Origin of the sequence: Shewanella sp. AC34-MNA-CIBAN-0136 (assembly GCF_040309945.1) — a bacterium.
Classification (GTDB): domain Bacteria; phylum Pseudomonadota; class Gammaproteobacteria; order Enterobacterales; family Shewanellaceae; genus Shewanella.
Map to the genome: position 1 here is coordinate 1 of NZ_JBEOPJ010000001.1, position 57,671 is coordinate 57,671.

Sequence of the window (57,671 nt, forward strand, 5' to 3'; positions counted from 1 at the left end):
GTGCATATATCTAGGTTACGCGCCGAGATTGAAACCGACCCTAAACAGCCTCGTCGTGTTATTACTGTGCGCGGTGTCGGCTACTTGTTTGCACGGTCGCAGGTGTGATGCAGTTATGATTAACAGCCGTCTGTATGTATGTATGTAATGGTCTAATGAAACTGTAGAGATTTATAGCTTAAAATAAGCAAAATCTTAAAGGTATTTATCATGATTAGAAAAATGAAAGTCACTGTCAGCCCTCTGCAAAAATTAGAATATGCCAAGCTGATGGTCGAACAGGGTTACACAAATAAACAAATCGATGACATGATGTCAGCGATACAATCTAACCTCGTTTCCAAAGGGACTTATCAACGATTAGTTGTTGCAGAAAAACCAAACAAAGTGGCTATTGTTGCCTACATCAGAAAGATGGTTATTAGCTTAAATTCGATGCTAAGAGATGGTGTTTTATGGGAAGCGCCAAAATCTTAAATTAACTATTGACGCCATAGTATCGTATTAATATTACTCTTTAATACGCCAACCTTTTGATTTTATACATGAAGCGTTTGCGCTAAAAAAAGATAAAAGTTGAATACTAGCAAAAGCGACTTCAAGCTCTTCTGAGTTTTCATTTAATGTTGCACTACTAACACCTTGCCTAGCTTCTAACGCACAATCACTCGCTTCTTTTCGAAACAGTTCGTTGTCAGCTGACATCTCACCGTATTCGTTATGAACAACAATTGGTGGAGTCGTAGAGCAAGAGCAAATCATAGACAATATAAATGCCAAAGAAAGTATTCTTGTGTTTATAACCATAACTTTTCAACAAATCCTCGTAATGCTAACGTTTCACAGTAAAACATTTCTAGCTTTATCTCTTGCAATCTTACTCCCTCCCCTGAAAAAACTGCAATGCTATTCTTAATCAAAAAGATAATCCGAAACAAGACTCTCAAATCAGCTTTTTGAATGCTTAAAATTGATAACTAACTCATTTACTTTGACTATCAAACAATATAACATCGAGAATTACTTGATAATCAAACTACTTTCTTATGAATAAAATTGCCGAAAAATATATTCACCAACACAATTTCACCTCCGTTAACGAGCAAAATGTCAAACGCACCTGGTATGTGCTTATTATCACAGTCATCACCATGGCCGTCGAAGTGATAGCGGGTACGATATATGGTTCTATGGCCTTGCTCGCTGATGGCTGGCATATGGGGACTCATGCCGCCGCTTTTTGTATTACGCTATTCACTTATAGTTATGCAAAAAAGCATGCTAATAGTGACAAATTCTCTTTTGGCGTAGGGAAAGTCGGCGTTCTTGGTGGATATACAAGTGCAATCGCATTAGCCATTGTCGCTATCATTATGCTGGTCGAATCTCTACACCGTTTATGGTCACCTATTGAGATCCAATTTAACCAATCTATTCTTGTGGCTATCGTAGGTCTAGTCGTCAACATCGCCAGTATGTTTATATTGGGTCATGAACATCACGGCCATGACCACGGTGACCATAAACATCATAGTCATAGTCATAGTCATAGTCATAGTCATAAGCATGATGACCACAAACTTCATAGCCATGAACATGATGACCACAAACACCATAGTATCGAGCATCATAGCCACGAGCATGATGACCACAAACTTCATAGCCATGAACATGATGACCACGAACACCATAGTATCGAGCATCATAGCCACGAGCATCATGACCACGAGCATCATAGCCACGAGCACCATAATGGTAACGACCACAATCTGAAGGCAGCTTACTTCCACGTACTCGCTGACGCATTAACATCAGTGTTAGCAATTTGTGCACTTTTGGTAGGGAAATTCCTTGGATGGTATTGGTTAGATCCCATCATGGGAGTCGTTGGTGCGGTGGTAATTACTAAATGGGCTTTAGGTTTAATGAAGCAAACGAGTCCTATTCTATTAGATGAAAATATCGACGAAGATTACCAATTAGACATTGTTAACACCATTAATGATGAACAAACCAAGGTCACCGATATTCATATTTGGAGAATTAGTGCCGACCACTATTCTGCCTCTATCGCAATCTGCACATCCACAGATACCAACGTTGAATCATTTAAACACTTATTGAATAAGTTTGATAAGCTAAGCCACTTAACTATCGAAGTGAATTACTGCTGAGGCCCTTTATGCATTCTTTGAATAATTTAATCATAGAGTTTTACGACAAACTGTCTTCTTGGGAGCAGTCTGTCGTTAAAGATACCGGTTATTCACTGGCACAAGTGCACACCATTGAGGTGTTAGGCTCTCACGGTTCCATGAGAATGAAAGAGCTAGCAGATAGGCTTGCAATTACCACTGGCACCTTAACGGTTCAGGTAGAGAAGCTGGTAAATTTTGGACTCATTACTCGCTCTCCACATGAAGACGATAGACGTTCAATATTAGTTGGATTAACAAGCGAAGGCATTGCGCTCCATAAGCACCACAATCGCATGCATATACAACTGACAGAAGATATTACTCGTCATTTAGATCAAAATTCGATAGATGTTCTGACCAAGAGTTTTGAAAAAATGAACCGAGAATTCTAATCTTCAGATTGTAGAATATGATGTTACAACGTCAAATGAAGTGCGAATAAGAGAACAAGTAAATCGTTTTTATATCAGTATATTGGGCGTGAGAAATAATTTAGCTAGTGCTTGTTTTGTTTTTGAATCAACGTTAGTTTTGGACACATTAAGTTTGTGTCCAAAACTATTTATCAATTATTTAAAAGTGTTACTTTCAGATACAGCCATGACTTCACCATCGTCAGCAATTTGAAAATATAACGTCTTTTTATCTTCTGTATTAGTGGCACTCACAATATAAACGCCTCCTGTAACGCTAAAGACCGTTACATCTGCAACGGTAATATTTTTCCATGATACAGGAAGCTGACCAACCGCATAGCCGAAGTCCTTAAATGTCATTTGTTTTGCAGACTTGATGACAACACTGATGACAGCATTATCATTCATATGGCCATGGCTTGAATGTGCCAGCGAATAACTGCTTATTAAGCTGCTCAAAAGCACCATGGTAAAAAGTAATATTCTCATAAATTTCCCCTTATTATTTTAAATCGATCATTTTAAACCGATCATTTTCAACCGATTATTTTAAACCGATGACTTTGTATTGTCCTTTTACCAATAACTGTACTGCTACCGGTTGATTAGACTTATTTTTCCAATACCATCCGTGGGAACCAGCAAAAGGTGCCGTAAAACTACCTTTCATATCAGCCGACGTCGCGATGACATAACTTTCGTAATATCCTGAGGTATCTCCCTTTGGCTCACCATGGAGGTCAACAAATAAAGCCGTCCCATCTGTTATCCATTCATAGGTCATTTTTTCAAATTGTTGCATGTCGAATTTATATTCTATTCCACGCCCTGCAGGTACCATCACTTCTATCGTTTGAAACTCATTAGAGCCTTCGGCAGGAGCGCTTTGTTGCACTTCTGGTTCTGCCGCTTGCGCTAATACTGTGACACCTATTTTTTGTCCAATCCCAGTCGGATCGATGTTGTATTCGGCGGGTAAAATTAGCGTAACTAAAACAATGCCTGCTACGACAATCGCCGATAGAGCGGCTTTAATTAACGTACTGCTGCTGACTGTATGTTGCATATTTATCTCTTTTTATTTGTTAATTACGTAGCCAGTCAGTTGATACACAATCAACATGACACCCGCGCTCATTAGTAGTGTGTTTGTAAGCGTAGAAAAACGCTGAAATGAAGGCCATTTTCGCCATACATTAATGACAATCAAAATAACCACTAGCGCAGCAAATTGACCCAGTTCTACCCCAATATTAAAGGCCACTAAATTGGTAAAAAGGCCTTCTTTTGGTAAATTGAACTCCTGCAACTTAGTCGCTAAACCTAAACCATGAAACAATCCGAAAATTAATACTGCCCATTGGGTATTAGGCTGCCAATTAAAGCAACGCTTAAAGCCGCCTAAGTTATCAAATCCTTTGTACACGACAGATAAACCAATAATCGCATCAACGAGGTAGGCATTAACTTGAATATCACCTAAAACACCAAGTAGTAAGGTAGTGCTATGGCCAATAGTGAACATCGTGACATATAAGAAAACATCCCGGCTTCTATATAAGAAAAAGATAACACCAACCAGAAATAATAAGTGGTCATAGCCGGTAATCATGTGCTTAGCACCAATGTAGAGAAAAGGTACAAACTGCACGCCACTATTTTGTTCTAAAAAAGCTCGAGTGTTGTCATCAACCCCATGGGCAAATACTTCGATACTGATAAAAGCACAACCAATGAGGATTGCGAACACGCAATAGCTTGATAATTTACTTAGCATTGGATGGCTCCAAAGTGTCTGTTTCAGTCAAAATAGCTTCCTTATGGGTGTGTAACATTCGATATAATGGAATGTGGTAAGCAAAACAAATAAATCAGTTGGTCATCGGTTTTTACTTTTACGGTTCTAACGAATTAATTGATTCATAGTCTGATTTAATGGATGAAATAAGTCTCAATTAGATGATGGAGACCATCTACCATTAATACCGTAAACAGCATTGCAGTTAGAAAACACAATCCCGTAAATACCAGAGTAAGTTCGGATATTTGGCTCTGTGGTGATAGAAGCTTTTGTACCCGCAAAGTAATTTGATCATGACTAAAATGACTAACCAGACTCCCCTCACAACGATGAGGAAACTGACGTTGTTTCTTGGCGACTGAAATTAATGTTTGTGCCACATCAAGGTTATCGTGATAACCCGTTACGACGGAGTCTGCTTGTTGTTCTGTGAGCAAAGTAAAATACTGTTGTAAAATGCGCCGAATTGGCTTTGGATAAAGCAGACAGAAAAAAGAGTAAATACTTTTAAATAGAGGATCTCTTGCACGTACATGTGCTAATTCATGTTGGATAATGATATCCAGAGCCAATGGTTCAAGTTGTTGAAGTAATCCAGTGGTAAGATAAACCCTAGGCTTGAGCAAGCCAATTGTAAAAGCTGCTGGAATGCTTGATGCAATAGAAAAAATAGTCTGATTATTATCACAACTTATAGGTTGCACATCTGAAAATTTAAAAAGGTTGTGCATCGCGATTGAGTGTCGACGAATTTGAACAAACGCAAGGTTAACCATCACAGCCAATATGAGGGCTGCAACAACCAACGTTAAGCCATGCCAGCTTGTAAACTTGAACACATCAATATGGTGCCAATGAGCAATTTTTTCCATCAAAGCGATTACATTATTAGTATCTTGACGTGGAAAAAATATGACAACGCAACATAAAGCTATCCACCAAGGCGCGGTTGCTAATAGCCATAACGTTCGCTTTCGAGCAATAAAACCAAATGAATTGAGGTTATTTTTAATCAACGGGATAATGGCAGATATTAATATCGTCACGATAACGAAAGCCGTTATTGCTACACTCATTAAATTCAACAAAATAGCCTCGTTACCCTCTAGCATCTTATATTTTCCTGCTACGTAACTGGCGTTGCTGTTCGATAAGTTTTTCCAACGCTTCAAATTGAGCATCATCGAGATTGGCTGACGAGGAAGCAAAAGCAGCAATAAGACTATGCTCGCCATCTTCGATAAAATCGGCTGTAACATCTGTAATTAACGTGGCGATGAGCGATTCACGATCGACTATAGCGGTATACAAATGTGCATGCCCCTGCTTAGTTCGGCTTAACAGACTCTTCTTAAATAATCGATCTAATGTAGTTTGAATCGTGTTTAACGAGTTACCACGACTCATCCCAACTGCAATATGAACACGCTTCGCATCGGCTTCTTTTTCAGACCAAAGGAATTGAAGTACTAACTTTTCTAGATCGCCTAATTGCATTACAAAGTTCTCTTAACAAGGTACGCAATAGTATGTCAAACTAAAAACCTATCGGCAATAGGTTTTTGTAAGTGTGAGTGATAGAGAACCTATCGCATTGATAATTAATAATAATTTATCACTGAAACGATTTCTATTTTAACCTCAGAGTTAGTAATTCTAACGATAATTTAACAGCACTAATCTTTCGATGCCGTTCATTGCCAGCACGGTAATGATTTGTTTTTATAGTGAAAATGAATCAATATCCATAAGGGCAACCACAGTATCCTTTGAGCAATAACTCGCTGTATCCTCAGTAATACGATGTGCATAACGAGGAACATAGTGGAAAAGAGCGTGAATGATATTGGGCTGAAATCCCACAGCACTCGTACCATATGCAAATAATCATCACTAAGGGTTACATAATGTTTTCATTTTTAAAGCCAGACCCAGTCAAAAAATTACGTAAAAGCTATGATTTAATACTCGAACAAGCCATGCAAGCCCAGCGTAAAGGCGATATTAAAACCTATTCATTACTCACGGCTGAATCAGAACAGGTTTGGGCTAAAATTGCCGCTTTAGAAGCTGCAAAATAAAGGTCATTTGTTTTGCTAACAAGGCGCAATGCCGTTAGCGGAACAAAGATCGGTTTGATAGTCGTTAATATTCTAAGCAGATGTAATTAAGTAATATGTGAACCACACTCAAGATTCTGCCCCCATTTAACGTTATGCTGCGTCAGTCAAGGTCAATTAATACGCTAGTAATACTGGCAATGATGTTATTGACTACGTTACTGATGACATTTGTTATCGCACGTTATTGAGGAGAATTAGTATGTGGTGGCGAGTAACCATTATTAGCTTGGCTTACCTACTATTGGGCGCACATTTCTTACGATTCGATCAGCATATAATGGCTATTATCGCCATCTGTTTACCATTGCTGATGTTCATTAGACACTCATTTGTGCGCACATTACTCAAACTGGGGTTACTGATCAGCGTGGTATTTGTGTGGGCGGTAACCACGTTCAATTTCATCGATATGCGCATTGCACTCGAACAGCCTTGGTTAAGATTGGCCATTATCATGATATCAGTGATGATATTTACCGTGTTTGCGGCATTTTCAACCAACGGCCTCAATCAAAGATTGAGGCGTTAGCCATAATTTGGGTTATTTTTTCGACTTCAACCATTTATAAATACTGTCTTTGCGGTAAAACAATAGCACCGCAAATAGCGCAATATAAATGCTAGGTTCAATAATTTCAGACTTTACCGACCAATAAAAGTGGATAGGTGCCAATATTGCAGCCAGATAAATCCAATTGTGCAATGATTGCCAGCGCTTACCCATACTGCGTTTAATCCGGTTCGGAGAGGTTATCGCCAGTAATAAAATGATAATCAAGGTCGCCGCGCCAACTAAAATATAAGGCCGCTTTATGACCTCTTCAAACAATAATCCCCACGCAAACAACAAATCTAAGCTAATAAATGCGCTGATGTGCAGCAACGCATAGGCGCACACATACAAGCCCACTAATCGACGAGTTTGTATCAGTGCTGCTATTTTAAAACGCTTGGCGATGGGCGAAATAAGCAACGTCACTAACAGGCTATTGATCGCGCCCATGCCGGTATAGTGAATAATATACTGCACCGGATCGCCGCCCGCATTGTCTGTTAACACTAGCGCCACGAGATAAAAGGCTGGCAATAAAAAGCTAATATGCAACAACACCTTTAACCAAAACAGACCTCGAGGGCTTATCCGCATTAGTAAAACTTCCTCAAATCGATATTTTTGTATAAATCGGCCACTGAATCGCCATAACCATTGAACATTTGCGTAGGAATACGTTTAGCAGAAAATAAGCCGCCTTCACCAATACTGCGCTCAGATGCTTGCGACCAGCGAGGATGGTCAACTTCTGGGTTTACATTGGCGTAAAAACCATACTCACTCGAGGCCAATTGGTTCCAGCTTGTCGGAGGCTGTTTATCCATCACCCGAATACGCACAATAGACTTAATACTTTTAAAGCCATATTTCCAAGGCACGACTAAGCGGATTGGGGCACCATTTTGTGGCGGCAAGGTTTTACCATATAAGCCTACGGCTAAAAACGATAAATCATTCATTGCCTCGGCAACCGTTAAACCCTCAACATACGGGTAATGGATCCCACCACCCATTAAGCGACTCTTTTGTCCAGGCATTTGGTCCGGGTCAAACAGGGTTTCAAAAGCAATGTGAGTCGCATTACTTTGCACGCCGGCTTGTTTAAGTAAGCTAGCTAACGAAAAACCGACCCATGGAACCACCATCGACCAAGCTTCAACACAGCGTAAGCGATAAGTGCGTTCTTCTAGGGCAAAACGGGTTGTCAGCTCATGTAAATCTAGGGTAATCGGTTTATCGACTAAACCATCGATGGTTAGCGTCCATGGATCAACCTTAAACCCTTGGGCATTATCAACTGGGTCCGATTTGTTGGTACCAAACTCATAGAAATTATTGTGACGAGTCACCTTGTCTTCTGGGGTGTTAGGATTAGGTAACACAAATTTGGCAGGTGTGGCGTATTGCAATCCTTGAGTGACAAAAGGATTTTGTGCTTTTTGCTCGCCAAACAAATCAAAGATACCGGCTTGAACCTGACCAGGTAAACTCGCTCCTAATGCACCTAACCCTAAGGCTTTAATAATGTTACGACGATCATTAAATACCGACTCAGGCGTAACTTGGTTATCAGGAATATGCCAAGAAGCACGTTTTTGTATGCCTTGAGTAAAACGTTTTTTACCGGTCATAAATCACCTCGTTAAAATATTTGTCGACAGCCAAGTGTCACTATAATCTGCCTTACGTCTCTCAATAGACAGGTAAAAAGCTATTTTTATTTCAGCTGATGGTTAAAAACAACTAAAAAACCGCTAACCTTTATCTATTCGCAAAATAGCACACTGAGCATGTCATCATAGTTGTCTGTACGCACCAATATTGCGAGTAGATTTAAATTTAATCATTAACAACAATATTTCATTAAATCCTTAGTTTACCCCTTGCAGCTGCTTATTAGCCGTGCGACCCTTAACCATTATTTTCTATCGGTTTTTGTTATGCCTTTTGCAGTGTCGTTAACTCCTCCTCAAATTGCAGCTGTGATTGCTGTCGCGTTTGTTGCCTTTTTAATTGGCGCCCTAATCAATCAACGATTAACTCGTAAACGATGGGAGCAGCTTAAACTTCAACATGAACAACAAACACTTCAACAGCTCAACGAAGTTCAAATAGAAATGTCGAGATTACAAGATAATCTCGATGATAAAATCGATCACAGCAATCATCTGCAAAGCAAGATAGAAGATTTGATTGGCCAACTTTCCAGCGCAGAAACCAAAGCAGACAGGGTTAACCTCGTCGAGCAACAAATGGTCGACACCCAACATCGTTTAATGGAATCGCAGCTCAACTTAGCCAAGTCAAACGCGGTGCAACAAACGATTTTGGTCAAAGCAGAAACTGAGCAAAAGTCATTACAAGATAAAATCGTGCTTCTCGAGTCTGCTGAAGAACGCCTTAAACTGCAATTTGAAAACCTGGCTAATCGGATTTTTGAAGAACGCAGTGAAAGCTTTAAACAACAAAATGTCTCGCAAATTGACGGTGTTCTCGGGCCACTGAAACAACAATTAGAAGGTTTCAGACGTCAAATTCAAGAGTCGTATACTCATGAGCAATCTGAACGTAGCGCATTGAAACATCAATTAGATAATTTGCGCGATCTCAACTTAAAAATGAGCCAAGACGCCATTAACCTCACCAAAGCACTTAAAGGTGACAACAAGCAGCAAGGTAATTGGGGCGAAGTTATTTTAGAGCGCGTACTACAAGAAAGTGGTTTACGCGAAGGTCATGAGTACCAAACCCAACAAGATTTAAAAGACGATAACGGCAAGCGTTTTAAGCCCGATGTGATTGTGCATTTACCCGAGCAAAAAGACGTAGTAATCGATGCCAAAATGTCGTTAGTTAGCTATGAACGTTACTTTAATAGCGAAGACAAAGTTATTCGCGACCAAGCCATAAAAGAACATGCATTATCAATTAGGCAGCATATTAAAGGCCTTAGTCAAAAAGATTATCATAAGTTGCATGGCCTTAAAAGCTTGGACTATGTGCTAATGTTCATTCCCATTGAGCCGGCATTTTTACTGGCCATTGAATACGACCCAAGCTTAGTCAATTTCGCTTTAGAGCAAAATATTATGCTGGTGAGTCCGACTAACTTATTAGTGGCTTTGCGTACTATCAATAATATATGGCGTTATGAGTACCAAAATCAAAATGCCCAAAATATCGCCAAACAAGCAAGTCGTATTTACGACAAATTATGCGGCTATTTGGAAGATATGGAAAAACTCGGGCGCGCCCTAGATACGGCAGATAAAAGCTATCAAAGTGCCATGGCAAAATTGTCTTCGGGCAAAGGTAACGTCATTAGACAAGCGCATTACATGCAGCAATTAGGCGTAGACACCAGTAAGCAGTTAGATAAACAATTGCTCAACCGTGCACTTGATGAGTCAGTCGAAAAGCACGCCAGTAATAGTTAATCGATAAAATGAGTGATGATTAATCTTTATTTAAGCAACAAGGTTAATAGTCACTCAAGCCGTAATATATTTATTTACAGCAACACTTATTAGCAATCATTTATCAAACACATACTGATAGCAAACGAAATACAGAGGCGGAGATTGTCATTTAAATGCGTAAAACTTGGGCGAACACTTTAATTACAGGCGCATTATTACTTAGTACATCATTGGCCTTTATTAGCCAAGCTAATGCGCTGACTTCACAACAGCAACGCTATCTTGATGCTCGCCAAGCTCTGGATAAAAAACAGCTCGACAAGTATCAAGCCCTTCGCAACCAACTCGGCGACTATCCATTAACGGTTTACCTTGATTACCACGCAAAAATCGACAGCATAGTGCAATCTCCTGGCGACAAAGCGCTCAATGCCATCAACCAATTTGATACCACGCCACTTTATAACAATGCGCGTTATCGCTACCTGCTCAATGCCGGTAAAAAACAGCGTTGGCAAGACTTTCTTGTGATAGCGCCAGACACTCCTAACGATGTGCGCTTACAGTGTTATTACTACCAGGCTCAACTTGATGCTGGTAACGAAACCATGGCTTACAAAGGCATAGAACGTTTATGGGTTCATGGCTATTCACGTCCCAATGAATGCGATGCGGTGATAAACCAATGGACTAAAGCGGGCTATCGCACCCAGGAGCTCATTTGGGCGCGGATGTTGCTCAGCTTTAATGCTAGTCAATCCAGTTTGCTGAGTTATTTATCGCAAAAAGTCACCCAACACGATAATGAAGCCAAACTACTATTGTCGGTTTATCGCGACCCTAATATTTTACGTCACATGAACAAGTTTTCCAGCTCTAAACCCATAGTGGGCGATATTGTTGATGCCGGCTTACGTAAGCTAGCGCAAAAGGATTTACATCAAGCGATTAAATTGTACGTTAAATATCAAAAAGCCAACCGCTTCAGCGACCTTGAAGCGCGCCAGCTCAATCGCTATTTAGTCCGCCGAGCGCTGATTAAGCAAGACGCCAAACTGGTGGCGCATATTGATACCATGCTGCCATTACTGAAATCGGACGATTTATACGAAATGCGCCTACGTTGGGCTATTCGTGAGCAAGACTTCAGCACAGTAGAAAAGTATTTAGCGTTATTGAGCGATCAAGGTAAGGTCGATTCTCGCTGGCAATATTGGCAAGCTAAAATGACCTCGCGCCATGACAAAAACCGCGCAACCCAATTACAGTCAACCTTAAGTGGTGAGCGTAATTTTTACGGTTTTAATGCGGCTGAAGCGTTAGGCAAACCTCTGGCGATGAACGACGACAATTTAGCCCCTAATCCAGCGTTGCAAGCAACATTAAACCAAGACCCTGGTTTGGCGCGCGTAGTCGAATTAATGGCTTTAGATAAGCAAATCGATGCTCGCAACGAATGGCTGTATTTAATGCGCCGCCACAACAGTGAAATGACCGCCCAATATGGTCTATTTGCCTTAAGCAATGGCTGGCATGCGTTTAGTGTTGAATCCAGTATTCAGGGAAAATTATGGAATTCACTTGTACTGCGTTTTCCTGAGGCAGCTAAAGATGAGTTCCTCAAAGCCAGTAAAAAGTTCTCGGTAGACATTGACGAAATCCGCGCTATTTCTCGTCGAGAAAGTGCGTTTTATCTGTATGCCACCTCTGGTGTGGGGGCTAGAGGCTTAATGCAATTAATGCCTGCTACCGCCAAACAAACGGCCAAAAAGAACAAAATACCTTTTAATAACGTAAAAGACCTGTACGACCCTAAAGTGAACATTATGTTAGGCAGCGCCTATTACAGTGAGTTACTTAAACAGTTTGACCAAAACCGCGTGTTGGCAACAGCAGCGTATAATGCTGGTCCTGGCAGCGTGAGACGTTGGTTAAGACAGTCTAATGGCAGCTTAGATGTGATGAGTTTTATTGAAACGATTCCTTACACTGAAACTCGCGAATATGTTCAAGCGGTGTTGAGTTATCGAATGATATTCCAACAGCAAAAATCGTTAAGTGAAGGAATGTTTAGTTCAAAAGAGCTCAGCTACCGTTATTAAGCACGATTAATTGTTAGTTACCTTTTTAGTTGCTAGCAGTTAGTTTTTGTTAGCTGTTGTTATTCGTTTTTGTTCGCAATAGCCGCCACGCTGTTGCGGTGTATTTTGTTTCACACCCGTCAGCAAGATAACGTATGCTTTAAATATGGTACAGACTGGCTGATTATTGAAGTCCACTTGTGGGTAAATGCAATAGGCCATATGGATCAGGCAATGAGCAATCGTGGCAATATATCAAAGTTAGAAACCGAAGCGCTAAAACATAACTAGAAATCATAACGAGAAATCATAGCGAGAAATGGCTTTAGAATAAAACGACAAACCATCACTACAAACCGTCATTTACAATAAACCCACAACGGTTTATTACTAACAGTTGGAGTTTTCGTGTCGCAATCAACTATTCAAACATTACTTAACCAACTAAGCCAAGTATTGCTCGGTAAACCTGAGCAGATAAAACTTGCCGTCGCTTGTATCCTCGCCAAAGGTCATTTACTGATTGAAGATCTACCCGGCATGGGCAAAACCAGTTTGTCTCAAGGTATTGCCAGCAGTTTAGGCATGAGTTACCAGCGGATCCAATTTACCAGCGACATGCTACCAGCGGACATTCTTGGGGTGTCCATTTACAGCAAAGAACAACAACAATTTATCTTTCATAAAGGCCCAATATTTAATCAAATGTTGTTGGCCGATGAAATTAACCGCGCCAGCCCCAAGACCCAAAGTGCTTTGCTTGAAGCTATGGCTGAACAACAAATAACCATTGATGGCATCACCCATCCGCTGAGTTCACCGTTTTTTGTTATTGCCACCCAAAACCCCGTTGATCAAGCCGGCACCTTCCCGTTACCAGAATCGCAACTCGATCGATTTATGATGCGTATTTCTATCGGTTATCCCAGTGCAGAAGCCGAGTTAGCCATGTTAAAATCACGCACTCAAGCCAATAAACCAGCATCATTATCACAATGCTTAACGCCGCAAGAGCTAATGCTACTGCAACAACAAGTGGCTCAAGTGTCTGCATCTGATGCGGTACTGAATTATTTAATTGCCTTGGTTGATTTTTCTCGGCAACACAATGTCGCTAACGGGTTATCGCCTCGAGCCAGTATTGCTTTGCTACAAGCAGCCAAAGCATGGGCTTTTATCAACCAACGTCAGTACGTGGTACCCGAAGACATTCAAGCAGTATTTGCCTCGGTTGCCGAACACCGCATTCGCAGCAGTAGTCAATTTCAAGGCCAAGCGTTGTCTGACACTATTCTCGCCAGCGTCAACCCAATACGTTAACGGCGCAAGCACATGGCTAAATCGACGACAGCAAACAAGCACTCTTCAGCAATCTATGCCAATGGCGCTATTAAGCCGTCTCGGTTACGTCGGTTAATTCCAGCATCGTTAACCCAACGCTGGTCAAGGTGGATAAGTAAACGCCTGCCACCGCAAAAGCAAATTACCCTCAGCCACAAAGGTATTTTTATTCTCCCCAGTGGTTTTGGATTAGTGTGGATTGGGTTGATCGTTTTACTGTATTTGTTTGGCACCAATTATCAAAATAACTTGGTGATTGGCTTAAGCTTATTGCTCGCCAGTGTGTTCCATACTTGCATAATTTACAGTTATAAAAATCTTGCAGGGTTAACATTTAATGCCGTCACGCCACCGCAAGGTTATGCCGAAGACAGCATGCCATTTCCCATCATGTTAACCGGCCATACACGCCAAAATAATCCCGATACCACCCACCAGCAAATTTGCTTGCAATTTAGTTACCAGCGCCATGTTCGGGTTAAACAAATGCACGAGCAAACCATTGCGATTGTGCCGTTTGAACAGCCTAAACGTGGCAAATTAAACCCTGGGCGAATCAAAGTCTCATCCTACTTTCCGTTAGGATTATGCCGCGCATGGTCCTATGTCGACTTAAATATTCATCATGTTATTTTCGCTAAACCAGAAATGTGTGATATCGAATTGGCAAGCCATATTAGCGATAATGATAACCACAATGAACATGGAAAATTGCGCCCAGGTGTTGACGACTACAAAGGCTTACGCAGCTATATTCCCGGTGAATCACTTAAACAAGTGGCGTGGAAAAAATGGGCTCAGGGCAAAGGCATGTTATCCAAAGAATTTGCTGAGCCAGAAGGATTACCCGTTTGGTTAACCTTGGCCAACACATCGGGCAATGACATTGAACACAAGCTCAGTAAATTAGCATGGCAAGTCGATAAGTTAAGCCAAACTCAGCAAATATTTGGCTTAATTCTGGATGAGCATATTATCAATCAGCAAACAGGCGAAGCCCATCGAGTGGCTTGTCATACCGCCATTGCAACTTATCATGCACCCACACATATGAATCCCAATTTTAATCCAGGTAATGTGGCAACCTCATCCGTGGGTGAACCATCATGACCGATAACTTTGATGCCATCATTAGCCGTAATACCTTGTTTTGGTTGTTAATCACCAATGTAGCCATCCTCAGCCCTTTGCATCAACAAGCGACCTTATGGAGCATTGGTATTTGTGCCATTTGTTTTGTTTGGCGCGTGGGGATTTTTCTCGGCAAAGTAGCCGCTCCGCCTAAACTATTGGTAACCACTTTGGCCATTGGCGCCGCAACCACCCTCGCCTTAGTGTCGAGTGAAATCGGTTTGCTCAATGCGTTGGTGAACTTATTAATTTTAGGTTACGCGTTAAAATATATTGAAATGCGCGAACTGAGAGATGTTAAAGCCATTGTGTTAGTCGGCTATTTCCTTATCGGCCTGACCTTGCTTGATCAACAAAGCATGCTTAATACCCTGCACTTATTGGCGGTAGCGGTGCTCAATACCGGCGTATTAATAAGTGTTTATCAAGACAAATCGAACAAAGTCGCTAACCTCAGTTTTAGCCTTAAAATAATATTACAAAGCCTGCCGTTAGCCATATTACTGTTTGTGGTGTTCCCACGCCTTGGGCCATTATGGTTAGTGCCTAATATGAAAACGGCCAAGACAGGTTTGTCTGATGAAATGTCATTTGGTGACATTAGTAAGCTCACTCGCTCAGCAGAATTAGCCTTTAGAGTGGGTTTTGATAATCCAGATGGCAGCACCCTAGGACCTGCCAATCAGGATTTGTATTGGCGTACTCTGGTGATGGAAAATTATGACGGCAAAACCTGGCGTCAAGACCCCAGTATTCAACAAATTCAGCGACAAGCATACTTTAACAAGCCCATGCGCCAAGCCCCTAATAACGTTGCTAATGCTAGCAGTAAAAAAATCGACTATGTGGTCATTAGCGAACCCAGTCATCAAAAATGGCTATATGGCTTAGATGAAGCGTTTAGCAGCAATGATCAAGTGGTTGAATTAGCAGATTATCGCTTATATTCGTTAAGGCCTGTCGATCAGCGAATGAGCTATAGAGTGACCTCATATCCTGAGACGATCATGGGTCTCAAACTCGACTCAAATACCCAACAGCTAAACCTTGCGTTGCCAGCCAATAGCAATCCAAAAACCCGAAAACTCGGTTTGCAGTTCGCCAAAGATTATCCAGATCCACAAGCGCGTATTAATGCGATGATGAATTACTTTGCTGAACAAGCCTATTACTACACCTTGAGCCCGCCTAGTGTTGGCGAGCAACAAATTGATGATTTCCTGTTTGAAAACCGTGCAGGATTTTGTGCTCATTACGCCTCTGCGCTAGTGTTTATGGCGCGCGCTAGCGGCATTCCGACCCGTATGGTGACCGGTTATCAGGGCGGCGATTATAATGCTAAAGCGGGCTATTACAGTGTTTATCAATACATGGCCCATGCGTGGACCGAAGTGTGGTTTGAAGGCCAAGGTTGGCAGCGTTTTGACCCTACCGCAATGATTGCACCGCAGCGGGTATTAGATGGATTTGACGCCACCTTTGACAGCCAAAGCAGCTACTTACAAGACAGCCCTTTTAGCACGCTGCACATGAAACAATACCCATGGTTAAATGAATTGCGCCAGCAATTTGCCAGTGTCGATTACTACTGGAGTGTGTGGGTATTAGGTTTTGACGAGCAACGTAAACAGCAAGTGTTAGCAACATTATTGGGTGATGTTAGCAGCACCAAAATCGCCTTACTAATGATTTTTAGCTTCATCATTATCGCACTGGTTATTGCCTATTACGCCGGGTTATTCAGTGTTGATCGTCAACAAGATCCGCTTAATAAACGCTATCAACTCATTTGCCAACGCTTAGCGAAAAAAGGCATCGCCCGTCAACAAGGTCAAGCACCGTCTGCCTACGCCACAGCGGTTAACGCACATTTAAGCGCCCTTGCCCCTCAAGTGGCAGCGGACTTTACAGCCCTAAGCGAAGCCTATATAGCACTTAAATATCAACCGCTGTCGGAATCACAAACCCAGCAACAGCAACAACACTTTAAGCAGTTGTATCGCCGATTACGTTTACGACTGCTGCGCAATTGAACTTGTGCACAACATCAGCAATCATCCTGATTATTAACGGTTTTGATTGATGATTTAAGGCAGAGTCCATAGAATGAATTAATCTCAAATTAGCGGGTCGCCCATGCTTACTTTAATTCAATCTAATCAGATGGAAGTGTTATCTGAACAACTGGCCAAACTGTTGGCTATTCGTTTAGATAACGTCAGTTTATTAGCCAGTGAGCATGTGTTAGTTCAAAGCCCGGGGATGTCGACTTGGCTGCGTTTAGAAATCGCTAAACACAATGGTATCGCCGCCGCATTATCGTTCCCGTTACCCTCTAGTTTTACTTGGCAGTTATGCCACGACCTGCTGCCCGATGTACCAAAAGATAACGCTTTTACCAAAGCGGCAATGACCTGGAAGTTAATGGACTTATTACCAAGTCTGCTAGATAACCCAGACTTTAGCCCGCTCAAACAGTACTTATCGCCTCAAGTTGATAACACTTCTGATATTGCTAATGCAGATATGCTTGATACAGATGTAGACGCGAATACTGAAACTGATACCGATGCTAATACAGCAAACAGCCACGCCATATTGCAGCTCAATCAATCACATGATGCAATTAAGCTATTTCAATTGTGTGGTCGCATTGCCGATATTTTTGACCAATACTTGGTTTACCGCCCTGAGTGGATTTTAGCGTGGGAGCAAAACCAGCCGTTATCAAGCATCGACAACCGCCTAGCATTAGATGAAAACCAACAATGGCAACCTATCCTGTGGCGAGCATTAATTGACTATAACCAACATCATTTGCATGCCAGCCATTATCATCGCGCCAATTTACATGCCGATTTAATTGCAACCTTGGCCAATCCAGATACCGATTTATCGATGTTGCCCGCTCGCTTATACGTGTTTGGTATTTCGTCCATGCCGCCACAAACCCTCGATGTGCTGTACCATTTAGCCAGTCGCATTGATGTCATTATGCTGTCTCTCAGTCCTTGCCAGCATTATTGGGGCGATATTATTGAGCCGAAAACCCGCGCCCGCATGGCACTGCAATATGCCAATAAAAAACAACTCGACCAAGACTGGGAAGACAAACTCGAAGTAGGTAATCCTATACTGGCTAATAATGGTCAAATGGGCCGCGAACTGCTGGATTTATTACTGTCTCTGCCGCCAGAACACACCGATTTTGGTTATGACTGTTATGTTGAGCCCGAGCCGAATAATCTGCTGCACGGGGTGCAATACGATATCTTACAAATGGAAACACTTGGTGAACCATTAGGGCCAAACGCCAGTTTGTATCAAGATATTCATGCCCGCCGCACCTTATTACCAAGTGATGACTCAATTACCTTACGCAGTTGTCACAGTGCCCTACGTGAAGTTGAAACCTTACATGATCACCTGTTAGAGCTGTTATCAAGCAACAGCGACTTAAGCCCTAAAGACATCGTGATCATGATGCCCGATGTCGCGGCGTATGCACCGTATATTGATGCGGTATTTGGCACCGCCAACAGTCAGTATTTTGCCGACAAAAATCCGCAAAAAGGCGATTACTACATTCCCTACGCCATTGCCGACAGGGGCGCAGCGCAAGAGTCACCGCTGATTAATAGCTTTTTAAGCCTGTTAAATATCAATCAAAGTCGCTTTGGCCTCACAGATATTATTGGTATTTTAGAAGTGCCTGCTATTTTGCGTCGCTTCCAACTCGATGATGACGAATTGTCATTAATCCGCCGCTGGCTAGACGATGCGAATGTCCGTTGGGGCCGCAGTGAGCAAACTCGTAGCCAACTAGGTGTGCAGCCTTTTACGCAAAACTCATGGGCATTTGGTATTAAGCGTTTAATCCTAGGCTACGCTTTTAACGACGATGCCGATATTTATCGCGATACTTTAATGGTACAAGGCATTGAAGGTCAATCATCGCAGGCATTAGGTAAGTTGCTCAACTTTTTAGAAACCATCGACACTTATTTTAACTTATTTGCCAATGACTACAGCACCGCAGAGCGTCTTGAACAATTACAACAACTACTCGCCGATTGCTACGACACCACAGATGACGAGCGTGAGCAAATCCAAGCCATTCGAGATGCATTAGTCACCCTAGACACTGAGCTTGAAAGCGCTGGCCATCAAGGCCAAGTCGATATTGAAGTCCTAAAGCAGTGGTTTAATCAGCGCTTAACTGAATCTCGGGTCGGCCAGCGTTACCTTGCTGGTAGCGTGAATTTTTGTACCTTAATGCCAATGCGCTCAATCCCCTTTAAAGTGGTGTGCTTGCTGGGAATGAATGACGGCGTTTACCCGCGGGTTCAACATCCTGTCGGGTTTGATTTAATGGCGCATTTTGGCCCTAAAAAAGGCGATCGCTCGCGCCGATTAGACGACCGCTACCTATTTTTAGAAGCATTACTGTCGGCCAGAGAGCAGCTTTACATCAGTTATATTGGCCACAGTGAGCGCGATAATGCTGAGCGCATTGCCTCAATGCTAGTGTCTGAATTGGTCGAATATTGCCAACTCAGCTACCTACCGCAATCCTTACAGCTACAGCTTGAACAGCAAACAGACATCAACCTTGATGATGCCGATAAAGCCGTACTGGCACAGCTTATTCAAGCACAACCTTTGCAGCCTTTTGACGCTAAACTTTTCCGAAAAACACCACTATCTGCGCATAGTGTGAATAAGCTGCAACATAGCTTTAATGCCCAATGGTGCCCACCACCAGCCAATGCGACCATTAACAATCACTTTTTTGAGCAAGCATTACCTTTGTCGGCTGAACAGGCGGATGAAGTGTTTGCCCATACTCATATTAATAGTGAAGGCATTAAAGTGGTCGAACTCGAATTGTCGGCATTAATCCGTTTTTATCGTAATCCAGCGCAATTCTTTTTCAACCGCAGTTTAAAAGTCGATTTATCACTGGATATTCAAGCCGATGACAATGACGAACCGTTTAGCTTAAATGCACTCGAACGCTATTTATTGCAATCACGCATGCTCGACAATGCCATTGAACATCAACTCGACAGCCCAGATTTCGAATTACTCAGCAAGCTCAAAACCAGCGGTGAATTGCCCATGGCGCCGTTCGACGACTTGTTAATTAATCAATATTTACGCGATATATCGCCGTTGATTAATCGGGTGCAGTTTTTACAAGACCAACAAACCATGCACACGCTGAATGTGGATCTTAACTTTGATTTACCGATGCAGGATTTTCCAGCGCATGCTCTATCTGTGCAGGATTTACCAGCACAAACAAATCCAGCCCATTCGTCCACCGTGCGAGTCAATCTTGTCGGCCGTATTGACGACATTCTGCCTAAAGGCTTAGTCAATTACCGCCCCGGCACAGCCCACGGACGAGATTTTATTCGAGTGTATTTACGTCATTTATGCATCAACGCCATGGCAAATTCGTTCACCTCAGGCATAGGTAAAAATCAATTCAGTTACTTACTCGACATTGGCCATTTTCATGCCTTTGCGCCTATTACTGCTGAACAAGCGCAGGCACAACTCCTGCGCTTTATCAGTGGTTTTATTCAGGGGCAAACTCAACCCTTGTGCTTTATGCCTAAAACGGCCTTCGCCTATGTTGAAACCGATGGAGACCATGAAGAAAAGCTACTTAAAGCCCAGCAAAAATGGGATGACGGCCAAAACCAATTCGGCGAAGGGCACGACCCACATAACCAGCGTTTATTCCATTTCCCAGAAGACTTTAGCGAAGCTAGGTTTGGTGCATTAGCCATCCATTTGCTGCAACCCATGTTAAGCCAGTATCACAAAGATAAATTGGCAGAATTAGACACTTTTGTCAGTGGCACCGCGGTCGATATTCAAGCGCAACTCATCGCCAACGCAGCTAAACTAGGAGCGCATTAATGGACGCTATTACCGTGACACCGCTTAATGCCCTCACCTTACCTTTTAGCGGTTCCAGCTTAATTGAAGCCAGTGCTGGTACAGGGAAAACCTATACTATTTCCGGTTTGTATTTACGTTTATTGTTAGGCCATGGTGGTAAAGCACCGTTAAGTTGTGAGCAAATTTTGGTGGTAACCTTCACCAACGCCGCCACCGAAGAACTCAGAGACCGAATTCGTAAACGGATTAACTTAGCGTTTAAACGCTTTTTAGGTTTAGCCGTAAACGATGAGTTTATTGAACAGCTTTACCAAGACATCTCGGAAGATGAACGTCCTATTGCGTTAAGACGCTTAGACTTAGCGTTAAAGTCGTTAGATGAAGCGGCCATTTTTACTATTCACGCCTTTTGCCAACGCGTGTTGTCAGACATGGCATTTGAGTCGTCATTGCTATTTGAGTCCGAATTTACCCTCGACGACAGTGAGTTTTTACACCATGCAGTGCGCGATTTCTGGCGTGAAGTCTGTTATCCATTACCGCCCTTTTTAGCCCAAGCCATTAGTGATGTGTTTGCCGAACCTGACGTGTTAGCGCAAAAGCTGCGACCGTTATTAGGTGCAAGCCAAGCGGTGTTGTCAAAGCAGCCTCTGGCCTTTGAAACCCTGCAACAACAGCTAAGCCAAAGTATCAGCCGCTTTACCTTATTGTGGCAAAGCCTGCACGACAGCACCCTTGAATTATTGCAATCGCTGCCATTAAACGGTCAACGATTTGGTAAAGGCGCCGACGGCTACCCTAAACTTAGCCAACTGTTTGATAGCATTAGTAACTGGGTGAAATTCGGTCAAGGATTACCGCCAATAAAAGCGCTGGAGCAATTGGCATTATCAGAGCTTAAACTCAATAAAGGGGGCGTTATCCCCAGTGCTGCTGAAGCGCCGTTACTTGAGCATATTGAGCGCTTACTTGAGTTGATTAATCAGCTTATTCCGTCATTTTTAGTGCGCGCCCGTGAGGGAATTCGCCAACGCTTTGCTGGCCAAAAACAGCAACGCAATTTAATGACACCCGATGACCTATTGCTCAGCTTAGCCATGGCGCTCAGCCAAAATCCAATCACCCTAGCCCATGCTATTGCTAAGCGTTTTCCGGTCGCATTAATTGATGAGTTCCAAGACACCGATCCACTGCAATTCACCATTTTTAATCAGGTGTATCAACAGCCGTTAGCATCACAGCTGGACTTAGCCGCTGATACCACTGTGCACAGCCAAAATGATGACAGTAAAAGTAATGACGACATTGGTAATGACAACAACGATGATGATGCTAACAAGGGGCGCTTAAGTTTATTAATGATTGGCGATCCTAAGCAGGCTATTTATGCTTTCCGTGGCGCCGATATTTACACTTATATTGCCGCGCGCCAACAAACACAGGCCCATTATAATCTTGACACCAATTACCGCTCATCGACTCAATTGGTCAATGGTGTTAATCAGCTTTTCAGCCAACACCAAGACCCGTTTATTAGCCAAGCTATCCCCTATGATATTGTTAAAACCCCATCATCGGCAGCCAATAAACACCTGAGTGAAGCCACAACCAATCCAGCGGCGTTGCGGATCCGCTTATTAGCCGAAGACGATGTAAATGGCTTAAACAAAACTACCGCAAGACAACGCCTAGCAGCTGATGCTGCCAGTGAAATAAAGCGCTTACTCACCGAAGCGCAACAGGGATTATGCCGAGTTAATACCAGCCTTGAACAGGAAGCTAAACCGCTCATTGCCAAAGACATTGCCATATTGGTGCGCGACCGTAACGAAGCGGCCGTGATGAAAGCGGAATTATCAGCACGTAAAATTGGTGCGGTATTTTTAAGCCGAGACAGTGTATTTAACACCATTGAAGCCCGTGAAATGGCTATTTTATTGTATGCCTTAGCCACGCCTAAAAATGAACGTGCTATCCGCGCCGCGCTGGCCACTGAGCTTGTTGGTTTTAATGCCCAGCGGATCCATCAATTTAACCAAGATGAAGAACAACGTCAGCAGGTATTAGATCAATTCACTCATTGGCATCAGTTGTGGCAACAACGCGGCGTTATGCCTGCGCTGCTTAACTTTGCCAGCGAAACTAAACTGATCCATCGTTATCTGTCGCAATCTGTCACGGCTGACATCAATAGTGTTGATAAACATAACGCTAATGCTCACCGTGATAGCAGCAATAATGACAACAGTTATAGCAGCAATAGTGACAACAGCTTTAATGATGCTGATGACGACAACGCAGCAGATCTTAAAGCCTCAGGAGAAAGACGCTTAACCGACTTTAGGCATTTAGCCGAATTACTGCAGCAAAAGGCCACTGAGCTAGATGGTAGCAGCGCCCTTATCAATTGGTACGAACAACAACTGATTGGTAACAATGGCGGTGATGAGCAGCAATTGCGCTTAGAAAGCGAACAGAACTTGGTGCAAATTGTCACTATTCATAAAAGTAAGGGCTTAGAATATCCGGTCTGTTTTGTGCCGTTTGTCAGCTTAGCCCGCGGCAATAAAAAACGCCCTGCGCCGATGATGTACCATAAAAATGAGCAGCTCATTTGGGATATCGACGCCACCGACGAAGGCTGGGAACAACTCAAACAAGAAACCCTCGCGGAAGATTTACGCTTATTGTATGTGGCGTTAACACGGCCGGTTTACGTGTGTTATTTGTATATTGCCAACCAAAGCCGCCAATTAAAGGCGGGGATCAGCAGTCAATTGCATGAAACAGGTATCGGTTATCTGTTGGGTATTACCGACAAGAAAACCGACTTTGCTCTTATTCAAGCCAAAGTGAATGCCATTGCCACCTTACCAGCGATGAGTGTGGAATGTTTAAGTAATGATGTTGACGATTCAGTGCTCGCCGATATTAACGACAATAATGACATTCTAGCGGCCAAAAAAGTCACTCGAGTACAGAGCCTTGCGTGGCGAGTGGGCAGTTATTCTGGCTTGGTGAAACATCTGCCTCACGAGAGAGTCGCACCCGGTGCCGACGATGAAGACTTCACCGATGAGTTAATCCAATTACAGTTACAAGATGAACTCACCAGCGAACCCGTACTTGATCGCTTTACCTTCGAGCGCGGTGCCAATGCCGGTAGTTTTATGCATTTAGTGTTAGAACTGTTTGATTTTACCCAAGCAGATACTGAACTGACGCCTGCGCTAACAAAAGCCATGAAACAATATGGGTTTGACGAAGCCCTATGGCAACAACCGCTAATGGACTGGTATCAGCAAATATTGGCCGCGCCGCTGTTTATCAAGCCATCGTCAGAGGACACATCACTGATATTAAGCCAATTAGGCATGAAGCAAAAAATGGTCGAAATGGAGTTTTACTTGCCTATTTCAACCTTACAAGCATCGCAATTAAATCATATTTTGCAGCAGCACGGTTATGTCGCCGGACTCGACTTTGATACCTTAAAAGGCATGTTAAAAGGCTTTATCGATTTAACCTTTGAGCACCAGGGCCAATTTTATATTGCCGATTATAAGTCTAACCATTTGGGCAATAACTATAGCGACTACACTCGCTCAGCCATGGCTAAAGCCATTGATGCTCATCGCTATAATTTACAATACATCTTGTATACCTTGGCGTTGCATCGTTACTTATCGCTTAGATTACCAAACTACAATTATCAGCAACATATTGGCGGCTGCTATTACCTGTTTTTACGCGGCATGCATCCTGAGCATCCTGGCGCGGGGGTGTTTTATGACAAACCACCGCAAGCATTAATCGAACAACTCGACCGCTTATTTTCAGGTAATACAGACAATCGTGCGCCGGAGACGTCATCATGCTAATACTCACCTATCCAATCACTGAGTTATTGCACCTTTGGCAAGAACAGCGGCTCATTACCGCACTCGATCGTCATTTTGCTTTAGAGCTGGCCAGTATTGAAACCATCAATAACGATCCCGCAATAAGCGAACAACAGCCGCAACTGTTCTTGCTTGTTTGCGCCATGCTCAGCCAGCAATTGTCTAATCAGCACAGTTGTTTAGTCATCGAGCAAATTGATTTAGCCAACCCCATGGCAGAAGACAACCGCAGCAACGCTGAAATCAATTGTCGGATTGAGCTTAACCATCAACAATTGATTGAACAAATCGCGCTATTTGATGCAGTCGGCCAGCCCGGTGACAATAAACCGATGATTTTTGAACATGGACGCTTATATTTAAATAAGTACCACTTCTTTGAAACTCAAGTGGCGGCTAAGTTGACCCAATTAGCCAATCAACAGATTGAAATCGACCTAGCTAACAGTAATCTGCCGCAACTCATTGAATGTTTATTTACCGCAGAAGACAGTAATAGCAGCCCGTTTAACTGGCAAAAAATAGCCACGGCAACAGCGTTGGCAAAAGCATTAGCGGTGATCACTGGCGGCCCAGGAACCGGTAAAACCACCACAGTAACTAAACTATTATTGTTACTGTTAACCCAATCGCCACTAACAATCCGTTTAGTCGCGCCCACAGGCAAAGCCGCAGCTAGGCTGAGTGAGTCTATCAAGGCGTCTAAACATCGTTTACTGCAACAGCTAACCCAAGTGAGCGACCCTGCATTGGCGAAAGTATTAATCGATTCGCTAAAACAAATACCTGAAGAAGCTTCAACATTGCATCGACTATTGGGGGTTATCCCAAACTCGTACCAATTCAGGCATCATCAGGATAATCCGTTGCGCTTAGATTTACTGGTGGTCGATGAAGCGTCGATGGTCGACTTACCCATGATGTACAAATTACTCAGCGCCCTATCGTCTCATGGTCGTTTGATATTGTTAGGCGACCAAGATCAACTCGCATCAGTAGAAGCTGGCGCAGTGCTCGCCGATATTTGTGTTGGCTTAAAACAAGCTAATCAGCATGAGGCATCGCCATGGTCAATGCGTTACAGCGCAGCACAGGCAAAGCTCATTGAGCAATTAACCCAACAAAATGTCAGTCAGTTTATTCATCAACAGCCTAAAATTGGTGACAGTTTGTGTATGTTGATGCACAGCCATCGTTTTAAAGGTGATGCAGGTATTGGGTTATTAGCCAATGCGGTTAATCAATCAAATGTGCATGCGATTCGTCAAGTATGGCAACATGATCATGCCGAATTGAATTGGTTTGAACATCAGCATAATGCCCAGGGAGATAACACAGGTAAACAAGCGTTATTGGCATTATCGGTACAGGCTTATGGTGAGTATCTAAGTTTGGTACAAGAAAATCAGCAAAGGATAAATCAACAGGCCATTATCGATCAAGCGGATCGACAGGACTGCGCCATAACACTACCGCATTCTGAACAAACCATCATCGACAGCTTTAACCAATATCGAGTCTTGTGTGCCATGCGAGCTGGAGAGTTTGGGGTTGAGGGAATGAATATCGCCATCACCGACAGCCTTAAACACGCCAAACTGATTAATCCCCAAAATGAGTTCTATTTAGGCCGACCGATCATTATTCAAAGTAACGATTACAACTTAGGCTTATTTAATGGCGACATTGGTTTAATCTTGCAAGACAGCACTAAGCCAAGTCGCTTAATGGCCCATTTTGTTATGGCCGATGGCAGCCTGCTTAAAGTATTACCCGCACGCTTACCCAGCCACGACACTTGCTACGCCATGACAGTACATAAAAGCCAAGGCAGTGAGTTTGATAAAGTCAGCTTTGTATTGCCGCATAAACCCAGCTCCGCCCAATGGCAATTACTCAGTAAAGAACTGCTTTACACAGCCATCACCCGCGCCAAAAATCATTTTTATTGTTTAGGCACGGGTATGATATTTGAAAAAGCCAGCAAACAAGCAACATCGCGTGCATCAGGGCTAGCTTGGAGATTGTGGGGTTGATTGCGGAGCTGATTATAAAGATAGTAGTGAGCGCTATTTCAGGGTAAGCAAGTGCTCAATAACAAACAGATAATGACGACATAATATTGATGACAACGGGAAACTCATAGTGCCGATGATTAAGCGAGACTTCGGCGGTTGATTTTCAAAATCAGCTTCCATGTGAGCTTAGCCAAAACATCCATGTTTTGGATACTCGCTAACTCATCGGCATCTATCATTTTATTATCTTCGATTTGGCTTTTTGTGACTAACTTAGGTAATTTGTTATGCTCCTTACAAGCTAGTGTAGCTATCATTAACTTCAACGTTGATATACCTCTGCTTATTATCCAATACAATTGAAATAGTAATAGCATGTAAGCTTGAGCTTTCATCTCGAATTATTCACTGAAATCTATTGGTATATTTGTCATAAGTGAAAGGGATATTTTGGGCGTTAAGATAATGCTCAATAGCTTAGCATCATCTCCAACTTTCAAGCTTTGAACAATATTTCTCTCAACCTGTTCCGAAGTTGATTCAGCTTTTTGTCCACATCCAAATAAAGAAGCGATAAAGAATAAGACGATGTAATAATTACGCAAAACTTGAGCCTCTCTTTGGCACATAACGTTTTAGCATTTGTGCGATGCGCACTTTGCATGCCGCAAACAGCTTGGTAGACTTGCCCTATGTCGAGTCAAGGTTAATTGATAAGTTTTATACTAAAGGAGTTTTCTTTTTTGATATCGGCTCTGGGCTGAAGAGCAATTTTGAATTGATTACAAGGCTTGATTTGTACTTATTTCATTGAAATCCCCTTGCCATTGTGGTATTCCAACACATCTTTTCTAAGTCTAGTTAATTCAATAACTGTAGTTCAATCTATTGAAGTATCATTTTGCTCCGCGCAACAGCTTAGTTCAACACCAAATTATGTTGCTAGTTTGAAGAAACATACATAGCCCAAGATCCAAGAGCAAAAATACTGCCAAAAATAGTTAGTATTGAACAAATTTTAGCTAAAACAGACCATATTTTTTTCCCTTGATATGTACTCGCAGACTTCCAGACAGCAATACTAATCAAGATAAAATAAACGGACTTTAAACAATCTCCGATAATTAGCGACTCTACCGTTGTTAATTTTGAAACAATTAAACTAATAATTACACTTATTAAAACGAATCCAGCCCAAAAGACATCAACTAATCTAAAACTACCGGAAAATAGTTTTTTAACAAAATGTTGTTTTTCTTCTAATGCAACATCATTCATTTCGAATCTTCCTTTTGCAACAAGGCAAATCTATGCCATTCATTTTAAGACAATTAACATAACTGCTTTTAGCGTTGATTGCGATAGCTTTCTGACTATTCAAATGTACAAATTGAACGCAAATCATCAACAAACTGAGAGATAGTGGGAAATGGTGAGCAATGAGGTAAACCTAACGCAGCACTAGCAGCTTAATTGATATTAAGCGGGAAAAAATATTATTGTTTTAGTGCTAGATCCAACAATTATGAGTGGCCATTCTTTAGTACTCTTATGTCTAAATACACGACGAATTGACTGCTAACCAGCATACGAAGTAGATTGATTTAAATTTGACTGCAAAAGCAGCCAAATAAGCTAAGCTCGCCTATTGAATGGCGGGAGGCTCATATATGTTATATTTTAATTTACTTTAGTTGCATTAATAACGATTGAACTACAATCACCAGTAACATATGGGCCAAGAACAAACTTTAACGATGAAAAATGATACTCTAAATCACAATATTCATATATTGATTCCAGCTGTGAATTTTTTGTATAAAACCGTGCAACAATAAGTTTTTCATTTTGTTGAAGAATTAAAGCTGAATTAGACGATAAAGAACTTTTCACATCTTCTTGTTGTGTCCCAACCTTAGGTTTTGGTGCTTTAACAAAAGTGGCAATTAAAGCATCTTTTACCTTTAAAGGGTTACTTTGCTCAGCTTTCATCACTTCTTTGACTTCAGGCTCGCTGATAGATGAACATGCACTGATTAACAATATCAATATCGTCACCAATCCAACTCTACTTTTTTTCACTGAACGCTCCTTAAAATATAACGTTTTAGTATTTATGCGTTGCGCTGTTTGCAAGACATAAATCGCTTGTTGGACTTGGCCGATGACTAGTCCAAGTTAATGGGCATGCTTCATGCTATAGGAATTTGCTTTTTTTGATGCTAACTTTGGGCTACAGAGCAGTTTCGAGTCAATTGATATCGAGTAGTAGATAAGTTTTTCATTGAAATTCCTTTTCATCGTATTTTCATACATCTTTAAGCTTGGCTGGTTCAATGAGGGTTATACACTCAATTGAAGGCTCCGCGCAGCGGCTTAGTTCAACAGTTTTTTGACAAAAATCAATCAAGCCACCCATTTTTATTGCAAATAATCGGGTGGCTTTTTTTGCTTCCATTCTTGATCTGTTATTTAGTGGATAAAGAGTAATATCCCAAGTATTAAGGCTGGTTCAACACTTGGGATAAGGACGCAGCTTAACGCAGCCGATCCCTATTTGTTAGGTTGTTAGGCTGTTAGGCTGTTAAAATAACCAACCAGTAGGGTTCTCAATTGGTTTTTCCAGTTCAAGTGCTTTCATGCCCTTAAGTGAGCGAATTATTAGCCAAACCGCCCAGAATAAGAGTACAAACCACCCAATGATAACTAAGGATAAAATTGAGCCTAAGAAGATATAAATAGCACCAATCCAAAAAGTCCTAATTTGAAACTGATAATGGGTTTTTAACCACTCAGGGGCATCACCTTTATTGATGTAAGCCATTACTACACCGATTATACCTGTAATACCAAACAGTAAACCTACCATGTAAAGTAAGTAAACTATTTTGGCTTGTTCCTTAGTCGTTGGAACATTTTCTACTACTTCACTCATCTATTTTATCCTTTAATTGTGATGAATTTTATAATTGATTCTTCAATATTTGCTGAACAAGAAACTATGCCTCTCATTTTTAAGACAATTAACATAACTGCTTTTAGCGTTGATTGCGATAGCTTTCTGACTATTCAAATGTAAAAATTGAACGAAAATCATCAACAAACTGAGTGGCATATGGAAACTGATGAGCAATACGGTTGAGTTAAAGCATTCGCGGCTTGGTTGATATCAAGCACAAAATGAGGTTATTGTTTCAGTCTGAGCTCTAGTTTTAAAGGTTAAGTCTTAAGCACACAACCCGCGTTGGCAGTTCGATGATCCTTGTGCTCGCTTTCGCTCTAGATGTTCGAAATATTCTGTTAAAGCTGGTAATGCCTCGAAAAAAACTTTAAATAATGAGCCAAACTCAGTGGTGATTTTTAGCCCGTTTTAAGCGGAAATATTAAGTCTATTGAGAATATCTTGGCTATCTGAGCTAATTGCACTGCGCTTATCCTCTCGAATAATTCGCCCTGTATTATCTACCTGCACAATATAATCGTTAACGCTGAGCACCAATCCTTTAGGCATATCCTGACGTTCATTACTGACACAAGCCAATAAGCCTGCTGGTTGTTTACCTTTTATCGCTGAGTTAATTCGGCGTTAAATACAGATGTAATAAGATATTTCTACTATGGTAGTCATCTTGAGCCGGATGTGCCTTTCTGTTAGTGAATAGATGTCGACATAAGCCATAAAGCCCACACTGCCGCTTCATCTAATAACGCTTGGTTTTTTATAAAGGAATAGGTAAATCTGCCCTCCCACAAATTAGTCGGGAACGAGTAAAATCTGCCAGTGCACTTATCTTATTTATTGGTCATTGGGGCAAGCTGCTCATTCAAGAAACGCATAAGCCAACTCATTCCAAGCCCACTCATTAAAGTGGGTTTCTATTATAAGTCTTTTGAACAAATTATAGGCAGCTAGAGCGAGTTGAGCTCAACTTATTCACTTAAAAAAGAAGCTAACTCATCAACATGAGATTGAGTTTCATTGATGAGTAGGCCAATTTGAACCGCGGCGTCATTTGACGTTTTCGCAAGATTACGAACTTCGTCCGCAACAACGGCAAATCCACGTCCGGCTTCACCCGCTCTTGCTGCTTCGATGGCTGCATTGAGGGCTAATAGGTTTGTTTGATCGGCGACCGCATTAATAGTCGTTACCGTATTTTGAATTTTACTCAACACAGTAGACATCGTATTGTGCGTTTCGGTCACTAACTTATTACGAGAAGAAACATTACTACCAAAAACAATATACTTAGAAATATTTCCATTCAAATCCGTAATTGAAGAAATAACACAATCTAAAATCACTTCATTCCCTTGATGAGTCAGTTTCATCATGACTGCTGTCGGTTCGCCTCGTTGGATCATCTGCGTACGAGAATGATCTAAATGGTCTTTTAAATTTCCCACTACAGTTTGCATTTGTACATCGTCGTGTAAATTTAACTGCTTTTTAGTATAGTCATTAGCTGAAATAAACTGACCACTTTGATTAAACTCTAACACTGCCGAATGACTGCTTATTGCATCTCTTTGATTAATCTGTTCTAACACAATACGTTTGATTTCACGCACATCAGAGCTCACACCAACAAAACCTGTGTGCTCACCCTTGTCATTAAAAATCGGATTTACTGCCAATACAATCCAATATGGCACCCCATGTTTATCAAAATTCAATATCTCTTCATAGAAAGCTTGTTTTGCTTTGAGCTTTTGAGATATGCGCTTAATCGTTTCTTTGTCGGTTTGTTCTCGTTGCAAAAGTATACCGGGTTTTTTGCCCTTTACCTCTGCAAGGGTCAAGCCTGAAAGTTTTTCAAAACCAGGGTTTACATATTCAACTAAACCATTTTTATCAGTGATCAATACACTAGTGCTAGTGTTACTTACCACCTTTGATAACATTTCAAATTGCTTAATGTGCTGGTTTTGCTCTTGATGGGATAATACATAGGCGGTGAACTTTTGATTACCAGAATTTATTTGATGGCGCGCCACATGAACATAGACCTTATATTGCTCAGATAAACAAAGTAGGTGTTCTTTATTGTTAAACCCATTTTTTAACGTTCTCTGTAAATTGATATCTGCTTGATTTAAATAAATAGAGTCAGTATTTACGGGATCCAAATTAGCTGTTACTAACTTTTCATTGTTATCAAATACAACATAGGCCTTGCCACTGAAAGCTAATAACTCTTGCCACACACTTTCAGTTAATAACGGTGTTGATACAGCATCAAACGTATAAAGTGAGCAAGACTCTAAGTTTTTATAAGTCAGTTGGATAACTTGCTGACTAAGGAGTAGGTTTTCATCACAGCGAATAGTTTTGCTGCTACTGTCATAACGAGTAAGCAATAAAGTAAAGGTTTGATTATGATCAGCTTGTTTTAAGCGCTTGCTTAATTGATTAAAAGCATCATTAACGACAATAATATTTTGCTGAGCATCGACCACAACAGCAGCTGACTGATGCGTGGTAACTAGCTGCAATGCCAGCGCTTTCCTACTAATTTTTGAACTAAACCACATAATAGATCTCTAATAAAAAAGTAACAGCGTCAGTACGTTAGTCGAGCGCTAATCGATCACTATTTAGGACTCAGTAATTGGGATCATCGCAATAACTGGTTTGGTCTTTAAATTATTAGATTAAATATATAACGGGTAATAAATATTACTCCGCGTTGAGAAAAGAAACCAAGCCAGCCATTTTTATGATAGTTGAGCAATACACTCTTAACTGTAGTTGCCACTCAATACGGGATAACAAAATACCGCCGCACAAAGCAAATATCCGCTTACCTCCTATACTGATATCTAAGACACACAGTCGTGTGCCAGTAACCTTAGGTTTTATAAAAAACTGTCGCTTGAATAAGCGAGGAGGAAGCATGATTAATCACGTTTGGGGACTTGTACATCATCCTGATAAAGAATGGCGCGACATAAGTAATGAACATGAAACAGTCAGTCATTTGTACAAAAATCATGTACTGTGGTTGGCGGCGATTCCAGTGGTCAGTACCTTTATTGGCACCACACAATTTGGTTGGACTTTTGGTGGTGAAGACACAATCAAGGTCTCAATGGAGAGTGGTTTAGGCCTGGGGATTTTATTTTATGCGTTAATTTTAACGGCAGTGACAATAGTCGGTAGTTTGATCCATTGGTTGGCACGTAAATACCCTAACTGCCCAAGCAGAAATGAATGTATTGTCTTTGCTGGTTACATGGCTACACCGATGTTTTTAAGTGGCTTGTTTGCTATATACCCTATGATTTGGTTGTGCACACTCGCCTGTATTATGGGCATCTGTTATACCGGCTATTTACTCTATAGCGGTACACCAAGCTTTTTAGGCATCAGCAATCGACAGGGTTTTATTATATCAAGCACGACGCTAGCCATTGGTGTATTAGTTCTAGAGGTTTTACTGGCCGCCGTTGTGCTGCTGTGGAGTCTAGGTGCAGACAATACCATTATCTGGAACCTGTTCAGATAGGCCATATTTTTTGAGCCCATCGACGGAAAACGCCTTAACAATTTGACCAAAGATACGTGAGCCGTTCAGTATTAAGTCATCAGGAGATGCATTATCTTCTGATGACTAACCAAAGAAATGAACAGCTTTTTATTGAGATTAAGCAAACAAGATACCTGTATCGTAACGTCTGAATGTTAGGAGCAGTAAAGAACCAAAACCTATTAGCTAAAACTACCATCATACTCTTGTCGCCACACCGCCTAAAAACCGTCAATAAGCCTTCATTTCAAATCCGCGAGTTTATCATTCCACAAAAAATGCATCTTACCTTGTGCAGAATCCAGCGAGCAATTTTTGGATAAAAACCAACCATGCACACCATTTTATAGCGAAAAACATCGTCAAATAATAAATGCGCTGTCGTTATCTGCCGACTTTAGGTCTTTAAACCTATGGCCTAGTGTTCTAAGGCTGAATGAACAAAATACTGATAATAATGATGATTTAATGGCACTCAATCAATAGGTTGAGTTGGGCGTACTCTCAGGGTTAACTTCACCATAAACTTCTTCAGGATCAACATCATTAATCAGTAATATTTCCCTAACGGTTTCTATGTGATCTAATATTTTTTGGTAGCTGTCGCCATACTCATATTTCGTCACTTCAATTGATTTAGGCATGTAGGTAAACGCGATTTTCAATGCGTTTAAAGCAGACTCACTCATTTTGTCACTGTTTACTTCACTATTTGCTTCACTCATCTCTTTACTCATAACTTCCCCCATACAAACAGTCCTGATTTAATAGTTTTAATTAATAACATCTTACTCAACTATTCTGCCATAAGGTAGGGCTGCGATTGATTGAGTCAATAAACACACGAGCAAGGTAGGAGTACAACGATGCCCCTCTGTTATAGCTAATCAACTTAACCTCTTTCAACTCAGATTACGGTAGGATTTATAATTATTTACTCATAAAATATAATTTAATCATAGTGTTGCTATTAATTACATTCCGAACATTGAGTAGTATAGCGACCAAACAAACTTATTATTCGGTAATAACACCAATACAGAGATCATTATTAAATAACAATAAAATCAGCAGCTTGATTATATACACATAAAACCCAAACGCTCTTGTAATCAAATTGTAATCGCAGTGTTACTTAACGTTCATTGTAAACCTCTATGTTATGGCCAGGTTCTCAAATAACTTAACTACAACATAGGTAATATGAATATGCTCAAACAAGGCTTATCAGTGGTTATCGCTAGTATATTGTCTTCGGCAACATACGCAGGTTCTGCAACCGCAGCGACAACGACTGACACACAACTCAATAATGCTTGGTATAAAGACGGCCAAGCAACCATCACAGAAAAATTACAACAATCAAGATCAACAAGGGCAAAAAATGTCATCTTGTTTGTTGGCGATGGCATGGGGATTTCCACACTTACCGCAGCTCGGATTTTAAAAGGCCAATTAGCCGGTAATTCTGGTGAAGAAGGTTACTTAAGCTTTGAAACATTTCCTTATTCAGCTCTGGTTAAAACTTACAATGTAGATGCACAAACACCAGATTCAGCAGGCACCATGACAGCCATGATGAGCGGCTTAAAATCAGACGCCGGGGTTCTGGGTGTTGATGAAGACGTCGTTCGTGGTACTTGTGCCTCAGTCAAAGGCAATGAAGTAGTAACCGCCTTAGAGTTAGCCGAAATAAAAGGCTTATCGACGGGTGTGCTATCAACCGCACGTATTACTCACGCAACGCCAGCCGCCACTTATGCAAAATCAGCAGACCGTAACTGGGAAGATATCTCAGACATGGATATTGACAATAATGCTGAACGTGCAGATTGCGAAGATATCGCATCACAACTGGTTAACTTTGAAAAAAATCTAGAACAACGTTACACCGGTGTTGATGTAGACGGCATTGATGTTGTGATGGGCGGTGGTCGTCGTCATTTTTTACCTAAAGATGCCGCATTTAATAGTGTCGATGCCGTTAGCGCTATTGAAGGCGACCGTACCGATGGCCGCGATTTGACCGCAGAATGGAGTGCTATGTATCCAAATGGTCAATACGTTATTGACCAAACTGGATTTGATGCCATTGATACAGAATCCACTGAACGTGTTTTTGCTTTATTCAATGAATCGCATATGCAATACGAAGCTGACCGAGCCAATGATATTGCAGGCGAACCCAGCCTGTCTCAAATGACAGAAAAAGCCATTAAAATACTTGATAACAATCCAAAAGGTTACTTCTTAACGGTTGAGTCTGGACGAATTGACCATGGCCACCATGCTGGCAGTGCAAGCACAGCGCTTAATGATGCCATTGAATTTTCAAATGCTGTTCAAGCGGCATTAGACGCAACAAATGATGAAGAAACACTAATCATTGTCACGGCTGATCACAGCCATGTATTTACCATTGCAGGCTATCCAAAACGTGGTAATCCTATTTTGGGTAAAGTGGTTGGTATTGGTGCGACTGAGCCTAGCGAAGATTCAGCTGGTAATCCTTACACCACATTAGGGTATAGCAATGGACTTGGTTTCAGAGACTTAGGGGCTGAAACAGATGGCGATGCATCTTATGCTGCTGAAGCCGTTGCAGGCCGTCAAGACATCACTGCAATCGATACAACAACCTCTGGTTATCACCAAGAAGTGACTGTTCCATTGAGTAGCGAAACTCACGCGGGGGAAGATGTGGCTATTCATACATCAGGCCCAGGTGCGCAATTAGTTCAAGGTACTGTTGAACAAAGCGTTGTATTCCATTTAATCAATCGTGCTCTTGGTTTAGTTGGTCAATAGACCCTATAAGGTTTTTATGATGAATAAATTTATATTATCAACATTAACAGTTTCATTGGTTTTTGCATTATCAGCTTGTGGTGATAACGGTGACAATGGCACAGATGGAACTAACGGTATCAATGGTTCTGACGGATCAAACGGTACTAATGGTATGAACGGAACCAACGCGTTAATTACCCAAACCCCCTTAGCGGTAGGTAATGCTAATTGTCTCAATGGTGGTGTGCAAATCGACTCGGGTATCGATACAAATGCTGATACCGTTTTAGATGCGTCTGAAATAACATCAACTCAATATGTATGTTCACCTGCTGCGACCACAGTAAACGATACCGAACTATTAACCAGTTTAAATAACTCATGGTTTAAACAAGGCGCTGCCGAAATAGAAACGGCAGACGATGTTTGGAATAAAATTGATAGCCAATTAGCAAACAATGCCAACGTATCGATTGCAACTGCATCTACCGCAGCAGAAATAACCGCACTTAAAGGCTCAGCTAAAAATGTGATTTTATTTGTTGGTGACGGTATGGGTGTTTCAACGGTAACCGCAGCGCGTATTTTAGATGGTCAGAATAAAGGCATGATGGGTGAAGAAAACCAATTAAGCTTTGATAAGTTTCCATTTTCTGGTTTAGCAAAAACCTACAACGTTGATGCACAAACACCAGATTCTGCAGGAACAATGACAGCGATGATGTCGGGCGTTAAAACAGATGCTGGCGTGTTAGGTGTTGACGAAGATGTGGTTCGTGGCAATTGTGCTAGCACTAAAGGTATTGAGATGATCACTGCCTTAGAATTAGCTGAGATTGCAGGTAAATCAACGGGTGTTATCTCTACCGCACGTATTACCCACGCGACACCTGCTGCAACTTATGCAAAGTCAGCAGATCGTAATTGGGAAGATATCTCAGATATGGACATTGCCAACAACCCTGAACGCGCTAATTGTGAAGATATTGCATTACAGTTAGTCAATTTTGAAGCCAACTTAGAAGCTCGATATGCCGGTGTAGATGTTGATGGTATTGAAGTGGTTATGGGTGGTGGTCGCCGTCATTTTTTACCTAAAGATGTAGCATATAACAGCAATGACGCAGTCAGTACCATTGAAGGTGACCGTACTGATGGCCGTGACTTGACCGCCGAATGGCAAGCTCAATACGCAACAAGTGCTTATGTATTTGACCAGACTTCATTTAATGCTATAGACACTGAAACAACACCGCGGGTATTTGGTTTATTTAACGAATCGCACATGCAATACGAAGCTGACCGTAAAAATGATATTGCCGGTGAACCTAGCTTGTCAGAAATGACCGCCACTGCCATTAAGGTGCTTGATAATAACGACAAAGGTTTCTTCTTAACGGTTGAATCTGGTCGAATTGACCATGCTCACCATGCCGGCAATGCTTATAACGCGCTAAATGACGCGATTGAGTTTGCTAAGGCTGTGCAAGTCGCGGTTGATGCAACAAGCCAAGAAGACACCTTAATTATTGTTACTGCTGATCACAGCCATGTATTTACCATTGCAGGCTACCCTAAACGCGGTAACCCAATCTTAGGTAAAGTGGTTGGTATTGGTGCGACTGAGCCAAGTTTAGCCTCAGACGACATGCCTTATACCACAGTAGGTTATACCAACGGCCTTGGCTTTAGAGATTTAGGCACACAAACCGATGCCGATGCCAGTTATGCAGCTGCTGCAGTAACAGGCCGCGTTGACTTAACCGATATTGATACATCAACTGCAGGGTTCCACCAAGAGTCGCTAGTGCCACTCGATAGTGAAACACATGCGGGTGAAGACGTTGGTGTTTTTGCTGTAGGACCTGGCGCTCACTTAATTACAGGAACTAACGAGCAAAGCTTAATATTCCATGTGATGGACTACGCTGGCAATCTTTCTGGTACCCCCCAGTAAAGTCAGCTAAATAACCTGAACGTGAGATAAATAAGTAAAAAGTCATCAATAAAGAATAGGGGCTTGCCCCTATTCTTTAACTTTTAGCTCGCGCCTTGATACTTGACCAGCCAATAAGACAAAACACATGAAAACTCTATTGTTACTAACCGCTATCACTTTCCCGTTATTTGCATCAGCAAGTGACACTTGCCAATCAACTGCTTTCATGGCGACCTATAACATTGAACAAACGACTCACGATGCAGCATCAAACAAACAAAACCAACTGGTATTATTAAGAGCCCAAAATTCTGTATTTCACATCAACAATCAACAAGTCGCAACACAATGGACCACACTGCCACATAATCACATGAAAAAAACCTCATACTTCATCGATGACAAACGCGCCATTGAATATGAAGCAACCAAAACGATATCTAATCAAGCATGGCAATATCATGCACAATTACTCCATCCATTATTTCAAAAGCAGTCAACACTCATTGAAACTACTGGACAAGGTTGCGATAAACTAGAACATTATCAACAACAAAAAAATACAAAAACGGTTGATATATGGTGGTTTCCAGCAAAAAAACTAGTACAACGCATTAGTACTACATTGTCAGATAAAACTGAATCTGCAGATAAAGCCGTAAATTGGCAATTAGCCGAAGTAACATACGACAACAAAATGATTCAACAACAGCTAGATACATTCTCTGCGTACCAATCTACTGACTTTGCTGATATTGGCGACAATGAATCTGACCCGTTTTTTAGAAAAATGATCAACTTAGGTTTTATTGAACACAGCGCTTCAGGATTTTATGACAGCGAAGGAAATTCATTATCGTCAGCACATCAGCATTAACATTGGCCATCGTACTGATGAACTTATGGGCTTCATTTATCTCCACACTCCCCGCTTCTATATAAGATAAACAAAGCAATAGCCATGTTATTTTGTCTCGCCATCACAGGGAAGTGAAGCGTTACCCTTAATGAAGCTGATTAAGCGTGAGCCATGGCAAAGTGATGAGCTAAGGCTTACTCACTCACATGTTGACCACATTTTCTAGAAGTTGCGATGTTAATGAACAAGCAAATATGACCCCATCACTGTTTGTGTTTGTGCAATGTTTATCACTGCATAGACATTATTTTACCCCAAATATATCAACACACTTGATTGCATCTGCTAATACCTTATGGTTTCTACCCAACTTTATCACCTGCCGAAAAATTGAATATTTCTCATTGATAGGTGTAAAATCAGTGAGTTAATGTTATTTTGCTTCGCACAAAGGATTTTCACCGTAAAAGCCAAACCAATTAAAAGGATGTTTCTTAGTATGAAAAACAATAGTACGAAAAACAAAATCATCGCGTTATCTCTGGCACTCGCTATTGCCCCTTCTGTTTCTTATGCCCGCGACGATGTCGGCAGTTATTCGGTAGCAGATGCGCTGAGTACAGAACACGCAAAAAATAAACTTGGCAGCAATGTAGCCTTTTATTTTGGTGATCAAGCTTATTCTGAGCCAGTAAAAATTATCGGTGAATTCAGTGCTAATAAAAAGACTAATGCTTTTAATAAATCTGATATCGAAGCTTGCCATTGGGTATTTCTATCGGCAATGATCGCGCTAAAAGAGCGAGCGATTAAAGAAGGCGGTAATGCTGTTGTTGAAATCAAATCAAATTATAAAAACAATCTTACTAGTAGCAATGACACTTTCCAGTGCGGTGCTGGCAATATTGTTGCAGGCGTAGCACTAACCGGTAAAGTGGTTGAATTATGAACATCTATTTTTTCGTAAGTTTTTCATTCACAGAGCCAGATAGGGTTTAATACTATTAACTGGCACTCAAAGCCACTGAATTACAGTGGCTTTGATTAACTGTTTAAGATTATAAGGATGAAGCGATTTCACTTTGAGCAAAACTTTTCTGCATGAATTTATCAATACTATTGTATAGCGCTTGTTGTGTAATGATGTAGTTAAATCCATGTACTTCATTTTCAAAAAACATAGACTCATACGACTTGCCTAATTTATCTAACACATATTTCAATCGAAAATAATGTTCCGAATCGACTACGCGGTCCCTCCCGCCTTGAGCAATAAAAATTGGAATAGATAATTCATTCATTCTATACACCGGTGAATACTCAATTAAGGTATCCCAAGATTCATTTGGGTCACCAAGAATATCGATCAAAACCCGCCGAGAATCATCTTTTTCAGAAATATTATGATCAGAAAACAGTAATGGTATGTCTGTCACACCGGCATAAGAGATGGCACATTTATATAAATCTGGTCGTCTTATAGCACTGATTAATGCAGAGTACCCACCATAACTGATCCCAAACACACACACTTTTTGGCCGTCAATATCATCTCGAGCAATGACTTTGGTAACGGCAGACTCAATGTCATCTTCTATTAGTCGGCCCCATTGACGCTTGCCACTATTAAGAAATTTTTTGCCAAAGCCTGATGATCCGCGATAATTTGGGGTTAATACTGCATAACCTTTTTGAACAAAATAATGTACATCAACTGAAAAGTGTCTCGTATCATTAACACCTAACGGTCCACCATGAGGCATCACAAGCAAGGGGACGTCTTTAGCGGCAGAATTGCTTGGCATCGTTAAATAAGATTCAATTTCAACACCATCGGAAGAAGTCGATTTAATCACTAAACTTTTGCCTATTGAGTATTGATTTAACCAAGGTCGCTCTTCACCTATAAGCTGGCTTTTACCTGTTTCGGCATCGAATAAATAATAAGCAGAAGGTGAATCGATCGATTGGCTAATCGTCACTATTTTTTGGTAATCTTGATCAAAGTGAATAACATAATTGTCTTCTTTATCTCCTTTACCCTCAGATGTACCAGTATATGTTGACAACTTATTGTCATAATTTTGAACTAACACTCCACCGAGCATATAGGTGTAACCTATGATGCTGCTGTCGTAAGGGTTTTGAATAATGCCGACAATATCACGCCCTGGCAGACTGTAAACTTCACCAGTAAAAGTCTTAGACTGAACATCATATCGAGATAAGCTTTGATAACCATTTTTCTGTTCGGATAACACTAATAATTCATTTTTAGCATCATCAAACCATACTGGTATAAATTTAGTTTGATCATCTTGCCGCCAAACTTGTTGCCACTTACGACTGTCAGCTTTTTTAACATGAACCTCTGTTACGCCCCCTTTGCTAATAAAATTAACGTTAGGTTCACCAAAAGGATTAAGTAACCATGCTCCTTCAGGAAATGGGCCTATTGATATACTCTTTTTACTGCGAAACTGCGCTTCAAAAGCATCATCAGTTACATTAATAGTAAATAAATGTGCTTTGCCATTTTTATAGCGCTGGGCGATAAAAATATCGTCAACCGCGAGTAATGGATCAAATAAGTAAGTTTGTTTTAGTAAAGCAACCTGAGTGACGCTATTGGCTGCATCAACTTTGTAAATCAATAACTGGATACCAGAATGGCGATCAAATGTCGTGACACTAAAATACTCTTTACCTAACCAGCCAAAATCACTAATGGACCTTCTAGATTGCTGGCTAAAACTAATCACCTTGGTATCCCAACTAAAATCTGTGCCAGCAAGTATCACTGTATAATTGTTATCGACCAGTTTTTTATATAGTAAATGTTGCCCCTGCGGACTTAACTTCGGTGCAACGACATCTGGATTTCTGAAGAAGTCGTCTTCAAGGCTTGCTGCGACGGTCATCGAGAAAAACGATAATGCAATAAGAATACATTTAATCAGCTTCATAATTGATTCCCTTCAATTGCTTTAGCATATTCAAAAAAGTGGTCTTTTTCTTTGCCGGTGTAGTTCAAATTATATTGAGCCAATACTTCAGGATAGCTAGATTCCATGTATTCCAGGGCTTGGCTGGCTTTGTTATTAAAATAGAACCTAGCACCACCAATCAAGTAATTTAAGCTGCCATTCATCTCGGTATACATTGAAAGATGGCCTGCATAATTGATTTTCCCGGCCTCAACATTAATCACGTACTTCTGATCCGCTAAGTCAATATAAGTCTGTTTTCCTAGGTACACGCGATTCCAAGTGTAGCTGCCTGCATCTACCACTACGAGCCAGTAATTATAGTTTGACTTAAGTTTTTCAAACCTTAAGTCCGACAACCATCCTTCACTGTCTAACGTAATATGACTCGGTACGTAACCTTGCTCAATTTTCATAGCAACAAGAATATATCCCTCATCTTTACTCAGTTCGGTTAGGCAATAACCCAATGTTGAAACGCAACATAAAACCACGCAAAATGCGCTTTGCAGCAATCGTCGATATCCTTTCACACAACAACTCCTTGTTGACTTGTTATTCTTATTAATGAAATGAGTAAACAGCTGATTTCACCATTACTTTCAACCTTTTCACCTCAAAAATATAACAAATAAACTATTGAAATAAAATATAAATTCTGACTACTGGAGTAATTTGGTTGTCATCACAAATTAAATATCACCTCTATTTGAAGTAAATTTATCTTTCATGAACAAATTTACGCTATCCTTAGCCCAAATGTTCAACTGCAGCCCTTAAATGCCCACCAATATCATTACCATGTTCCCTGAGTCGTCCGATAAATCATCGACTCCCGCAACAATAAACTCTGTAGAGCAACCGGCTGTGACCTGTTCAAATTGCCAAGCCTGTTGTTGCCGTTTAGAAGTGATGTTAATAACCGAAACCGGTGTGCCTAAAGTGTATATAGCCAAAGATAATTGGGGCGGAGAAGTCATGCGCCGACTTGATGATGGTTGGTGTGCAGCACTAGACCGAGACACTATGATGTGTTCGATTTACGAAGTTCGGCCACTGATTTGCCGTGAATTTGAAATGGCTGAATACGAATGTGTTTCTGAACGCGAAGCCTTTGGTATTTAACCGCCTAAGAATACGATGTTAAATGCAATGCAATGCAATTACATTTAACATCGGCAAACTGCTCGATAAAACCAAGCTGCCCCAAAGACTACAATCGTTTAGTTTGATGACTGATAAAACGCATCAGGTAACTTCCAGCTAATGACTTGCTGTTGCCCCTGCCAATTTTCAATGGTTAACCACGCCTTGTGTTCTGCGGTTAATATTTCTGGCGCAATAGCATGAACTTCTTGTCCATGCTGACTGCCATGCAAGATACCTGCATCGCCCATTTGCAGTGTTTCTAATGGTAAGGGCTCTGTGCCAATGTTTAAATATGCTTGACGGATTTTGTTTACCTGCCCCTGACTAAACAATAATAAAAAATCTTTAGTGTAGGTACCATCGTGAAGATATGGCGGATCAAGATTATACGGCATAGGTGTTATTTCAAAAGCGCCAACCGCTTGAGTTTCCCATGCATCAGGGAATTGCGGGAATAGAGACTGATATAGAAAATAACAAACTAGCACTAGCATTAAGCCATTTATTTTATACTTGTAACGATTCCATATGGTGTTTTTAATGCGGGCCATTAGTTACCTTCCTGCTCGACTAGCTGTGAGTTATGCATTGCCAACGGATCATCTAGGTCGGTTCTGGCGGCTTTTACGGTTCGACTTCCCCACATTAAAAAACCTGTGATAGACATCCCCGTTAGAAAAATGCCGAAGATAAACCAAATCACTTTGGTCCACAAACCACCTATTGTGCCGTAATGCAGTGGATCAGCAATATGCGATAGGGTTTGTAAGGTTGTCATTGCCACTGGCGATCTTTCACTTTCAATGGTGCCACTCCATGGATTCACTGTCACACCATAAGCATACTGGTCGTAGAAAATATGATCTCCTTGGCCATACACTTTATAAGTGTCTCGATTGTGCTCTGGAAGCATAATGTAGGTACTTTTAAAGCCCGGGAATTTTTGCTCGGCTACTTGCAGCGCATTAGATAACGTATATGGTCTAATAGGAGCATCATTTGCTGATGTAGGCACTTGGCTTGCTTCAATTAATGGCGCATGTGGCTCCAAATCTATGTGGTTGTGCCACATAATCGCTTGGGTTAAATACCATAAACCGGTAATGCTCATCAGCATTAAAAACCACATTGACCACACACCGGCCAATCGATGTAAATCGGCTAGCAATGTTTTTTTACCTTGATTGAAACGTAATTTAGGCTGGATAAATGAACGCCAGAACTTTTTATAAATCACCAGTCCAGATATCAACGCCCCCAACATAACGATGGCCATAAAACAGACAATGTAATAGCCGACACTGTAATTAACATGCCATGGAAACAGTAACCAACCGTGTAATGAGCGCATAAAATTAGTGAAGGTCATGCCAAGATTAATTGCTTGTATTTGGCCGGTGTATTGATTGACATAAGCAATGGCAAAAGGCGCATCGCTATCGTTAAAAATAACCGCATTAACCAGATAAGATTCAAAGCTCATCACTGTGGTGATGTTAGCTGTTGGGTGCGCTTGTTGCACAATTTCAACGAGTTCTGACATCGGTTTTTCTGCCAGATTTTGCGGGTTACTTGCACGAGCGTCAGGATTAGTGAGCCAGGTTAATTCATGGCTTATCACTGAAATTGTCCCCGTTAGGCACACAAAACAAAAAATTATCCATACGGGTAATGAAAACCAGCCATGAAGCTTAAACCAAAATCGATTACTACGTTTTGCCATCTGATGTCCAAATTTGTCCGCTGTCTTTATAGATATTAATTTTCCACACATGCTAATACGATTGATAACCAATCTCAACAACTATTGAGTGATAATTATTATCAATTGTAAATTTTGCGTTAATGCTCACATTTTAATCAATCTAGCCTCGATCGTGGTTGCTAATGATAATCATTAGCAATAACATTAGCGTCTGATAAGCGCTATGGTTCGCCGTTAATAATATTCATCATTAGAAAAAGACACAGATAAGGCACAACATGAAACCTAAACATACCTTTGCACTTTCATCATTAGTTTTGGCAATGAGCTTTCTAGTACAGCCCATTGCCCTTGCAGCAGAACAACAACAAAATGCTGACAACAATGATCAAAACATAGAAAAAATTCAAATCTTGGGTGTTCGTTATAAACGCGTTAGCCAAGGCGCTACTGGGTTAACTATGGAGATTGATGAGACACCGCAGTCAATCAGTGTGGTTTCCAACGAGCAGATAACTAATTTTGGGGCCAATAACCTTAACGACGTACTTCGTCTTGCGACAGGTATTAATGTTGAAGAATGGGAAACAAACCGCACACAATATACTTCTCGCGGCTTTGAAATTAAAAGTACCCAAATTGATGGCGTCGGTTTGCCCAATGACTGGGGGATCGTCACTGGTGCAATGGAAGCTTATGGTTATGAAAAAATTGAAGTTATTCGTGGCGCTAACGGGCTACTAACCGGAATAGGTAATTCTGCTGGTACCATTAATTATGTGCGTAAACGCCCGACTAACGAAAATGAAGGTGAAGTAGGCATCTCATATGGCTCAGATGACTTTAAGCGCGTACAAGCTGATTACTCTGCCCTGTTAACAGAAAGCGGTAGTTGGGCTGGTAGAGTTGTTGCGGTAGTAGAAGACAAAGGATCATACTTAGATGGCCTAGAAAACGATCGTGGTTATATTTACGCTGTCGTTGATGGCCAATTAACAGATAACTCAACGCTAACATTAGGGTTTTCATACCAAGATGCCAACACAGACGGTAATACCTGGGGCGGATTAGTATTTAACTATACTGACGGCACCCAAGCAGAATGGGATACCAGCGCTAGCACCACACAAGAGTGGACTATGTGGGACACCATCAATACAACCGCATTTGTTGAGTATACTTACATAATGCCTAACGATTGGGACCTTAAAGTTGCCTATAATCATCAAGGATTAGAAGATGAAAGTAAGTTATTTTATGCTTCTGGAACCATTGATAAGGACACAGGCTTAGGATTAAATGGTTGGCCTGGTCGTTACGACACTGAGTTTTCAGCCGATATTTTGGACATCACCACAATTGGTCATTATGGCTTATTTGGTCAAGATCACGAACTGACCTTAGGGTTAAGCGGTTCTCAAAGTAAAAAATACATGTACCAACACCCATTTGATTTTGCAGCGACTCCTGCATATGGCCCAACCCCAGCCTTCCCTTACGATCTCAATGCGATCCCTGAGCCTGAATGGGGCGATAAAGTGGAGTACTCTGACATCGATGTAAGCTTACTTCGCGCCTATGGTTCGACTAAGTTCAATATTAATGACAGCCTATTCGTAGTTGCAGGCTTTAATGCGATTAAATATACCCGCGAAGGTATTAATAGCGGCGTTGATATCGACAACGACGAAAGCGAGTTTAGCCCTTATGCTGGTGTGGTTTACAGCATCACAGAGGATATCAACACTTACTTCAGTTATTCAGACATTTACCAACCGCAAGAGCAGTATGATTACGATGGGTATTTTTTAGACCCCACTAAAGGCGTCAATTACGAACTTGGGCTTAAAACCCTATGGCTTGATAATGATTTAATGGCTACCTTTGCACTATTTAGTGCTGAGCAAAATAACCTCGCTAGCTACGCCGGCCTTAATGCCAACGGAAATTACTATTATAAAGGTGCCAATGTCGAATCGAAAGGCTTTGAAGTTGAAGTCACTGGACACATAACAGACAACCTCAATGCCGTATTAGCTTACACGCTGCTAGATGTAGAAGATGAAGATGGCGCTGAGGCAAATGAATGGGCAGCCCGAAACGTTGTTAACTTTTCGATGGGTTATACCATCCCACAATTGCCAGAAGTAAGCGTTGGATTAGGCGGCAGATGGCAATCTGAAACCAAAAATGTTGATTCTAATGTAGAACAAGATGCCTATTTAGTCGTTAACGCTTTCGCAAGTTGGAATATTTCTGAAGACCTAAATCTGAGAGCTAACATTAATAACCTCACCGATGAAAAATACATTAACAGCTTGGCCACTATCGGTTATTACGGCGCGCCTGTGAATGGTTCGGTGAACTTAACTTATCGCTTCTAGGTAAGATTAAAATATTACACCGCAGAGACTAAGATTGAAGCAATAAGCTTAAGTATTCTACTGTCATACGTTTGTTAGTACATCAATATAATCAATGTAGTTGACCACGATAGCAGACATTATATTGATTGATTAAAAACCTCTTTTTTATGAAAATAAAAAGAGGTTTTTCTTTTTTACGGCTGATGCAGAAAAGATAACGCTGAGATTGTCGACAACAAAACGACAGAGTATGACTCCACCCAGCATATTATGGCCACTTAGAACGGATGTGACTAACCAAGACGGATGCCACTAACGCTTATGACATTGCCAATTAATACAATCGCTTCGTGAGGTAATGGAGATGTGATAACTGTTTATTATCTCGTTGAGGTTATTTAATCGCATTAACGTCGGAAATAGACATAAATAGCTGAAATATTATTAACTCTTACTTGCACTGTATGGCTGTGGGTCTTTATCATAAGCATTACTTTTTTAGGGCTAATCTAATTCAAATTTAGCCCACTTTTTGGGTCTTTCAGGAGCAACCATGCCAAAGATTAATCTGCTGTTATTGTGCGGCGGTGGCGGTGCAGAACACGATATTTCGTTAATGTCTGCACGTTTTTTTGAGTCATCACTGGCAAAGTCAGATAAATTTTCGGTACTTAAGTTAGTACTCGATAAACACGGTCATTATCACACTGAAGACGGTAAATTATGCGACCTGACTAATCGCCGTGAAATTCGTTTTGAAGATAACAATACGCCAGCATGGTCAGTTGATTATGTGATCCCGTGTATTCATGGATTTCCGGGTGAAACCGGTGATATTCAATCGTACTTTAACTTAATCCAACTGCCCTACTTTGGTTGTGAATCTGAAGCCTCAAGCAATTGCTTTAATAAAATCACCGCTAAAATGTGGTTTTCAGCTTTAGGCGTACCAAACACGCCTTACATCTTTTTGCACCAACTAGATGATGATGCAATCAAGCAAACTGAAACGGCATTTGATCATTGGGGATCTGTTTTTGTAAAAGCGGCATCACAAGGATCGTCTGTGGGATGCTATAAAGTCGATGTTAAAGCCAATATCGCTAACGTACTTAAAGATGCGTTTAGTTATGCTCCATATGTGGTTGTTGAGCAAACCATCCATGCGCGTGAATTAGAAGTCGCCGTATACCAATACCAAGGGGAAGTGGTAGCTACCTTACCGGGCGAAATTATTTGCGACAGCAATACCTTTTATTCATTTGATGAAAAGTACGCTAAAAATAGTAAGGCCCGTACCGACGTTGTTGCTGATAACCTCAGCCCTGAGATCAGTCAGCTGATCCGGGATTACGCAATAAAAGCCTTTAAAGGGATGAAATTACGTCACTTGTCGCGCATTGATTTCTTTTTAACTGATGATAATCAAATCCTCTTGAATGAAATCAATACCTTCCCTGGGTTAACGCCTATTTCAATGTTTCCGAAAATGTTGCAAAACCATGGCCATGATTTCACTAAATATTTAATTGATGTGATTGGGCAACAGGTTGATTTAACATAAACAACTTTAGTTCGAAATGCATAAAACAAAAGGCCAGCAAATTTGCTGGCCTTTTCTATACACTTACAATATTAACCGGTTTAGAACCCTTCTACACCCGCCATATCAGGTAATTGGTGTGCAATACCTTTATGACAATCGATACAGGTTTTTTCGCCGCTAGCCAGTGATGTTGAATGCATTTGTGATGCACGCTTAGACTGACGAGTGAAATCCATATAGTCGAAGTTATGACAGTTACGGCACTCTAACGAATCGTTAGCTTTAAGGCGTTCCCATTCATGTTCCGCCAGCTCGCGACGTTTACCTTCAAACTTTTCTCGCGTGCTAATAGTACCGAATATTTTGCCCCACACTTCCTTAGAAGCTTGCATTTTACGAGCAATTTTATCGGTCCAGTTATGTGGCACATGACAATCAGGACAGGTTGCACGCACACCACTTCGGTTAGTGAAGTGAATAGTCGTTTGCAGTTCCTGATAAACATTGTTTTCCATTTCATGGCAACCAATACAGAATTGCTCGCGGTTAGTCAGTTCCAAGGCGGTGTTAAATCCACCCCAGAAAATCACCCCAGCGATAAATCCACCAATGGTTAAGAAGCCAAGACTGTAATGGACACTCGGACGACACAGCACTTTCCACACTATTTTTAGTTGCTCAAACAATTTTGCAATCATAGTGACTCCTAGTGCTTAACTGGGGCTTTCGCCTTCATTAAGTGATCAATATCGACAAAGTCATTTTCAACTAATAACTTGGCATCTAACTGCGGTGCATGGCACTGAGTACAAAAATAACGACGTGGTGATAAATCAGCCAAGAAATTATTATCACGGTCCATATAGTGAGTCACGCTCACCATTGGAGCCTGTGAATGACCAGTACTAGTACGGGCATGACACTGAATACACTTGTTCACTTTAAGATCGATTTGGTAACCATCAATCTTGTGCGGGATCACCGGTGGCTGCATTGGGTAATTACGTACCTGCTTAACATCGGTATTGATCACCGCTTGCATCGCAGGCGGTGTCGGTTCTACATTAATTGGCGCTAAACGTAATGTGTCGATTTTGTCTTCAGGTATGCTGGTAGCCATTACACTTACAGAGAAACCTAATAACGCGATAATCGATAATAATTTACCTGTTTTCATGGTCTGTCTCCTTAAGCCTTAACAATCTTTACAGCACATTTTTTATAGTCAGTTTGTTTTGACAAAGGATCTGTCGCATCTAACGTCACTTTATTAATGAGCTGGCTGGCATCAAACCAAGGCACAAACACTAAGCCAACAGGCGGCTTATTACGTCCTCGTGTTTCAACACGGGTTTTAATTTCACCACGACGAGAAACAATTCTAATTTCATCACCACGACGTAAACCGCGCTTTTTAGCATCTTCAGGATGCATAAAACACACTGCATCAGGGAAGGCTTTATAAAGTTCAGGTACACGTTGTGTCATTGAACCAGAATGCCAATGTTCAAGCACACGACCCGTTGATAGCCAAATATCGAACTCTTCATCTGGTGACTCTGCAGCAGGCTCGTAAGGCAATGCGAAAATAACTGCACGGCCATCTGGCTTACCGTAAAACTCAAATTCTGTACCCGCTTTAACGTAGGGGTCTGACCCTTCACGGAAACGCCATTTGGTTTCTTTGCCATTAACCACCGGCCAACGTAAACCGTGCTCTTTGTGGTATACATCAAAGTCAGCTAAATCATGACCATGACCACGTCCAAAGGTGGCATATTCTTCAAATAAACCTTTTTGAACGTAAAAACCAAAATGCTTAGCTTCATCATTTAAGTATTTTTGATCAGCATCTGCCAATGGAAATTTATCAACATTGCCATTGAGATAAAGCACTTCATATAAGGTTTTACCTTTAAACGAAGGGTTAGCAGCTAACACTTCTGCAGGCCAAACTTCGTCAGTAGTGAAACGCTTAGAGAATTCCATTAACTGCCATAAATCAGACTGTGACTCTCCTGGTGCTTTAACCATTTGATGCCAAAATTGAGTACGACGTTCAGCATTACCGTAGGCACCTTCTTTTTCGACCCACATTGCTGTTGGTAAAATTAAATCGGCTGCTTGGGTGGTAACCGTTGGATATGCATCAGACACTACGATGAAGTTTTCAGGATTACGGTAGCCCGGTAAACCTTCTTCGTTAATATTGGCGCCTGCTTGGATATTGTTGTTCACTTGTACCCAGTAACAATTTAAATCGCCATCTTTTAAGCGACGGTTTTGCTCTACTGCATGGTAACCAGGTTTTGGTGGAATAATACCACTCGGAATATGCCAAATCTCTTCGGCGCGCTTTCTGTGTTCAGGGTTAGTCACTACCATGTCCGCAGGTAAACGATGTGAGAATGTACCCACTTCACGTGCTGTACCACAAGCAGACGGTTGACCCGTTAATGAGAATGGGCTGTTACCTGGAGTAGAGATTTTACCGACTAACAAGTGAATGTTATAAATCAGATTATTACACCACACACCACGAGTATGTTGGTTAAAGCCCATGGTCCAGAATGAAGTCACTTTACGATCTGGATCTGCATAAAGCTCTGCCAACTCAATAAGCTTATGTTCTGGTACACCAGACAACTTACTGACAGATTCAACATCATAGTCAGCCACAAATTTAGCAAATTCGTCAAAATCAATCGGGGTAGAGTCACCTGCAGTGGCAACGTTTTTGGCTTTCATTTCTAATGGATGCGTTGGACGTAAACCATAGCCAATGTCTGTGGTTCCCTTGCGGAAATTAACATGCTTTTTGATGAAATCTTTATTCACTTTGCCATTTTGGATAATGTAATTGGCAATAAAGTTAAGCATTGCTAAATCGGTTTGTGGCGTGAATACAATGGGCAAATCAGCAAGGTCGAATGAACGATGTTCAAAGGTAGACAACACGGCGACTTTAACGTGTGGTGCGCTTAAACGGCGATCGGTTACACGAGTCCATAAAATAGGGTGCATTTCTGCCATGTTTGAGCCCCAAAGCACAAACGCGTCAGCCGCTTCCATATCGTCATAACAACCCATTGGCTCATCAATGCCGAAGGTACGCATAAAGCCACCTACCGCAGATGCCATACAATGACGAGCGTTTGGATCGATGTTATTTGAACCAAAGCCAGCTTTCATTAACTTAACCGCTGCATAACCTTCCCATACGGTCCACTGACCAGAACCAAACATACCGACGGCTGTTGGACCTTTGGCTTTAATGGTCGCTTTCCAACGCTCGGCCATAGTGTCGAACGCTTTTTCCCATGTAATAGGAGTGAATTCGCCATGCTTGTCATATTTGCCATCAGTCATACGCAACATTGGCGTTTGCAGACGATCACGACCGTACATAATTTTAGAAAGGAAATAGCCTTTAATACAGTTTAAGCCACGGTTAACTTCGCTGTTGGCATCACCATGAGTCGCAACAACTTTACCGTCACGGGTGGCTACCATCACTGAACAACCTGTTCCGCAAAAACGACAAGGTGCTTTGTTCCATTCTAATTTGGTTTGTTCTGAGCTAGTGATCAGGTTGCTTGCACTTGTAGGTAGTGCTAATCCTGCAACACTTGCCGCTGCGATAGCGGCATTGGCCTTCATAAAATCGCGTCTATTCATTTTCATACTTCACCCTCTTCAAGCTCTTCACTTTGGTGATACACCATGGTGGCAGTCAACACACCCGGAATGGCATTAATAGTTGATATATCATCCATCAACGATCGTTGGCTCGGACCTTCAACGACAACAACTAACTTAACGTCATTATTAGCTGACAACTCAGCATTTTTGATGGCCATAATTTTTTGTCTTACTTCAGCCATTTGCTCAGGGTGTACTTGGACAATTAGGCTGGTTACGTGAAGTTCATTGCTCATACATCGTTCTCACATTGTTTATTATTTTTAGGATTAGCCCGCGCCTGGAGGCCCAGTTAAAATTTGGCTAAACCAGATAGTAAAACCTAGTGCGCTAACCAGTAATACAGATAAAATTGGGGCTAGAAAGACGGTCAAAAAAATAAAAATCTTTAGCTCTAAACCCTTTTTGCTTTCGGTTTCATTACTCATGGACCCTCCAAGAGTGGGGATAAAAACAATAAATCATCATCGCTTTATTGCTTCTTTATTACGACTCGGTGAATTTTATCGTTAATGCAGTAACAATCTATATACTCACAAATTGGTAAAACAAGGTTAATATGATCTAGATCATCAATTTTAATAAATCATTAGCTAGATCAGGGTTATCGGTCATAAATACCGATTAAAAGAAGGATTATTTAACGATTATTTGAACAGGTATTTCCTTGGTTAGCATTAAGTATAAGCCACTAAAAACAACTTGCGCGGCGAAGATGTCATTAAGGGGTTAATCGTGAGGTATGTCTTGGCATTTTTTACAGGCATAAAAAAACCGACAGTCACATGACTGTCGGTTTATTTGTAACGCGTTAATAAATTAGCTCATGCAGTAACGTAATACTTTTAATGATTTCTGTTCATCTATATCGGCAAAAACGGACGGATTAGCAATTCGCTCAACATAAGTTAATTGTGGCGCAGTATTAGCCACTTGTTGCATCAAAAAATCACAACCAAGCTCTGGGGCATTTAAGCACAGCAACACTTCACCTTGTGGTGCAAGTAAGTCAGGCAGACGTTTCAATAAGCGCTCATAATCTTTAGTGGCCACAAAACTGCCACGTTGATTACTCGGTGGATCGGCCACAATCAAATCATACGGTCCAAGCTTGGTTAATTTACCCCATGATTTAAAAATATCGTGGCCTAAATAACGCGCTCCTGCGGGTAAGTCATTTAATACATGGTTTTGCTTACCAATGCTTAACGCACCTTTACTCATGTCCATGTTGACCACTTCATCTGCGCCGCCTTGCAAAGCCACTACCGAAAAGCCGCAAGTATAAGCAAATAAATTAAGTACCTTTTTATGTTTTGCGTGTTGTTTCACCCATGCTCGGCCGTTGGCCATATCTAAAAATAAACCGTGGTTTTGTCCGCGTAATAAATGGACTAAAAAGCGCGCACCATTTTCGATCACAATATGCTGTTCTGGTACTTCACCATGCAATAACTCACTGAATGTTTGGCCACCTTGACGGTATTGGTAAACCAAATTAAGTGTTTCAGTTGGTCGTTGTTGCTGCCAAAGTACCTTTACTGCAATCACTAATTCATTGAGTTGCTCGGTTTCAAGCATCTTAAAACTGGTGAGCAATAATACTGGTTTATACCAATCTAAACACAGGTGTTCATCGCCAGCGAATAAGCCGCCGCGGCCATGAAATAAACGGCAAACATCATCACCGAACGTCAAATTTGGAACTATTTGTAAAAAACCTTTCATACACTCTCTTAACTCAATAAACTAAATACAATCAATAGGGTTATGCATTTGTGGTTGATGACTTAGCTTTAGTGTCACTGCCCACGCTATGATCATTATCTACGTCGCTACTGACTCCACTATTAACGTCATTATTAACCTGTTCGTCATCGTCGTCTCTGTGGCAATCTTCAGCTGCAATTTCGGCTTCTGCTTTAACATTATTGGCAGATTCATTGGGTGAGTCATCATTATCATCCGACAATAAAATTGCCAGCCAATTGCCCGAGTCGCTCGATTCAAGACCAATTTTAACAATCATGGTTAAGGGTACCGACAGCAACATGCCGACAGAGCCAAGCAGCCAACCCCAAAAAATCAATGATAAAAAAACCACTAAGGTAGACAAGCCTAAACCTCGGCCCATAAAACGCGGTTCAACCATATTACCCATCACCATATTGGTACCCACATACAATAAACCGGTAATACCTGCAGCCCCTGGGCCCATTTGGATAAAAGCCAATAACACAGCCGGAATAGCGGCAATAATAGAACCAATATTAGGAATATAATTAAACAGAAAAGCGATGACTGCCCATAACAAAGCATAGTCAACGCCAATGATTGTCAAACCGATACCAACAACCACTGCTGTCGCTAAACTGACAAGGGTTTTAATCACCATATATTGATTAACCGACTGCAAGAATTTATCGATTTGCTGTAAACGCTTATCTGGAGCATCGAGGGCTAAATGAAACTTTCTAGGCATTGATTGCGCCTCAAATAACATAAATACGATAGTCAAAATAATCAGGAATAAATTAGCCATCACATTGCCAACACCAGACAACATATTGGTGGTCATGGATAACGCCATGCCGGGGTCAAAATAATCGAGTACTTTTTGTTGAGAAATCTGGATATTAAAATCTTGCAGTTTTTCAAGGATCCACGCAAATTGTTCAATCAATTGCTCCCGATACTTGGGCATTTCTTTGGAAAACTCAGTTACCGAACTACCCACTAAACTGGCCAGCCACAAGCCCATTAACACAATAAATCCCATCAATAAGATGATCGATAACCATTTAGGAATACGATAGCGCGTCATCAATACAATGGCTGGATTGCAAATTACCGCTAAAAATGCAGATAATACAAAAGGCACCACAATTGGGCTGGCCGTTTTGATTCCCGCTAGAATGATCACCACACAGGCCATCACCACAAAACTACGGACAGCCATAGGCGATTGTTGTAATCCTTTCATAGAACTAAAAATCCTTATTATTGCTTATTAAAATGATTCTGTATGCTAAGCTAAACTCAGTAACATATTGCAAACTAAGTTAAATATTTTTGTCGATTCACATATAAGTTGATGACAATATTGGCTTACAACAACTTTTAGGGATCCACTCACTCAATATGAAACCAGAAACCGCTATTATACGCATTAAAAACTTACGTTTACGCACCTATATCGGCATTAAAGAAGATGAAATCAATAACCAACAAGATGTCATCGTCAATGTGGTGATCCATTATTGTGCCGACAAAGCGCGAAACAGCAACAATGTCACTGATGCGTTGAATTATCGCACCATTACTAAAAATATCATTGCTTTGATTGAAAATAATCGTTTTTCATTACTCGAAAACCTAACCAATCAAACTCTCGCCATTGCCAGTGAACATGATTGGGTTGAATTTGCCAGTGTCGAAATTGATAAACCCCATGCACTTCGCTTTGCAGACTCTGTGTCGATGGAATTATGCTATCAAAAGCCGTAATAACAAGTATGTTGCGTGCAGAATTTGTGATCATTTCTTAAGGTTACCATCGTATATTGTTCTACTGAGTAGAAGGGAGTTTAGATGAGAATATTAATCACTGGTGCAACGGGGTTTGTTGGCAAACGCTTAGTTAAATCGCTTAGCGAACACCAACTGATCATATTGACGCGAAATATTAATAACGCAAAAAATAATCTTGGCAGTCACCATCAATACTGGCAAACCCTTACTGATAAACCACACCTTAACGACATAGATGCCGTAATTAACCTTGCAGGCGAACCGATAGTCAGTAAACGTTGGAGCAACAAACAAAAAAAACTAATATGCGACAGCCGTTGGGACATCACCACGGAATTAACTCAGCTTATTAGTAAAAGTACTACGCCGCCACATACGTTTATTAGCGCCTCAGCGGTGGGTTACTATGGTCGACAAGACCAGAGTCCAGTCGATGAGACAAGTGGATTTCATACTGAATTTAGCCATGATATATGCCAGAAATGGGAAGACCTCGCACTTCAAGCCCAGTCACAACAGACCCGAGTGTGTATTACTCGAATAGGTATTGTGCTCGGGAAGAATGGCGGCGCATTAGCAAAAATGCTACCTCCATTCAAACTTGGTTTAGGCGGCCCAATAGGCAGTGGCGAGCAAGGTATGAGTTGGATCCATGTTGATGATTTAATTGGACTGATTAACTATTTGCTGAACAACACCAACTTACAAGGTATTTACAATGCTACTGCACCTCAGCCTGTTAGCAATGCAACATTTGCTAAAGCATTAGGCAGTGCGTTAAATCGTCCGGCCAAAATAACCACGCCACCATTAGCGCTAAGACTGGCAATGGGTGAAATGTCAGAGTTGCTCACTACCGGCCAATTTGTACTACCCACAAGGACTTTAGCGGCTGGCTTTGAGTTTCAATACACTGATATCAACAGTGCATTACAACACATTATTAATTCTAAGAGCTAACTCAGAGCACTAAACCACCGAGAAAATTCACCGGGCTAACGGGCATCACTTCACCAACTGTTTAATTTTATTGATTATCGGTCCATAACGACGTGCAAGTGGCCGATGTTTTTTGTAAATGATAAACAAGGGCTCACTGACCACCACATTGTTGGCTTGCTCGGTGGCAAAAGATGCTATGCGGATATGCTGTTGTTGGGCAAAATTATCAACTGCAAATTGTGGTAGCACAGCAAATGCCAGCCCTTTAGCCACGGGAACAAGAATTTGGTTCAATTGGTTAACGTAACTGCGAATAGGCACCTGCAACGCTAACACCTGTTTTTCAATAAAATACTGGCCGACTATTTGCGACCAATAATGCATCGCATCTGGATGGCTCACCATTCCAAGTTCCATGAGTTGTTCAAATGTAACCGATTGATGTGGGTACGACTGCGGTAACACCAGACACAGAGACTGTGCAGCTAATGGGGTCACCACCAGCTCATCCATGTTAATCGGCTGCGTAATGATGCCCACATCAACGGTATTGGCCATAACACTATCAATAATGCGTTTATTAGGCGCCGCTTCCAGATGGATTTGTAATTGACTATATGGCAACTGATAGTCAATAAGGTGAGGATATAAAAGCAACGCCATCGATCCCGAACACGCTAAACGACAAACGCCTACATGCTCATCATCAACCGCTAATTGCGACAA

The 57,671-nt window shown here is 41.3% G+C and carries 48 protein-coding genes and 1 pseudogene (1 of these 49 running past the window's edge); 24 read left to right on the forward strand and 25 right to left on the reverse strand.

Annotated features, from left to right (window positions below; translation table 11 throughout):
- Both AAEY94_RS00005 and AAEY94_RS00015 read left to right on the forward strand, forming a co-directional pair.
- On the forward strand, positions 1-108 hold the full coding sequence (locus AAEY94_RS00005; RefSeq protein ID WP_502959371.1) for a winged helix-turn-helix domain-containing protein: 108 nt from the start codon (positions 1-3) through the stop codon (positions 106-108).
- A gap of 201 nt (positions 109-309) precedes the next feature.
- A pseudogene (locus tag AAEY94_RS00015) lies at positions 310-477 on the forward strand (IS110 family transposase); the annotation flags it as partial.
- 33 nt (positions 478-510) lie between these two features.
- On the opposite strand, the gene AAEY94_RS00020 reads toward AAEY94_RS00015, so the two are convergent.
- Complete coding sequence (locus AAEY94_RS00020) at positions 511-807, reverse strand: hypothetical protein (protein ID WP_157822829.1); 297 nt, start codon at positions 805-807, stop codon at positions 511-513.
- Between the two features lie 239 nt (positions 808-1,046).
- Here AAEY94_RS00020 and dmeF point away from each other — a divergent pair, with 239 nt between their 5' ends.
- On the forward strand, positions 1,047-2,174 hold the full coding sequence (gene dmeF / locus AAEY94_RS00025) for a CDF family Co(II)/Ni(II) efflux transporter DmeF (RefSeq protein ID WP_350976340.1): 1,128 nt from the start codon (positions 1,047-1,049) through the stop codon (positions 2,172-2,174).
- Between the two features lie 8 nt (positions 2,175-2,182).
- The gene (locus AAEY94_RS00030) at positions 2,183-2,590 is read left to right on the forward strand and encodes a MarR family winged helix-turn-helix transcriptional regulator (RefSeq protein WP_011637970.1); all 408 of its coding nucleotides are present in this window, start codon (positions 2,183-2,185) and stop codon (positions 2,588-2,590) included.
- Between the two features lie 177 nt (positions 2,591-2,767).
- On the opposite strand, the gene AAEY94_RS00035 is transcribed toward AAEY94_RS00030, so the two are convergent.
- The 5 genes from AAEY94_RS00035 to AAEY94_RS00055 all read right to left on the reverse strand — a co-directional run bounded on the left by AAEY94_RS00035 (position 2,768) and on the right by AAEY94_RS00055 (position 5,912).
- Entirely contained in the window at positions 2,768-3,103 is a 336-nt protein-coding gene (locus AAEY94_RS00035; protein ID WP_350976343.1) for a DUF6488 family protein, read from the reverse strand.
- A gap of 55 nt (positions 3,104-3,158) precedes the next feature.
- On the reverse strand, positions 3,159-3,680 hold the full coding sequence (locus tag AAEY94_RS00040) for a hypothetical protein (protein WP_011637972.1): 522 nt from the start codon (positions 3,678-3,680) through the stop codon (positions 3,159-3,161).
- 12 nt (positions 3,681-3,692) lie between these two features.
- On the reverse strand, positions 3,693-4,391 hold the full coding sequence (locus AAEY94_RS00045; protein ID WP_011637973.1) for a HupE/UreJ family protein: 699 nt from the start codon (positions 4,389-4,391) through the stop codon (positions 3,693-3,695).
- 155 nt (positions 4,392-4,546) lie between these two features.
- On the reverse strand, positions 4,547-5,527 hold the full coding sequence (locus AAEY94_RS00050) for a M56 family metallopeptidase (protein ID WP_350976347.1): 981 nt from the start codon (positions 5,525-5,527) through the stop codon (positions 4,547-4,549).
- Position 5,528: 1 nt separating this feature from the next.
- The gene (locus tag AAEY94_RS00055) at positions 5,529-5,912 is read right to left on the reverse strand and encodes a BlaI/MecI/CopY family transcriptional regulator (protein ID WP_101087978.1); all 384 of its coding nucleotides are present in this window, start codon (positions 5,910-5,912) and stop codon (positions 5,529-5,531) included.
- Between the two features lie 410 nt (positions 5,913-6,322).
- Here AAEY94_RS00055 and AAEY94_RS00060 point away from each other — a divergent pair, with 410 nt between their 5' ends.
- Together AAEY94_RS00060 and AAEY94_RS00065 are read left to right on the forward strand one after the other, a co-directional pair.
- Entirely contained in the window at positions 6,323-6,496 is a 174-nt protein-coding gene (locus AAEY94_RS00060) for a DUF6435 family protein (protein ID WP_157822828.1), read from the forward strand.
- 241 nt (positions 6,497-6,737) lie between these two features.
- A complete protein-coding gene (locus tag AAEY94_RS00065; protein ID WP_102037716.1) occupies positions 6,738-7,067 on the forward strand; it encodes a hypothetical protein in 330 nt (109 codons plus the stop codon).
- 12 nt (positions 7,068-7,079) lie between these two features.
- Here the strand turns inward: AAEY94_RS00065 and msrQ are convergent, their stop codons facing one another.
- Both msrQ and msrP read right to left on the reverse strand, forming a co-directional pair.
- Complete coding sequence (gene msrQ, locus AAEY94_RS00070; protein WP_350976353.1) at positions 7,080-7,685, reverse strand: protein-methionine-sulfoxide reductase heme-binding subunit MsrQ; 606 nt, start codon at positions 7,683-7,685, stop codon at positions 7,080-7,082.
- Entirely contained in the window at positions 7,685-8,722 is a 1,038-nt protein-coding gene (gene msrP, locus AAEY94_RS00075) for a protein-methionine-sulfoxide reductase catalytic subunit MsrP (RefSeq protein ID WP_192115972.1), read from the reverse strand. Before msrP ends, msrQ begins: the two co-directional genes overlap by 1 nt.
- A 309-nt stretch (positions 8,723-9,031) precedes the next feature.
- Here msrP and rmuC point away from each other — a divergent pair, with 309 nt between their 5' ends.
- The 8 genes from rmuC to recD all read left to right on the forward strand — a co-directional run bounded on the left by rmuC (position 9,032) and on the right by recD (position 26,917).
- Positions 9,032-10,528, forward strand: coding sequence for a DNA recombination protein RmuC (gene rmuC / locus AAEY94_RS00080; RefSeq protein WP_101087970.1), 1,497 nt, complete (start codon positions 9,032-9,034; stop codon positions 10,526-10,528).
- Positions 10,529-10,683: 155 nt separating this feature from the next.
- Positions 10,684-12,612: a transglycosylase SLT domain-containing protein gene (locus tag AAEY94_RS00085; protein WP_350976357.1), complete on the forward strand. Its 1,929-nt coding sequence runs from the start codon at positions 10,684-10,686 to the stop codon at positions 12,610-12,612.
- 387 nt (positions 12,613-12,999) lie between these two features.
- On the forward strand, positions 13,000-13,911 hold the full coding sequence (locus tag AAEY94_RS00090; RefSeq protein WP_101087966.1) for an AAA family ATPase: 912 nt from the start codon (positions 13,000-13,002) through the stop codon (positions 13,909-13,911).
- Positions 13,912-13,923: 12 nt separating this feature from the next.
- Complete coding sequence (locus AAEY94_RS00095) at positions 13,924-15,042, forward strand: DUF58 domain-containing protein (protein ID WP_350976359.1); 1,119 nt, start codon at positions 13,924-13,926, stop codon at positions 15,040-15,042.
- On the forward strand, positions 15,039-17,096 hold the full coding sequence (locus AAEY94_RS00100; protein ID WP_350976362.1) for a transglutaminase TgpA family protein: 2,058 nt from the start codon (positions 15,039-15,041) through the stop codon (positions 17,094-17,096). The genes AAEY94_RS00095 and AAEY94_RS00100 overlap by 4 nt, the downstream gene beginning before the upstream one ends.
- A gap of 103 nt (positions 17,097-17,199) precedes the next feature.
- Complete coding sequence (recC, locus tag AAEY94_RS00105; protein ID WP_350976364.1) at positions 17,200-20,997, forward strand: exodeoxyribonuclease V subunit gamma; 3,798 nt, start codon at positions 17,200-17,202, stop codon at positions 20,995-20,997.
- Positions 20,997-24,860, forward strand: coding sequence for a UvrD-helicase domain-containing protein (locus AAEY94_RS00110; RefSeq protein ID WP_350976367.1), 3,864 nt, complete (start codon positions 20,997-20,999; stop codon positions 24,858-24,860). Before recC ends, AAEY94_RS00110 begins: the two co-directional genes overlap by 1 nt.
- Complete coding sequence (gene recD, locus AAEY94_RS00115; protein WP_350976369.1) at positions 24,854-26,917, forward strand: exodeoxyribonuclease V subunit alpha; 2,064 nt, start codon at positions 24,854-24,856, stop codon at positions 26,915-26,917. Before AAEY94_RS00110 ends, recD begins: the two co-directional genes overlap by 7 nt.
- Positions 26,918-27,841: 924 nt before the next feature.
- Here the strand turns inward: recD and AAEY94_RS00120 are convergent.
- From AAEY94_RS00120 to AAEY94_RS00135, 4 genes are all read right to left on the reverse strand, one after another.
- The gene (locus AAEY94_RS00120; RefSeq protein WP_192115981.1) at positions 27,842-28,177 is read right to left on the reverse strand and encodes a hypothetical protein; all 336 of its coding nucleotides are present in this window, start codon (positions 28,175-28,177) and stop codon (positions 27,842-27,844) included.
- A gap of 402 nt (positions 28,178-28,579) precedes the next feature.
- A complete protein-coding gene (locus tag AAEY94_RS00125; protein WP_350976373.1) occupies positions 28,580-28,981 on the reverse strand; it encodes a hypothetical protein in 402 nt (133 codons plus the stop codon).
- A gap of 502 nt (positions 28,982-29,483) precedes the next feature.
- On the reverse strand, positions 29,484-29,834 hold the full coding sequence (locus tag AAEY94_RS00130) for a DUF4870 family protein (protein WP_162022753.1): 351 nt from the start codon (positions 29,832-29,834) through the stop codon (positions 29,484-29,486).
- Between the two features lie 995 nt (positions 29,835-30,829).
- Positions 30,830-32,434, reverse strand: coding sequence for a methyl-accepting chemotaxis protein (locus AAEY94_RS00135; RefSeq protein ID WP_502959369.1), 1,605 nt, complete (start codon positions 32,432-32,434; stop codon positions 30,830-30,832).
- A gap of 362 nt (positions 32,435-32,796) precedes the next feature.
- Between AAEY94_RS00135 and AAEY94_RS00140 the strand changes: the two genes are divergently transcribed.
- Positions 32,797-33,408, forward strand: a complete 612-nt coding sequence (locus AAEY94_RS00140; protein WP_101087942.1) for a Yip1 family protein — start codon at positions 32,797-32,799, stop codon at positions 33,406-33,408.
- A 500-nt stretch (positions 33,409-33,908) separates the two neighbouring features.
- Here the strand turns inward: AAEY94_RS00140 and AAEY94_RS00145 are convergent, their stop codons facing one another.
- Positions 33,909-34,166, reverse strand: a complete 258-nt coding sequence (locus AAEY94_RS00145; RefSeq protein WP_254439883.1) for a penicillin-binding protein — start codon at positions 34,164-34,166, stop codon at positions 33,909-33,911.
- A 466-nt stretch (positions 34,167-34,632) separates the two neighbouring features.
- On the opposite strand from AAEY94_RS00145, the gene AAEY94_RS00150 reads away from it, so the two are divergent.
- From AAEY94_RS00150 to AAEY94_RS00165, 4 genes are all read left to right on the forward strand, one after another.
- Positions 34,633-36,237, forward strand: a complete 1,605-nt coding sequence (locus tag AAEY94_RS00150) for an alkaline phosphatase (protein WP_041413089.1) — start codon at positions 34,633-34,635, stop codon at positions 36,235-36,237.
- A gap of 19 nt (positions 36,238-36,256) precedes the next feature.
- Positions 36,257-38,176: an alkaline phosphatase family protein gene (locus AAEY94_RS00155; protein ID WP_502959372.1), complete on the forward strand. Its 1,920-nt coding sequence runs from the start codon at positions 36,257-36,259 to the stop codon at positions 38,174-38,176.
- A gap of 127 nt (positions 38,177-38,303) precedes the next feature.
- Entirely contained in the window at positions 38,304-39,035 is a 732-nt protein-coding gene (locus AAEY94_RS00160; protein WP_162021952.1) for a hypothetical protein, read from the forward strand.
- Between the two features lie 481 nt (positions 39,036-39,516).
- Positions 39,517-39,966, forward strand: a complete 450-nt coding sequence (locus AAEY94_RS00165) for an excinuclease (protein WP_101087936.1) — start codon at positions 39,517-39,519, stop codon at positions 39,964-39,966.
- 109 nt (positions 39,967-40,075) lie between these two features.
- Here AAEY94_RS00165 and AAEY94_RS00170 read toward each other — a convergent pair whose 3' ends face one another.
- Together AAEY94_RS00170 and AAEY94_RS00175 are read right to left on the reverse strand one after the other, a co-directional pair.
- Complete coding sequence (locus AAEY94_RS00170) at positions 40,076-41,983, reverse strand: alpha/beta hydrolase family protein (protein WP_350976386.1); 1,908 nt, start codon at positions 41,981-41,983, stop codon at positions 40,076-40,078.
- Positions 41,980-42,537 (reverse strand): hypothetical protein, encoded by a 558-nt coding sequence (locus tag AAEY94_RS00175; protein ID WP_101087932.1) that lies wholly within the window; start codon positions 42,535-42,537, stop codon positions 41,980-41,982. Before AAEY94_RS00175 ends, AAEY94_RS00170 begins: the two co-directional genes overlap by 4 nt.
- A 268-nt stretch (positions 42,538-42,805) precedes the next feature.
- Here AAEY94_RS00175 and AAEY94_RS00180 point away from each other — a divergent pair, with 268 nt between their 5' ends.
- Complete coding sequence (locus AAEY94_RS00180) at positions 42,806-43,129, forward strand: YkgJ family cysteine cluster protein (RefSeq protein WP_101088210.1); 324 nt, start codon at positions 42,806-42,808, stop codon at positions 43,127-43,129.
- A gap of 98 nt (positions 43,130-43,227) precedes the next feature.
- Here AAEY94_RS00180 and AAEY94_RS00185 read toward each other — a convergent pair whose 3' ends face one another.
- Positions 43,228-43,704 carry a PA2404 family protein gene (locus AAEY94_RS00185; protein WP_350976389.1) on the reverse strand — a complete coding sequence of 159 codons (477 nt, stop codon included), beginning with the start codon at positions 43,702-43,704 and terminating at the stop codon, positions 43,228-43,230.
- Positions 43,704-44,876, reverse strand: coding sequence for a PepSY-associated TM helix domain-containing protein (locus AAEY94_RS00190; RefSeq protein ID WP_350976392.1), 1,173 nt, complete (start codon positions 44,874-44,876; stop codon positions 43,704-43,706). The genes AAEY94_RS00185 and AAEY94_RS00190 overlap by 1 nt, the downstream gene beginning before the upstream one ends.
- A gap of 260 nt (positions 44,877-45,136) precedes the next feature.
- On the opposite strand from AAEY94_RS00190, the gene AAEY94_RS00195 reads away from it, so the two are divergent.
- Complete coding sequence (locus AAEY94_RS00195; protein ID WP_162022743.1) at positions 45,137-47,242, forward strand: TonB-dependent siderophore receptor; 2,106 nt, start codon at positions 45,137-45,139, stop codon at positions 47,240-47,242.
- 535 nt (positions 47,243-47,777) lie between these two features.
- Positions 47,778-48,788 (forward strand): D-alanine--D-alanine ligase, encoded by a 1,011-nt coding sequence (locus tag AAEY94_RS00200; protein WP_162022742.1) that lies wholly within the window; start codon positions 47,778-47,780, stop codon positions 48,786-48,788.
- Between the two features lie 80 nt (positions 48,789-48,868).
- On the opposite strand, the gene AAEY94_RS00205 is transcribed toward AAEY94_RS00200, so the two are convergent.
- The 7 genes from AAEY94_RS00205 to AAEY94_RS00235 all read right to left on the reverse strand — a co-directional run bounded on the left by AAEY94_RS00205 (position 48,869) and on the right by AAEY94_RS00235 (position 55,455).
- Positions 48,869-49,468: a cytochrome c3 family protein gene (locus AAEY94_RS00205; protein WP_101087918.1), complete on the reverse strand. Its 600-nt coding sequence runs from the start codon at positions 49,466-49,468 to the stop codon at positions 48,869-48,871.
- Between the two features lie 8 nt (positions 49,469-49,476).
- Positions 49,477-49,947 carry a nitrate reductase cytochrome c-type subunit gene (locus AAEY94_RS00210; protein WP_101087915.1) on the reverse strand — a complete coding sequence of 157 codons (471 nt, stop codon included), beginning with the start codon at positions 49,945-49,947 and terminating at the stop codon, positions 49,477-49,479.
- An 11-nt stretch (positions 49,948-49,958) separates the two neighbouring features.
- Positions 49,959-52,448 (reverse strand): nitrate reductase catalytic subunit NapA, encoded by a 2,490-nt coding sequence (napA, locus tag AAEY94_RS00215; protein WP_101088208.1) that lies wholly within the window; start codon positions 52,446-52,448, stop codon positions 49,959-49,961.
- Positions 52,449-52,450: 2 nt separating this feature from the next.
- Positions 52,451-52,708, reverse strand: coding sequence for a chaperone NapD (locus AAEY94_RS00220; RefSeq protein ID WP_011638005.1), 258 nt, complete (start codon positions 52,706-52,708; stop codon positions 52,451-52,453).
- Positions 52,709-52,741: 33 nt separating this feature from the next.
- Positions 52,742-52,900, reverse strand: coding sequence for a periplasmic nitrate reductase, NapE protein (locus AAEY94_RS00225; RefSeq protein WP_011638006.1), 159 nt, complete (start codon positions 52,898-52,900; stop codon positions 52,742-52,744).
- Between the two features lie 391 nt (positions 52,901-53,291).
- Positions 53,292-54,200, reverse strand: a complete 909-nt coding sequence (locus tag AAEY94_RS00230; RefSeq protein WP_101087912.1) for a class I SAM-dependent methyltransferase — start codon at positions 54,198-54,200, stop codon at positions 53,292-53,294.
- A gap of 40 nt (positions 54,201-54,240) precedes the next feature.
- The gene (locus tag AAEY94_RS00235) at positions 54,241-55,455 is read right to left on the reverse strand and encodes an AI-2E family transporter (RefSeq protein ID WP_182743739.1); all 1,215 of its coding nucleotides are present in this window, start codon (positions 55,453-55,455) and stop codon (positions 54,241-54,243) included.
- 158 nt (positions 55,456-55,613) lie between these two features.
- On the opposite strand from AAEY94_RS00235, the gene folX reads away from it, so the two are divergent.
- A complete protein-coding gene (gene folX, locus AAEY94_RS00240) occupies positions 55,614-55,979 on the forward strand; it encodes a dihydroneopterin triphosphate 2'-epimerase (RefSeq protein WP_101087907.1) in 366 nt (121 codons plus the stop codon).
- 84 nt (positions 55,980-56,063) lie between these two features.
- Complete coding sequence (locus AAEY94_RS00245; RefSeq protein WP_101087904.1) at positions 56,064-56,963, forward strand: TIGR01777 family oxidoreductase; 900 nt, start codon at positions 56,064-56,066, stop codon at positions 56,961-56,963.
- Positions 56,964-57,008: 45 nt separating this feature from the next.
- Here the strand turns inward: AAEY94_RS00245 and AAEY94_RS00250 are convergent, their stop codons facing one another.
- Positions 57,009-57,671: the 3' portion of a LysR family transcriptional regulator gene (locus tag AAEY94_RS00250; protein ID WP_101087901.1), read on the reverse strand. The gene runs 237 nt beyond the window's last position; only the last 663 of its 900 coding nucleotides appear in the window; its start codon lies off the right edge, out of view — the gene reads right to left on this strand; the stop codon is at positions 57,009-57,011.

Coding starts and splice junctions, on each gene's coding strand:
- AAEY94_RS00085 (WP_350976357.1), top strand. CDS start 10,684: ATGCGTAAAACTTGGGCGAACACTTTAATTACAGGCGCATTATTACTT.
- AAEY94_RS00230 (WP_101087912.1), bottom strand. CDS start 54,200: ATGAAAGGTTTTTTACAAATAGTTCCAAATTTGACGTTCGGTGATGAT.
- AAEY94_RS00200 (WP_162022742.1), top strand. CDS start 47,778: ATGCCAAAGATTAATCTGCTGTTATTGTGCGGCGGTGGCGGTGCAGAA.
- msrQ (WP_350976353.1), bottom strand. CDS start 7,685: ATGCGGATAAGCCCTCGAGGTCTGTTTTGGTTAAAGGTGTTGTTGCAT.
- AAEY94_RS00145 (WP_254439883.1), bottom strand. CDS start 34,166: ATGAGTAAAGAGATGAGTGAAGCAAATAGTGAAGTAAACAGTGACAAA.
- AAEY94_RS00130 (WP_162022753.1), bottom strand. CDS start 29,834: ATGAGTGAAGTAGTAGAAAATGTTCCAACGACTAAGGAACAAGCCAAA.
- AAEY94_RS00050 (WP_350976347.1), bottom strand. CDS start 5,527: ATGCTAGAGGGTAACGAGGCTATTTTGTTGAATTTAATGAGTGTAGCA.
- AAEY94_RS00245 (WP_101087904.1), top strand. CDS start 56,064: ATGAGAATATTAATCACTGGTGCAACGGGGTTTGTTGGCAAACGCTTA.
- AAEY94_RS00180 (WP_101088210.1), top strand. CDS start 42,806: ATGTTCCCTGAGTCGTCCGATAAATCATCGACTCCCGCAACAATAAAC.
- AAEY94_RS00140 (WP_101087942.1), top strand. CDS start 32,797: ATGATTAATCACGTTTGGGGACTTGTACATCATCCTGATAAAGAATGG.
- AAEY94_RS00205 (WP_101087918.1), bottom strand. CDS start 49,468: ATGATTGCAAAATTGTTTGAGCAACTAAAAATAGTGTGGAAAGTGCTG.
- AAEY94_RS00060 (WP_157822828.1), top strand. CDS start 6,323: ATGTTTTCATTTTTAAAGCCAGACCCAGTCAAAAAATTACGTAAAAGC.
- AAEY94_RS00040 (WP_011637972.1), bottom strand. CDS start 3,680: ATGCAACATACAGTCAGCAGCAGTACGTTAATTAAAGCCGCTCTATCG.
- rmuC (WP_101087970.1), top strand. CDS start 9,032: ATGCCTTTTGCAGTGTCGTTAACTCCTCCTCAAATTGCAGCTGTGATT.
- AAEY94_RS00045 (WP_011637973.1), bottom strand. CDS start 4,391: ATGCTAAGTAAATTATCAAGCTATTGCGTGTTCGCAATCCTCATTGGT.
- AAEY94_RS00035 (WP_350976343.1), bottom strand. CDS start 3,103: ATGAGAATATTACTTTTTACCATGGTGCTTTTGAGCAGCTTAATAAGC.
- AAEY94_RS00155 (WP_502959372.1), top strand. CDS start 36,257: ATGAATAAATTTATATTATCAACATTAACAGTTTCATTGGTTTTTGCA.
- AAEY94_RS00150 (WP_041413089.1), top strand. CDS start 34,633: ATGAATATGCTCAAACAAGGCTTATCAGTGGTTATCGCTAGTATATTG.
- msrP (WP_192115972.1), bottom strand. CDS start 8,722: ATGACCGGTAAAAAACGTTTTACTCAAGGCATACAAAAACGTGCTTCT.
- AAEY94_RS00120 (WP_192115981.1), bottom strand. CDS start 28,177: ATGAATGATGTTGCATTAGAAGAAAAACAACATTTTGTTAAAAAACTA.
- AAEY94_RS00100 (WP_350976362.1), top strand. CDS start 15,039: ATGACCGATAACTTTGATGCCATCATTAGCCGTAATACCTTGTTTTGG.
- AAEY94_RS00020 (WP_157822829.1), bottom strand. CDS start 807: ATGGTTATAAACACAAGAATACTTTCTTTGGCATTTATATTGTCTATG.
- AAEY94_RS00170 (WP_350976386.1), bottom strand. CDS start 41,983: ATGAAGCTGATTAAATGTATTCTTATTGCATTATCGTTTTTCTCGATG.
- AAEY94_RS00225 (WP_011638006.1), bottom strand. CDS start 52,900: ATGAGTAATGAAACCGAAAGCAAAAAGGGTTTAGAGCTAAAGATTTTT.
- AAEY94_RS00185 (WP_350976389.1), bottom strand. CDS start 43,704: ATGGCCCGCATTAAAAACACCATATGGAATCGTTACAAGTATAAAATA.
- folX (WP_101087907.1), top strand. CDS start 55,614: ATGAAACCAGAAACCGCTATTATACGCATTAAAAACTTACGTTTACGC.
- AAEY94_RS00165 (WP_101087936.1), top strand. CDS start 39,517: ATGAAAAACAATAGTACGAAAAACAAAATCATCGCGTTATCTCTGGCA.
- AAEY94_RS00210 (WP_101087915.1), bottom strand. CDS start 49,947: ATGAAAACAGGTAAATTATTATCGATTATCGCGTTATTAGGTTTCTCT.
- recC (WP_350976364.1), top strand. CDS start 17,200: ATGCTTACTTTAATTCAATCTAATCAGATGGAAGTGTTATCTGAACAA.
- AAEY94_RS00235 (WP_182743739.1), bottom strand. CDS start 55,455: ATGAAAGGATTACAACAATCGCCTATGGCTGTCCGTAGTTTTGTGGTG.
- AAEY94_RS00220 (WP_011638005.1), bottom strand. CDS start 52,708: ATGAGCAATGAACTTCACGTAACCAGCCTAATTGTCCAAGTACACCCT.
- AAEY94_RS00195 (WP_162022743.1), top strand. CDS start 45,137: ATGAAACCTAAACATACCTTTGCACTTTCATCATTAGTTTTGGCAATG.
- dmeF (WP_350976340.1), top strand. CDS start 1,047: ATGAATAAAATTGCCGAAAAATATATTCACCAACACAATTTCACCTCC.
- AAEY94_RS00110 (WP_350976367.1), top strand. CDS start 20,997: ATGGACGCTATTACCGTGACACCGCTTAATGCCCTCACCTTACCTTTT.
- AAEY94_RS00190 (WP_350976392.1), bottom strand. CDS start 44,876: ATGGCAAAACGTAGTAATCGATTTTGGTTTAAGCTTCATGGCTGGTTT.
- AAEY94_RS00095 (WP_350976359.1), top strand. CDS start 13,924: ATGGCTAAATCGACGACAGCAAACAAGCACTCTTCAGCAATCTATGCC.
- recD (WP_350976369.1), top strand. CDS start 24,854: ATGCTAATACTCACCTATCCAATCACTGAGTTATTGCACCTTTGGCAA.
- AAEY94_RS00030 (WP_011637970.1), top strand. CDS start 2,183: ATGCATTCTTTGAATAATTTAATCATAGAGTTTTACGACAAACTGTCT.
- AAEY94_RS00135 (WP_502959369.1), bottom strand. CDS start 32,434: ATGTGGTTTAGTTCAAAAATTAGTAGGAAAGCGCTGGCATTGCAGCTA.
- AAEY94_RS00065 (WP_102037716.1), top strand. CDS start 6,738: ATGTGGTGGCGAGTAACCATTATTAGCTTGGCTTACCTACTATTGGGC.
- AAEY94_RS00055 (WP_101087978.1), bottom strand. CDS start 5,912: ATGCAATTAGGCGATCTAGAAAAGTTAGTACTTCAATTCCTTTGGTCT.
- napA (WP_101088208.1), bottom strand. CDS start 52,448: ATGAATAGACGCGATTTTATGAAGGCCAATGCCGCTATCGCAGCGGCA.
- AAEY94_RS00160 (WP_162021952.1), top strand. CDS start 38,304: ATGAAAACTCTATTGTTACTAACCGCTATCACTTTCCCGTTATTTGCA.